This window comes from Streptomyces sp. NPDC059080 (genome assembly GCF_042739975.1).
Taxonomy (GTDB): Bacteria; Actinomycetota; Actinomycetes; order Streptomycetales; family Streptomycetaceae; genus Streptomyces; species Streptomyces benahoarensis.
On record NZ_JBHYGX010000003.1, the window covers coordinates 150704 to 195904 of the forward strand.

The following is a 45201-nucleotide window of genomic DNA, read 5'->3' on the forward strand; positions in this document are numbered from 1 at the left end:
GCGTACCAGCAACAGCAGGAACGGGTCCTCGTCGAGCAGCCGGGCCAGTTGGTAGCAGAGTGCGGCGGAGTGCGCGCAGTGGTCCCACTCCTCACAACTGCACTCCGATTCCAGATCGCCGATGCCCGGCAGCAGTTCGATGCCCACGGCCGACGCGTCCTCGGCGAGCACCGGCGGCATGTCCCTGTCCAGAAGGGCGGCGATGTGCCCGGCGCGGTCCGCCATCACATCCAGCAGCCGGTCCCACTCCCGCGGGCCGAGCTGCTGCAGCAGGACATCGGCGCGGTGCCGGGTGTGATCGCGGTCCTGCACCATGGCCGTGATCCGGCCCGGGCGCACCGACACGGCTCCGACGGCACCGGCCCGGGCATGCCGCCGCCCCTGCTTGACCTGCTGCCCGTCGAGCGCGGTGTCCTCCAGCGCCTTCAGCCAGGCCCGGCCCCACCAGGTGTGCGCGAACGCCCCGCCGCGCACCGCGGGCAGCGCCGCGAAGGTCCGCTCCGGCACCGCCTCGCGCCCGCCGGACCCCCGCCCGGCCTCAGGATCCTCGTACTCCGCCCGCATCTCTTCCACGGCCCCCGTCACCCCGTCCCACTCCCTTTCCCGTACGCCATGTCCGTCGTTCCCCTGATACCGCGGCCGTCCCGTCATCCGTGCTCTCCCCGCAGGGTGACCAGCTCCGCCAGCTCGGCGTCGGTCAGCTCGGTCAGCGCCGCGTCGCCCGAGCCGAGCACCGCGTCGGCCAGCCGCTGCTTACGGGCGAGCATGTCGGCGATGCGGTCCTCGACCGTGCCCTCCGTGATCATGCGGTGCACCTGGACCGGCTGGGTCTGCCCGATGCGGTACGCACGGTCGGTGGCCTGGGCCTCGACCGCCGGATTCCACCAACGGTCGAAGTGCACGACATGGGAGGCACGGGTGAGGTTCAGCCCGGTGCCGGCCGCCTTCAACGACAGCAGGAACACCGGCACCGCGCCCTCCTGGAAGCGCCGCACCATCTCCTCCCGCCGCGCCACCGGCGTCTGACCGTGCAGCAGCTGCACGGGAATGCCGCGCCCCGTCAGATGCCGCTCCAGCAGGCGCGCCATCTGTACGTATTGCGTGAACACCAGCACACTCGCCTCCTCGGCCAGCAAGGTCTCCAGCAGTTCGTCGAGCAGTTCCACTTTTCCCGAACGCCCGGCGATACGCGGCGAGTTCCCCAAACCCTCCGAAACCGGCGCACCCGTAGGAGCCCCGGTTTCCCGCGCGGGAACCGGTACTTCCGGCCGCCCGGAGGAGGCCCCTCCGCCGCCGTCCAGCTCCTTGAGGTACTGCGCCGGGTGGTTGCAGATCTGCTTGAGCGAGGTGAGCAGCTTGACCACCAGCCCGCGTCGCGCGAAGCCGTCCGTCCCGGCGATCTCCGTGAGCCCTTCCCGCACCACCGCCTCGTACAGTCCGGCCTGTTCGGCGGTGAGGGTCACCGCGCGGTCGGTCTCCGTCTTCGGCGGCAGCTCGGGAGCGATACCGGGGTCCGACTTACGGCGGCGCAGCAGGAACGGCCGCACCAGCCGCGCCAGCCGCTCGGCCGCGGCCACCGCCCCGGGGGAGGCGGAGCCGCCCTCGATGACCTGGGCGTAGCGCGTACGGAACCGGCCGAGCGGTCCGAGGAGCCCCGGTGTCGTCCAGTCGAGGACGGCCCACAGCTCGGAGAGGTCGTTCTCCACGGGTGTACCGGTCAGCGCCACCCGCGCCTCGGAGGGCACCGACCGCAGCGCCCGCGCGGTCGCCGACGCGGGGTTCTTCACATGCTGCGCCTCGTCCGCGACGACCAGCCCCCACCCCGCTTCCGCCAGCCGCGCGGCGTCCATCCGCAGGGTTCCGTACGTGGTGAGGACGAACTCGTCCGGCGCGATCTCCACCAGGCTGCGCCGCGCACCGTGGTAGCGGCGGACCGCGGTCCCCGGGGCGAACTTCTCGATCTCCCGCTGCCAGTTGCCCAACAGGGAGGTGGGGCACACGACGAGCGTGGGACCCGCGGTCTCCCGGTTGGCCGCGCGGTGCAGATGCAGCGCGATGAGCGTGATCGTCTTGCCCAGGCCCATGTCGTCGGCGAGGCAGCAGCCCAGGCCGAGCGAGGTCATCTGGTGCAGCCACCCCAGTCCGCGCAGCTGGTAGTCGCGGAGGGTGGCGGCGAGCGCCGCGGGCTGCTCCACGGGCGCACGGCCTGGGTGTTCGGGATCGGCGAGCCGGTCCCGCAGCGCGGCCAGCGGGCCCGCCACCTCGACCGCGACCCGGTCGCCGTCGTCGGTCTCGGCGCTGCCGGTCAGCGCGGCGCCCAACGCGTCCAGGGGCGTGAGCGTACGGTCCGCGCGCCCCCGGGCGGCCCGTAGCGCCTCCGTGTCGACCAGCACCCACCGGTCCCGCAACCGCACCAGCGGCCGGCCCGCCTCGGCGAGCCGGTCCAGCTCCGCCCGGTCGAGGGCCTGGCCGCCCACCGAGAACCGCCAGCTGAACGAGAGCAGCGCACCAGCCGACAACAACGCCGCCGGGCCACCGGGCCGCCCGCCCCACGCCGCACCGCCGTCCCCCTGGGAACGGAGCTCCTCCCCAGGGGCGGCACCATCTTCGGCATGCGCCGGTCCTGAGCCGCCCCCGGGTGCGGCGTACTTCACCACCGCGTGGCTGGTCAGGCCGGTGGCCAGCTCCTTCGGCCAGTGCACCTGCACCCCGGCAGCGGCCAGCGACCGCCCCGCCGGGCCCAGCAGGGCCACGACCTCCTCGTCGTCGAGTTCCAGCGTGTCCGGTACGGCCGCCGAGAGCAGCGGGGCGAGCGGAGCCCACACGGCGGCCGCCCGGCGCAGCGTGACCAGTGTGTCCATCCGGGCCCGCGCGCCGAACGCCTCCCCGGCGGCCGAGCCCCCCGCCCATACCTCTGCCGCATCCGTCACCACGCCCGGATCCGTCACGCTGTGCACCTGGAGGACGGCCGCGAAGGTGAGGCTCCCCGGGGCGGCGAGAGGAGCGGGGCCGCCCTCCCCGGAGGCCGCGGGCAGGCCGCCCGGCCCACGGACCTCCATCCGCAGTGAGAGCAGTACGCCCGCGTCGTGCCCGGCGGCGATGTCCGCCGCCCAGGCGTGCTGCTCCGGGATGTGCTGCGGGGCGGTTGCAGCGAAGGCCGGGGCGTTGGTGACGAGGCCGGCGGCGGGGGAACGGGGCAGCCCGTCGGCCACCGCGTCGAGGAAGGCCCGCAGATGCCGCTCCGGTTCGGGCAGCAGGACGGGGCCGTCCGGGGCCTGGCCGCCCAGGGCGGGAAGGGGCGCGGCGCGCGCGTACGGCGGCATGGCGGCGGCCAGGGCACGCACCCGCTCCCCGTCCGCCGCGTCGAACGGGCCCAGCCGCCAGGCGTCGTATCCCTGGGGACTCAGGCCGGGCAACAGCCGCCCCCGGGCGACGAGTTGCAGCGCGACCACCGCGGCCGTGCCCCAGAGGGCGACGGAGGGGTCTGCATCGCCGCCGCTCCGGGCGCGCGTCAGCAGCGGCAGCGCCTCTGCGACGGGAAGGAGGACGGCCGGTACCTCGCGCAGCACGATGCCGTCGTCCCAGGGGCGCGCGTCACCGGTTTCCGCGCCCCCGGACGGACGGTCGTGTTCCTGGGTGAGCGCGACCGTCACGCTGCCGGTGGGCGCCGGGAGCTGTCCGTCCCGGCCCGGTGCGGGGGCGAGGTGGGCATCGGCGGGCCCACCGGGGCGATCGGCATCGGGTGGCGTGGTGGTCAGGGCGCTCAAGGCGTCCACGGCGGGACCCAGGGGCGCGCCGTCCGGGCGCCAGAAGGCGACCCGCCCGCCACGCGGCGGATCCGAGGGCAGGAAGGTGGCCGCGCAGCCGGTGAGGGCGGCCGACAGGCTCGGCTGAGGGGCGGAGGGTGACAGCGGGAGGTGGGTCACGGCGGAACGGACTCCTCAAGTTTGACTACTGCCCGATGTGGCGCCCGAGGGTACAGGACGCGCAAGCTGTTCATGGAACCTGCGGAGCCCGCACGGCGTTCAAGGAGTGACAGAGCGCGGTACGTGCCGCGGAAGGGGAGTGAATCCATGTCCACACGGGCGAAGGTCGCAGTGGGTGGCGTCGCGGTGGGAGTGGTCCTGCTGTGGCTGCTGCCGCTCTGGGCGGCCCTCCTGGTGATGGTTGGTGTACCGGCCGTCGCCTATCTGACGCTGGACCCCTCCCAGCGCCGCCGCCTGCGGCACGTGAGCCGCAAGCAGCTGGGCCGCTGAGGCGGTCGGGGGCCGGGCTGCCTTCCGCCGCCAGGGAGCGAATGCTGTCCGGCGACGGGGGCGGCTTGGGCGTACCCGCAGTTGCTCGCGATGCCGGAGCTGCTTGCGATGCCTGGGGCCGCTCGTGATGCCGGAAGCTGCTTGCGATGCCTGGAGGCGTTGCGATGCCTGAGGCTGTTCGTGATGCCGGAAGTTCGGCCGTCGGATCACCGGTGTCCGTCCGGCGCAGGAGTCCCTCACCTCCGTGGAGCTCACTCGCAGGCTCGCGCCTCTACGGGCCCGGTACCGGCCGACCCGCCACCTTACGCACGCACTGATCGCCGCGAACCCGCCCTCCGCCCGGGCACCCGACGCAACCCAGGCCCGCCATGGTCAGAACTGCCACCCCTGCTCTTGGCGCTCCATGCGGGCCCCCGCTCCCGGCAGGCCGCCCGGCCCGGGTAAGCGCCCCGGGTCGGACGGCGCTCGACCTCCTCTCCTGTCCGTGTCACGCCGGTCGGCACGTCGTGCCGTTCAGCTCGCGCTCACCCTCGTCGTACGGCCTCCGTGCCGGTGTCAGGGCCCCGGTACACGGGGCGCGGCGCCACCGGCCGGTGGTTGTCCGAAGGGCGCCTGCGGGCCCCGGTGGTGTGGCCGCCCCGAAACACCCCGCCGCAGGACGCCCCCGAGCCGCAGCCGTGCCCCTTCCCCCGGGCTGTCGCCGCCCCCTCGAATGCCGCCCCTGCGAACGCTCCGGCGGCCGCCGTGCCGTCCGTCCGCTCCGTCGTGTCAACGGTCCGTGCGTGGCCCTGTCCCGCCACCGTCATCTGGATGCGCGCACCACTCATCACCTGCATCAATGCCTCCCCGTGAGCTTCGTCGACCGATGCAGGACAAGTCCATCACGAGGGTCTGACAATCGACGTCGACGCACGCGGCGACGCCCGGCCCGCCCTCACGGCCAGCACCAGTGGCCAGCCGGGCAGCGCGGTGACGACGCCGTCCTCCCCGGGGGAGAGGCCGTACTCCATGCCGCAGTCCCACGCGGCGACGGCGCACGCCACCAGCGACACGTCCTCGGTGGCCACGGTCCACCGGGCGCCCCGGCCGTCCTGCCCGAGGACCAGCCCGTACCCCTCGGCGTACGGTTCGAGGCCGAGTCCCGCGCACACCTCCGGGTAGTCGTCGCCCAGCACGCTCGGGAACTGCGCGGGCGTCAACAACACCGCCGTCAGCGAACAACTGGTCGTCGCCAGCGCCTGGCTCGTCGACACGCGCGCCACCCCATCCGGACCGTCCGTCATCGTCGGCGCACCTTAAATGGCTCGGTACGGCCTTGCCGCCAGCCGCGGGCGCCCTCCGCCGCCCGTCGTCCGAGGGCCGGAACGCGCCACGATGTCTTCCGGCCATGCTTCCCGGCGCACCTACAGGACGCGCCCCCGGCACCTAAGGTCGAAGCCCTTCCCACCGAACAGACGGCTGATTGCCGCCTTCCGGTACAGGCCGCCCGTCCGGCCGCCCGTACGGTGGTGCGCACCGCCCTGCGGCTGCGCGCCCGCGCGGTGCGGCTGATGCCGCCGCGCCGGACCCCGCACTACGCCCGGCAGAACCCCGAGATCAAGGGCTATCCCAACGGCTTCCGCGTCGCCGACCTGGGCACCTTCCCGGGGCGCCGCGCCCGGAGGGCCCGGATCCGTCGACGACCCCAGGGGGAGCCGGTCCCACGACCGGTACCGGGGAGCCCGCCTGAGCGCTCAGACCCGGCGCACGGCGAGTGCCAGGTAGCGGTCGTCCTCGTCGGCGTACCGCACCAACTCCCAGCCCGCACCGGCCAGCAGGGGCCGCAGATTCGGCTCCGCCCGCAGGTCGTGCGGGGTGAGCGGCCGTCCCTTACGGGCGGCGAGCGCGGCCCGGCCCACCGGGTGGAACAGCGCCAGCCGTCCCCCGGGGCGGACCGCCCTGGCCCATTCGGCGAGGCTGTCCCCGGGGTCCGGAACGTGAGAGAGCAGCCCCGCGGAGAAGACGGCGTCGAGCGCCGCGTCGCCGACGGGGAGGCGGGACGCGTCCGCCAGTAGCAGGAACGCCGACGCGTCCCTCCCGGCCCGTACGGCGGCGTCCAGCATCTCCGGGGTGAGGTCGGCGCCCAGGACGAGTCCGCGCGCCCCCACCGCTGCCCGGAGCGCGGGCAGCGCCCGGCCCGTGCCGCAGCCCGCGTCCAGGGCCCGTTCCCCGGGCCGTAGGTCCAGTGCGGCAACCCCGGCGGCGTAGGCCGGGTCGTCGCCCGGGAAGCGGACGTCCCAGTGGGCCGCGCGCGGGCCGAAGAACGCCCTTACGTCCTGCGGGTGTTGGGTGTCTCCGTCGGCCATCGGGCTCCTCCGGGGGCGAGACGGTGTCCAGCCCGGGAGGGCGGCTCCGGGGCGGGGCGTGGCGGACGGGCGGGCCGCCACCGTGCCGGTACTCGTGGCCCCAGTGTGCCGCGAGCGGCGCTCCCCGGGGCGGCGCGGTCCGCCACGGGACGCCGCGCCGCCCCGGGGTCACGCCGCGAGATCGGCCATGGCGACCACCTTGTCGACGTGGACCCGGACCACCAGTTCGCCGGGGACTCCATTGCGCGCGCCGAACTCCTCGGCCCGCTCCTCGCCCATGTAGCGCGCCGCGATACGGGTGGCCCAGTGCCGCACGTCCGCCACGTCCTCACCGATCTCGGCGGTGCCCTGGACGACCACGAACGCGAACGGCGGCCGCTCGTCGTCCACGCACAGCGCCACCTTGCCGTCCCGCAGCAGATTGCGGCCCTTGACGGTCTCCTTGCCCGTGTTGAACACCAGCTCATCGCCGTCCACGACGAACCAGACCGGAGCCACATGGGGGAGGCCGTAGTCCCGGACGGTCGACAATTTGCCGGTGCGGATTCCCTCGGAGAGGAACTTCAGCCACTCTTCTTTCGCCATTTTTCGTGCCATGTGCACATACTCCCCATCCGCAGCGATCATGCCGCGCAGGGCACGCCGCAGGGCCGCTTGCCGAGACGCCGGAGGTGGGCCACGCTGGCACAGCAGTCTTGTACCGGCTGCCGTCCGCACCAGGGGTGGGGACGGGGACACGGGGAGGAAGCGGCATGGCACTGACCAGCGGGCTCGACTGGCTGCTGGACGATCTGACGCAACGTGTGGAGAAGGTGCGGCACGCGCTGGTTCTCTCCAACGACGGCCTGGTCACCGGCGTGAGCCAGGGTCTCGCACGACAGGACGCGGAACACTTGGCCGCGGTCGCCTCGGGCCTGCACAGCCTCGCGAAGGGCTCCGGGCACCACTTTCGCGCCGGTCGGGTGCGGCAGACGATGGTCGAATTCGACGATGTGGTCCTCTTCGTGACCGCCGCGGGTGACGGCAGCTGCCTGTGCGTACTGGCGGGCCACAACGCCGACATGGGGCAGATCGCCTACGAGATGACGCTGCTCGTCAACCGCGTCGGTGAGCATCTCGGCGTCGCGGCACGCAAACCGCAGAGTTATCCACAGGCCCGAGAGCAGGGTTGACCGACTGTCACACACCCCCGCTATGGTCATAACTGTCAGTGACCGACCGGACTGCGGGGGAATTGCCATGACAGTCATGCACGACGGACAGCAGACACTCACGATGGGCCAGGCGGCCCGCGAACTGGAGCTGCGAACGGGGGAGTTGGAGCTGGCCGTCCAGCTCGGCGCGGTGCACACGGTCCCGGCGGGGAACGCACCGCGGCCCGGCGCGGCGCACCACCGGCGCCGCGTCCCTGCCGGAGAAATCGCCCGGCTGCGGTCCGAGCCGGACTACCCGGACGCCTTCCGGGAGCGGATCCGCACCGTCGGAACCACGGAAGCCGCCACCCTGATGGGCATCGGCCCCGGCCGCTTCCTGCGCCTGACCAAATCGGGTTGCTTCAGCCCTGTCAGGTTCTACGTCAACCGCTACGGCGCCCTCGTCTGGCTCTACCTCGCCTCGGAGGTCGCTGCCTTCGCCGACCGCGCGCCCGACCTGCTGCACGCCAACACCCCGGCGGCCATGCGGACGATGCTGGACGAGGGACAGGACTGGCGCGCCCGCCAGTGGCGTGGCCGACGCGTCGCCCAGCTCATGGGCCAAGCGGCCGACGCCTGGGAAGCGGCCGCCGTCATCGCCGCGGTGCTACCCCCGGAGGAGTTCGCCTCCGTCGTCCAGGACCCGGCGGAGCGGGCTGTGCTCCGCGGCCTCAAGCCCCACTTCGCCTCCGTGATCACGGCCACCGCGGCCGCCCGCGAATCCTATGAGAGCGTCCTGATCGCCGAGGCGTTCGACGAGGTGCTGTGGTACCGCGTCAACCTCAACCGCGCCGTCGAACAGGCCCGCGACGAAGCACCGGACCGCACGCGGAGCGTCACCCACGGGCTGTCCAGGATGCCCCGCCGACGACGGTCCGCGGCGCCGACCGGGCCCGGCCGACGCGGACCGTCCGACCCTCACACCGGGCGGAACAGGCCCTCCTGGACGACGGAGACCAGCAGCCTGCCCTCCCGGTCGTAGATCGAGCCGCGGGCCAGGCCCCGGCCGCCCGTCGAGATGGGGGACTCCTGGTCGTACAAGAACCACTCGTCGGCGCGGAACGGCCGGTGGAACCACATGGCGTGGTCGAGGGAGGCCATGTCGAAACCGCGTGGCCCCCACAGCGGCTCGACGGGGAGGCGGACCGCGTCCAGCAGCGTCATGTCGCTGGCGTAGGTCAGGGCGCAGGTGTGCACCAGCGGATCATCGCCGAGCGGCCCGACCGCGCGCATCCACACCGCGCTGCGTGGCTCGGCCCCCTCGACCTCTTCCGGCGTCCACCGCAACCGGTCGACGTACCGGATGTCGAACGGCTGCCGCCGGGACATGCGCTCCAGGGCCTCGGGCACCGCGCCCAGATGCGCGCGGGCCTCCTCCGCGATCGTCGGCAGGTCCTCCGGTCCGGGCACCTGACGGAGCGGCAACTGATGGGTGAAGCCGGGTTCCGGCTTGTGAAAGGAGGCGGTCAGATTGAAGATCGTGCGCCCCTGCTGGATGGCGACGACCCGGCGCGTGGTGAAGGAACGTCCGTCACGCACCCGCTCGACCTGGTACACGATCGGCACCCCGGGGCGGCCCGGGCGCAGAAAGTACGCATGGAGGGAGTGGACCGGCCGGTCGCCCTCCGTGGTCCGCCCGGCCGCCACCAACGCCTGCCCCGCGACCTGCCCGCCGAAGACCCGCTGGAGGGACTCCTGCGGGCTGCGGCCCCGGAAGATGTTCACCTCGATCTGCTCCAGGTCGAGCAGATCCACCAGCTTCTCCGCCGGATTCGTCATGGCCGGTGGCCCTCAGCCGCGGCCCGCCGCGTCCCGCTCACAGTTGTCCCACCTCCGTGACACGCACCACCGCGCGCCCCTCCTCGTCGGAGGCGGCCAGATCGACCTCGGCGGAGATGCCCCAGTCGTGATCACCGTTCGGGTCGGCGAAGGTCTGCCGCACCCGCCACAGACCGTGCTCCGCGTCCTCCTCGATCCGCAGCAGCTTCGGGCCGCGCGCGTCCGGGCCGGTGCCCAGCTCCTCGTACTCGTCCCAGTAGGCGTCCATCGCGTCGCCCCAGGCATCGACGTCCCAGCCGGAGTCCGCGTCCAGATCGCCCAGCTCCTCGACCTTGTCCAGCGCCGCGAGCTCCACCCGACGGAACATCGCGTTGCGGACCAGCACCCGGAACGCCCGCGCGTTCGACGTGACCGGCCGGACCTGATCGGCGCGCTCCGCGGCCTCCTCCGCCGTCTCCGTCTCCGGATTGGCCAGCTGCTCCCACTCGTCCAGCAGACTGGAGTCGACCTGACGCACCATCTCGCCCAGCCAGGCGATGAGGTCCTCGAAGTCCTCGGACTTGAGGTCGTCGGGGACGGTGTGGTCCAGCGCCTTGTACGCGCTCGCCAGGTACCGCAGCACGATGCCCTCGGTACGCGCCAGCTCGTAGAACGAGGTGAACTCCGTGAAGGTCATGGCGCGTTCGTACATGTCGCGGATGACCGACTTCGGCGCGAGCGGATGGTCGCCGACCCAAGGATGGCTGTGGCGGTACAACCCGTACGCGTGGAAGAGGAGGTCCGCCAGCGGCTTGGGGTACTCGACGTCCATGAGCCGCTCCATGCGGTCCTCGTACTCGACGCCGTCGGCCTTCATCTGGGCGACCGCCTCGCCGCGCGCCTTGTTCTGCTGGGCCGCGAGGATCTGCCGCGGATCATCCAGCGTGGACTCCACGACCGACACCATGTCCAGCGCGTACGACGGCGACTCCGGGTCCAGCAGGTCGAACGCCGCGAGTGCGAACGTCGACAGCGGCTGGTTCAGCGCGAAGTCCTGCTGGAGGTCGACGGTCAGCCGGACGATGCGGCCCTCCGCGTCCGGCTTGTCCAGCTGCTCGACGATGCCGCCGTCCAGCAGCGATCGGTAGATCGCGATGGCCCGCCGGATGTGCCGCAGCTGATTGCGGCGCGGCTCGTGGTTGTCCTCCAGCAGGCGGCGCATCGCCTCGAACGCGTTGCCCGGCCGGGCGATCACGGACAGCAGCATCGTGTGCGTCACGCGGAACCGCGAGGTCAGCGGCTCGGGGTCGGAGGCGATCAGCTTCTCGAAGGTGTTCTCACCCCAGTTGACGAACCCCTCGGGGGCCTTCTTCCGCACGACCTTGCGGCGCTTCTTCGGATCGTCGCCCGCCTTCGCCAGCGCCTTCTCGTTCTCGACGACGTGATCGGGAGCCTGTGCCACGACGAAGCCCGCGGTGTCGAATCCGGCCCGGCCGGCCCGCCCCGCGATCTGGTGGAACTCCCGGGCCCGCAGCGTCCGTACCCGGGTGCCGTCGTACTTGGTCAGCGCCGTGAACAGCACCGTACGGATGGGGACGTTGACGCCCACGCCGAGGGTGTCGGTCCCGCAGATCACCTTCAGCAGACCGGCCTGTGCCAGCTTCTCGACGAGCCGCCGGTACTTGGGCAGCATCCCTGCGTGGTGCACGCCGATGCCGTGCCGGACGTAACGCGACAGGTTCCGCCCGAACTTCGTGGTGAACCGGAAGTTCCCGATGAGCTTCGCGATCTCGTCCTTCTCGGCGCGCGTGCACATGTTGATGCTCATCAGCGCCTGCGCCCGTTCCACGGCGGCCGCCTGGGTGAAGTGGACGATGTAGACCGGCGACTGGTGGGTCTCCAGCAACTCGGTCAGCGTCTCCGTCATCGGAGTCGCCCGGTACTCGTACGACAGCGGAACGGGCCGGGTCGCCGACCGGACCACCGACGTCGGCTTGCCGGTGCGCCGCGTCAGGTCCTCCTCGAACCGCGACATGTCGCCGAGCGTCGCGGACATCAGGATGAACTGCGCCTGCGGCAGCTCCAGCAGCGGAATCTGCCAGGCCCAGCCGCGGTCCGGCTCCGCGTAGAAGTGGAACTCATCCATCACGACCTGGCCGATGTCGGCGTTCTTGCCGTCCCGCAGGGCGATGGAGGCGAGCACCTCGGCGGTGCAGCAGATCACCGGGGCGTCCGCGTTCACGGACGCGTCGCCCGTGAGCATGCCGACGTTCTCGGTGCCGAACAGCTTGCACAGATCGAAGAACTTCTCCGACACCAGCGCTTTGATCGGCGCGGTGTAGAAGGTGACCTGGTCGTGGGCGAGTGCGGTGAAGTGGGCGCCGGCCGCCACCAGGCTCTTACCGGAGCCGGTCGGGGTCGACAGGATGAGGTTCGCACCCGAGACCACTTCGATCAGCGCCTCCTCCTGGGCAGGGTAGAGCGCGATGCCCTGCTGCTCGGCCCAGCTCGAAAAGGCTTCGAAGAGGGCATCGGGGTCGGCGACTTTCGGCAAATGATCGATGAGGGTCACGTCCCCATACTGCCTGGCCCCGACCCGTATCCGGGAACCGGCCGCTCATATGGAGATCATCTGACGCTACCCTGTGTCACCGACCAGGCGTCACAGAGACCGGACACCGGAATTCAAGGGGTGGGGAACGACCATGATGGGACCGGCGCATTCGCTGTCCGGGGCCGCGGCCTGGCTGGGGGTGGGGGCGGCGGCCGGAGCCGCCGGGTATCAGATGCCCTGGCCCGTGCTCGTCTGCGGTGCCCTGATCTGCGCCGGGGCGGCGCTCGCCCCCGACCTGGACCACAAGTCCGCCACCATCTCGCGCGCCTTCGGGCCGCTGTCGCGGATGGTCTGCGACGTGGTCGACACGCTCTCGCACGCCGTGTACAAGGCGACGAAGATGCGCGGCGACTCGAACCGTTCCGGCGGGCACCGCACGCTCACCCACACCTGGCTCTGGGCGGTCCTCGTCGGCGGTGGCATGTCGCTCCTGGCCGTCCGGGGCGGCCGGTGGGCGGTGCTGGGCATCCTCTTCGTCCACATGGTGCTGGCCATCGAGGGGCTGCTGTGGCGCGCAGCCCGGGTCTCCAGCGACATCCTGGTGTGGCTCCTGGGCGCCACCATGGCGTGGATCCTGGCGGACATCCTCGACCAGCCGGGCAACGGCGCCGGGTGGCTGTTCACCGAACCCGGCCAGGAGTACCTCTGGCTGGGCCTGCCGATCGTCCTGGGCGCGCTGGTACACGACATCGGCGACGCCCTGACGGTGTCGGGCTGCCCGGTCCTGTGGCCCATCCCGATAGGCCGCAAGCGCTGGTTCCCGGTCGGCCCGCCGCAGGCCATGCGGTTCCGCGCCGGAAGCTGGGTGGAGCTGAAGATCCTCATGCCCGCGTTCCTGCTCCTTGGTGGCATCGGCGCCTTGGGAGCACTCGGTTACGTCTGACCGGCCGCCGTCCCGTACAGGCGGCGCGGTTCCTCGGCCGCGACGACGGTCTCCCGGGCCGTGAGGCCGCGCTCGACCGGCCGGCCCAGGGCCTGATCGACGAGGAGTTCCGGTGCCGAGGCGCCGGAGGTGACCCCGGCGGTTTCCGCGCACCGGATCGCCCGGTTCGACACCGCCGCGCAGCCGCCGTGCCCGACAGGCGGACCGGCGGCGACTCTGACAGGCGGACCGGCAGGGTGGCCGCCGGTCCGCCCCGCACCTCAGCCGTGCCAGGAACGCCACAGTGCCGCGTACGCGCCGTCGGCGGCCACCAGTTCCTGGTGGCTGCCCAGTTCGCTGATCCGGCCGCCCTCGACCACCGCGATGAGATCCGCGTCGTGGGCGGTGTGCAGTCGGTGGGCGATGGCCACGACCGTGCGGCCGTCCAGCACCTGGCCCAGCGACCGCTCCAGGCTGCGGGCCGCGCGCGGATCGAGCAGCGACGTCGCCTCGTCGAGGACGAGCGTGTGCGGATCGGCCAGCACCAGCCGGGCCAGCGCGATCTGCTGCGCCTGCGCCGGGGTCAGCGCGTGGCCGCCGGAGCCGACCTCGGTGTCCAGCGCTTCCGGCAGCGCCCGCGCCCAGCCGTCGGCGTCGACCGCGGTCAGCGACGCCCACAGTTCGTCCTCGGCGGCCCCGGCGCGGGCCAGCCGCAGATTGTCGCGGAGCGAGCCCACGAAGACATGGTGCTCCTGGTTGACCAGCGCCACATGGGAGCGGACCCGCTCGGCGGGCATGGCGGACAGCTCCGCGCCGCCCAGCGTCACCGAGCCGGTCCGGGGCCCGTAGATCCCCGCCAGCAGTCGGCCGAGCGTCGACTTCCCGGCCCCGGACGGACCCACCAGCGCGAGCCTGCTGCCGGGCCGCACCCGCAGCGACACCTCGTGCAGCACGTCCACGCCCGGCCGGTAGCCGAAGCGCACCCCGTCGGCGTGGACGTCCCGCCCGTCGGGGGCGAGCGCCGCGTCGGCGGCGTCCGGCTCGATCTCCCGTACGCCGACGAGCCGGGCGATGGACACCTGGGCCACCTGCAGTTCGTCGTACCAGCGCAGCACCATGCCGACCGGCTCGGTCATCATCTGCGCCAGCAGCGCACCGGTCGTCAGCTGCCCGGGCGTGATCCGGCCCTGCAGGACGAAGACGCCGCCGAGGATCAGCACCGTGCCGTGGAGCAGCACATACGTCACATTGATGACGGGGAAGAACACCGAACGCAGATAAAGCGTGTACCGCTCCCAGCGGGCCCACTCGCGCACCCGCTGTTCGGAGAAGGCCACCCGCCGTCGGCCCAGGCGGTGTGCCTCGACGGTGCGGCCCGCGTCGACGGTCTCGGTGAGGGCCGCGGCCACCGCGGCGTACCCGGCGGCCTCGGAACGGTAGGCGCGTGGCGCACGGGCGTAGTACCAGCGGCAGCCGACGATCAGCAGCGGGAGCGCGATGACGACGGATACGGCGAGCGGCGGCGCGGTGACCACCAGCCCGCCCAGCAGCAGGGCGATCCAGACCACCCCGATGGCGAGCTGCGGCACGGCTTCCCGCATGGCCTCGGAGAGCCGGTCGATGTCCGTGGTGATCCGGGACAGCAGATCGCCGGTGCCCGCCTTCTCCAGGACGCCCGGCGGCAGCGCCACCGACCGTACGAGGAAGTCCTCCCGCAGATCCGCCAGCATCTCCTCGCCGAGCACGGCCCCGCGCAGCCGCACGATGCGGACGAAGACCGTCTGCACCAGCAGCGCGGCGAGGAAGAGCGCGACGGTGGCGCCCAGCGGGAGGGAGGTGGTGCCGCGGGAGAGGTCCTCGGCGAGCCCGCCGAGGAGGTAGGGGCCGGTCATCGACGCGCAGACCGCCGCGACGTTCACGCCGATGAGCAGCGCGAACGCGCGGCGGTGCCGCCGCAGCAGCCCGGCCACGTAGGACCGCACCGTCGCCGGGGAGCCGACCGGCAGGGTGGTGGCGGTCTGCGGGGTGTCCGGATCGTGCTTCGGCGGGGCCAGGCCGATCATGCGGTCTCCTCGATCGGGGCGGTACGGGCGGCGGTGTCCGCGGGCCGCAGACGGTCGTCGCCGGGGAGGGCGGACGGTGCGGCGTCGCGGGTGACGACGGAGCGGTACGCCGGGCAGGTGCGGAGCAGCTCGCGGTGCGGGGCGGCGGCGGCGAGTACGCCGTCGCGTAGGAAGACCACCTGGTCCGCCCGGTCGAGCAGCAGCGGGCTGGAGGTGAGGACGACGGTGGTGCGGCCGGTGCGCAGCGCCCGCAGCCCGTCGGCGATCCGCGCCTCGGTATGTGCGTCGACGGCGCTGGTCGGCTCGTCGAGGACGAGGACCTCGGGGTCGGCCACCAGGGACCGGGCGAGGGCCAGGCGCTGGCGCTGGCCACCGGAGAGGGACCGGCCGCGTTCGGTGATACGGGCCGTGCCCGGGTCGCCGGACGCGTCATCCGACGCCTGTGCCAGCGCGGCCAGCACATCGCCGCACTGGGCCGCGGCGAGCGCGTCGGCGGCGTCGACACGGCCCGAGGCGGGGATGTCGAGGAGTTCGCCGAGGGTGCCGGAGAGGAGCGTCGGGTCCTTGTCCTGGACGAGGACGGCGGCGCGCGCCGTATCGCGGGGGACGTCGTCGAGCGGGATGCCGCCGAGGAGGACCGACGGCGAGTCCGGGGGAGTGGCGCCGGGCTCGTCGGCCGGTGGTTCGGCGTCCGGTGCGTGGCCGCCGAGGCGGTCGGCGAGCCGTCCGGCGGCGTCCGGGTCGCCGCAGACCACGGCGGTCAACCGGCCCGTGGCGGCGGTCAGTCCGGTCACCGGGTCGTGCAGATCGCCGGTGAGCGGGCCGTCCGGGGTGATGCGTCCGCCGGTGGGGCGGGTCAGGGCCAGCACCCGGGCGGCGCGGTCGGCCGAGGGGCGGGCGAAGGAGTACGCCATGGCCGTCTCCTCGAAGTGGCGCAGCGGGAAGAGGAGGAAGGTGACCGCGCTGTAGACGGTGACCAGCTCGCCGACCGCGATCCGGCCCTGGAGGGCGAGGTGGACGCCGTACCAGACCACCGCGACGAGCAGCAGCCCCGGCAGGGCGACCTGGACGGCGGAGATCAGCGACCACATACGGGCGCTGCGGATCGCGGCGCGGCGCTGTTCCTGGGAGGCGGTGCGGTAGCGGTCGAGGAAGAGGTCCTCGCCGCCGATGCCGCGCAGCACACGCAGCCCGGCGACGGTGTCGGAGGCGAGTTCGGTGGCGCGTCCGGCCTTCTCGCGCTGTGCGTCGGCGCGTCGGGTCGCGTGCGGCAGGAGCGGCAGCACGGCCAGCGCCAGGACGGGGGCGCCTGCGGCGACGACGAGGCCGAGGGCCGGTTGGTAGAGCATCAGGGCGACGCAGACGCCGACCGAGGTGACGGCCGCGGCACCGAACCGGGAGACGCCCTCGACGAGCCAGCCGATTTTCTCCAGGTCGCCGGTGCCGACGGCGGTGATCTCACCGGAGGCGACGCGGCGGGTGAGCGCGGAGCCCATATCGGTGGCCTTGCGGGCGAGGAGTTGCTGCATCCGGGCGACCGCGGTGATCCAGTTGGTCACGGACGCGCGGTGCAGCATCGTGTCGCCGAGCGCGACGAGCGCGCCCAGGACGGCCAGCAGCCCGCCGGCGAGGGCCAGTCGGGAGCCGGACCGGTCGACGACCGCCTGGACGGCGAGGCCGACGGGCACCGGGAACGTGGCCTGCGCACCGGTGTGCACCAGCCCCCAGAAGAGGGCCTTGATCTGGCCGCCCAGTTGGGTGCGGTGGAGCCAGAGGAGGAGTGAGCCGCCGCTGCGGACGTCGGGTTCGCCGGGGTCGGTATGGGGAAGGTCGCGAATCTGCATGGTGTCCAGAGGCGTTGGGGTCGGGCGCCGGGTGCGACGCACGGGGCGGCGGGCCGGATGTGGCCCTGGTGGGGTGGTGCGGCGGGCGCGGTCTGCGGGCCCGTGGCGGTCGGCGTCGGGGGCGGAAAAGGTCCGGGGGTACGCGGGTGCGGTGCGCCCGTGGTGCCCGGCGCTCGCCCTCGCCGCCGGGGCCCGGCGCCGGGCCGTCACCGTGCGAGTGCGCGCACCGGATGCCGCGGCCCCGCCGGGCAGGGCGGATGACGCGGCGTCGCGGACACGTTCAGGCAGGCTGGCGCGGTGACCGGTTGATTTCAAACGGTTTTCCGCGGCGCGGGCCATCCCGGACAGCTCCGGGCCGGGCGACGGTCCGTGACCGGCACGCGGCCGGACGGCGGCTGAGGCATTGTCGGTGGGGGGTGGGAGCATGGGGCCATGCGACATGCGGGTGGTGCGATTCGGGCCGTGGCGTCGGCCGCGGCGGGGCTGGTGCTGCTGGTGGGCTGCGGCTCCACCGGGCAGAGCGGCGGGCAGGGCGACGACCACGCCGGTGGCCGGGCCCACGGCGGACACGGCGCGGGCGGGAGCGAGGACAGCGCCCGCGCCACCCCGCTCACCCACGTCCCCGGCATCGGACCGGCGCTGCGCGCCCGGATACCCGCCGCCTCACGTCAGGTCGTCGCCGTCTACGGCCGTGGCGCCGACTCCCCGGACGCCACGCTCGTCCTCTACGACAAGGGCCCCAAGGGGTGGGAGAAGAAGGGGAGTTGGGCGGCGCACAACGGGCGGCACGGCTGGACGACGGACCATCGTGAGGGCGACAAGCGCAGCCCCGTCGGGGTGTTCACGCTGACCGACGCGGGCGGGGTGCTCGCCGACCCCGGGGCCCGGCTGCCGTACACGCACACGGCGGCGTTCACCCCGCCCGCGTACTGGTCGAAGAACACCCGGCACGACTTCGACTACGTCGTCGCCGTGAACTACAACCGCGTCCAGGGCCGGTCGCCGCTGGACCCGGAGCGGCCCGAGGGGCAGTCGAAGGGTGGCGGGATCTGGCTGCATCTCGACCACGGCAGCGGTACCTCGGGCTGCGTCAGCATCGCCAAGGAGGGCATGGCCGGTCTGCTGCGCGCCCTCGATCCGGCCCGCCGTCCGGTCGTGGTGATGGGGGACCGGGCCCACCTCACGGGGTGACCCGGGCCCGGGCGCCGCGGCCCGGGCCCGCCGTCGGCTGCTACTCCGCGGGCCTCTCCGAGTCCATGCCCGCACGGGCCTTCTTCCAGTGGCCGCGGGTGAAGTCCGGGATTTCCTGGGGTGCGCCGCCGGCCTTGATGGAGGCGTCGCTCAGCGGGACGGGCGCGGTCCAGGTCGCCGCGTCGTACACGTCGAAGTCCGGTACGAGGCCGAGCCGCATGCACTGCATCAGGCGGAAAACCAGCATGTAGTCCATGCCGCCGTGGCCGCCCGGCGGGTTGGCGTGCTCCTTCCACAGCCAGTGGTCCCACTCCGCGTACGTCCCGAAGTCGCCCCACTCGTCGTTGCTCTGGTCGGGCTCAAGGTAGATGCGCTCCGGGTAGTCCTCGAAGACGCCCTTGGTGCCGCCGAGGCTGTTGATCCGGCTGTAGGGGTGTGGTGTGGAGACGTCGTGTTCGAGGCGGATGACGCGGCCCTTGGCGGTCTGGACGAGGCTGATCGTCCGGTCGCTCTCGATGTACGACTCCTTCCAGCTCGGGTCGCCGGGCGGCATGTGCTCCTTGCGGTAGGCGGCCAGGCCCAGCGCGGGCGTGCCGAAGCTGGCGATGCGCACCGCGCGGTCGCCGCGGTTGACGTCCATGTAGTTGGCTACGGGCCCGAAGCCGTGGTTGGGGTAGAGGTCGCCGCGGAGCCGGGTGTGCCACAGGCGGCGCCAGGGTCCCTCGTAGTACTCCGGGTCGAACATCAGGCCGCGCAGATCGTGGTTGTAGGCACCGGCGCCGTGCAGCAGATCGCCGAAGAGCCCGGCGTGTGCCATGCGCAGCACCCGCATCTCATTCCTGCCGTAACAGCAGTTCTCCATCTGGAAGCAGTGTCTGCGGGTGCGTTCGGAGAGGTCGACCAGCTCCCACAGCTGGTCGAGGCGGAGGGCGAGCGGGCACTCCACGCCGACGTGCTTGCCGTGGCGCAGCGCGGTCGCGGCCATGTCGAAGTGCCGGTCCCACGGGGTCGCCGCGTAGACGAAGTCGATGTCGCCGCGGGCGCAGAGATGGACGAAGTCCTCCTCGCCGTTGGCGTAGACGGCGGGCGCCGGCTGTCCGGCGTCGGTGACCTTCTTCGCCGCGACGGCCGTCTTCTCCTTCACCGGGTCGCACAGCGCGACGACGCGGACGCCGGGGGCCGCCAGAAAGAGGTCGATCATGCTGCCGCCGCGGTTGCCCAGACCGATGATGCCGACGCGTACGGTGCCGCGTGGCTTGAACGGCACCCCGATCATGGTCTTTCCCTGGGCCGCCGGAGCCGCCGCGCCGGGAGCGGAGGCCGGGCCGCGCGTGGGGGAGGCGGCCGCGGCGTGGCCCGCCGTGAGCCCGCCGAGGCCGAGACCGGCGCCCGCGGCGCCTGCGGTCCACAGGACCGAACGGCGGCTGGGGCCGGGCTCGTCGGACGGGGATGCCTGGTTCGGCGAATGGGCCTCGTTCATCGGTCCTCCAGGAGAGCGGATGGCGGGTGCCTGCGTGAACCTCGCCCAGGACCATGGCGGTTGGGCGGCCCACGGCACAAGAGGGCCGGTTGGACGGAGCGTTCGGGCACTTGGACTTCTCGTCGGCCGCCCCGGGAGGGCTTCACGGAGTCCGCTCCGGGGAGGAGCGAGCGCGCCCGGCTGCGCACCTCACGCACCCCACCCGCCCCGCAATTTCTTGCGTAAATGCCTGAAAAAACTTACGACGAGCCTTGACGTGTTCACGGAAGGACGGCAGGCTCCGACGCGGAATCCCCCCACGGCGGCCTGGCGCGTGGCTGCTTGTTCCCGGGCGCGGTACGTCCGCGCCCGTTCGTCGAAGGAGCCACAAAATGCAGCAACGTTCCCGAGTGCTGGGCGGGACGCTGGCCGGAGTGCTGGCCGCCGCCGGTCTCGCCGCGTTCGTGCCCTGGCCGTCCCAGGCCACCCCGGGCGGAGAGCGCGCGACCGCCGCCCCGGCCGGGGAGAAGACGGTCACCGCCACCCTCTTCGAGCGCCCGTTCGCCGAGGTCGCCAAGGCGTGCACCCACCAACTCGGCCCGGCGGGCTACGGCTACGTCGAGGTGTCACCCACCTCCGAACACCTCCAGGGCGACCAGTGGTGGACCTCCTATCAGCCCGTCAGCTACAAGATCGCCGGGCGGCTCGGTGACCGTGACGCCTTCGCGGCGATGGCCAAGGCGTGCCACGCGGCCGGGGTCAAGGTCGTCGCGGACGCCGTCATCAACCACATGTCCGCGGGCTCCGGCTCCGGCACCGGCGGCTCGCAGTACACCAAGTACGACTACCCGGGCGTCTACCAGGACCAGGACTTCCACGGCTGCCGCAAGGACATCTCCGACTACGGCAACCGCGACGACGTACAGAACTGTGAACTGGTGGGCCTCGCCGACCTCGACACCGGCAGCGACGCGGTCCGCGGCACGATCGCCGGTTACCTCGACGACCTGCGCCAACTCGGCGCCGACGGCTTCCGGATCGACGCCGCCACACACATGGCCGCCGACGACATCGCCGCCATCAAGGGCAAGATGAGCCAGGACCCCGGCTACTGGGTCAGCGAGGTCATCGCCGGTGACGGCGAAGCCGTCACACCCGAGGAGTACACCGGCATCGGGGACGTCGACGAGTTCCGCTACGGCACTCACCTCAAGAGCGCCTTCCAGGCCGGCGCCATCGCGCAGCTGAAGTCCGTCGGTGACGGCAAGCTCCCCGGCGACAAGGTCCGCACCTTCGTCGACAACTGGGACACCGAGCGCAACGGCTCCACGCTCACCTACAAGGACGGCGACCGCTACACCCTCGCCAACGTCTTCCTGCTCGCCTCGCCCTACGGGGCGCCCAACGTCTACTCCGGCTACACCTGGGACGACAAGGACGCGGGCCCGCCCTCCGGCGCCGACGGCTGGACGAACGAGCACGCCGCCACCGCCGTCACCGGGATGGTCGGCTTCCGCAACACCGTCGGCTCGGCCGAACTCGCCAACTGGTGGGACAACGGCGGCGACGCGATCTCCTTCAGCCGCGGCGATTCCGGCTTCGTGGCCCTCAACGACGGCGACGGCGACGTCTCCCGCACCTTCACCACCGCCCTGCCCGCGGGCACGTACTGCAACGTGGTCAAGGCGGCGCCCGGTGACTGCGCGGGTAACACCGTCACCGTCGGCGACGACGGCACGGCGCAGCTGACGGTGCCGGCGCGGAGCGCGGTGGCGCTGCACATCGGCGCCGAGGAGTGACCCGCGCCGGGTGCGCGCCCGCCGGGGGGCGCGCACCCCGCCTCAGCCGTCGTCCGGCCGCGTCGCCCGCTCCAGCTCCGCCTCGTCGCCGAGGTGTTGCAGGGAGCAGGTGGGGTGGAGCACTGCGGAGCCGGCACGTCGGTGGACCTCCAGGCGCGGCAGTAGCTCGCGGGCGGCCCACACCACCGAGTCGACGACGGTCAGCTCCGCGTGCAGCGCGCGGTGGGCGGGCGTCAGATACGGCACCACCTCGCGGGTGATACGGAGCGTGCAGGACGACGCGTCGACGACCAGCGGCAGCCGCCCGCCCGCCGTCCAGCCCCAGGCCGCCTCGACGATGCGGTGGGCCATCACCACAGTGCCCCGGTCGTAGCCCTTGGAATGCCAGATCGTGGCGCAGCACGTACCGGTGACGTCCGGCGGGATCCACACCGGCGTACCGGCCCGCCGTGCCAGCGTCACCACCGCCTCCGGCAGCGACGGGATCTGAACAGAATTCCTGACTCAGAAGGCTAGGGGTGCGGGCCCTCCCGGTCGACCAGGGTGGCCAGCAGCCCGCCGAGCGTGTCGCGCTGCTGCGCGCTCAGCGGGGCCAGGATGTCCTCCGCGGCGCTGCGGCGCGCGCTGCGCAGCGCGTCGAGCGTGGCGCGCCCCGTGTCGGTCAGCTCGACCCGGACCACCCGGCGGTTGGCGGGATCGGGGACCCGGCGCACCGCGCCCTGCGCCTCCAGGGCGTCGACCAGTGTGGTCACCGCGCGGGGCACCACCTCCAGGCGCGCGGCGAGGTCGGCCATCCGGGGCGGGGCGTCGCCGTAATGGGCCACCACCCGCAGCAGCCGCGACTGGGCGGGGGTGAAGGCGAGATCGAGCTGCGCCATGCGGCGCTTCTGGGCGCGCTGCATCCGGCGGGTCAGCCGGACCAACTGCTCGGCGACGTTCGCGCCACCGGGCGCGGGCTCGGTCGCCGGGGCCGTTTCCGGCTCGGGCGTCGGGTCGGGAGAGGGCATGCTCAGAGGCTATCAGGACGGTGTCCATTGTGAGCTTAGGTAACAATGAGCTAGGCTCCGTGAAAATCCACCGAACCCGACCTTCCGAAGGAGCCCATGCGCCGCGACGAACCCGAGTGGACCCCGCCGCCCAAGGACCCGGACGCCCCGGACCAGCCGGTCCCCCTCCGGCGGATCCTCGCCCTCTTCCGCCCCTACCGCGCCCGGCTGGCCACCGTCGGCCTGCTGGTCGCCGCCTCCTCGCTGGTCTCCGTGGCCGGACCGTTCCTGCTGCGCGAGATCCTCGACGTGGCGATACCGGAACGCCGCACCGGCCTGCTCACCCTGCTCGCCCTCGGCCTGATCCTCACCGCCGTGACCACCAGCGTCTTCGGCGTCCTGCAGACCCTGCTGTCCACCACCGTCGGCCAGCGCGTCATGCACGATCTGCGCACCGCCGTCTACGCCAAGCTCCAGCGGATGCCGCTGGCGTTCTTCACCCGCACCCGCACCGGCGAGGTGCAGTCACGGATCGCCAACGACATCGGCGGCATGCAGGCCACGGTCACCTCCACCGCCACCTCGCTGGTCTCCAACCTCACCTCGGTCACCGCCACCGTCGTCGCGATGCTCGCCCTCGACTGGCGGCTGACCTGCGTCTCGCTGCTGCTGCTCCCGCTCTTCGTCTGGATCAGCCGCCGGGTCGGCAACGAACGCAAGCGGATCACCTCGCAGCGCCAGAAGCAGATGGCCGCGATGTCCGCCATGGTCACCGAATCCCTCTCGGTCAGCGGCATCCTCCTGGGCCGCACCATGGGCCGCGCCGACTCCCTGACCCGCGGCTTCGCCGACGAGTCCGAGCGCCTGGTCGGCCTGGAGGTCCGCGCCAGCATGGCCGGACGCTGGCGGATGGCCACCATCGGCATCGTCATGGCCGCCATGCCCGCGCTCGTCTACTGGGCGGCCGGACTCGTCCTGCAGTTCGGCGGACCCGCCTTCTCGCTCGGCACCCTCGTCGCCTTCGTCACCCTCCAGCAGGGCCTGCTGCGCCCCACGGTCTCGCTGCTCTCCACCGGCGTGCAGATGCAGACCTCCCTCGCGCTCTTCCAGCGGATCTTCGAATACCTCGACCTGCCGGTCCCGCTGGCCGAACCGGAGCGCCCCGTCCACCTCGCCGAGCCCCGCGGCGACCTCCGCTTCGACAACGTCTCCTTCGCCTACGACACCGCCGCCGCACCCACCCTGAGCGGCATCGACCTGACCGTCCCGGCGGGCAGCAGCCTCGCCGTCGTCGGCGCCACCGGCAGCGGCAAGAGCACCCTGAGCTACCTCGTCCCACGGCTGTACGACGTGAGCGCGGGCCGGGTCACCCTCGACGGCACCGACGTCCGCGACCTCGGCTTCGACACCCTCGCCCGCGCGGTCGGCGTCGTCTCCCAGGAGACGTACCTCTTCCACGCCTCGGTCGCCGAGAACCTGCGGTTCGCCAAGCCCGACGCGAGCGACGAGGAGATCGAACGCGCCGCGCGCGCCGCCCAGATCCACGACCACATCGCCGCCCTGCCCGAGGGCTACGACACCCTCGTCGGCGAGCGCGGCTACCGCTTCTCCGGCGGCGAGAAGCAGCGCCTGGCGCTGGCCCGCACCATCCTGCGTGATCCGCCGGTCCTCGTCCTCGACGAGGCGACCAGCGCGCTCGACACCCGTACCGAGCACGCCGTGCAGCAGGCCATCGACGCGCTCAGCGCGGGCCGCACCACGGTCACCATCGCCCACCGGCTCTCCACCGTCCGCGACGCCGACCAGATCGTCGTCCTCGACCGCGGCCGGATCGCCGAAAGCGGCACCCACGCCGAACTCCTCGCCGCCGACGGCCGCTACGCCGCGCTGCTGCGCCGCGACGCCCACCGCGCACCCGCCGACGGCCCGGGTGATCCATGCCTCACCACCGGTGGTGAGCTCCCGGTGCCACAGGAAGTGACTCGCGGGTAGGGCCGGGCGCGCGGCGGCCGGTTCAAGGGCCGGGGCGGCCGCCGCACCCGTCCCTGCCAGGGCGCCCGGCCGCGTCTCACACCGGCCCGAGCCGGTACCCGTACCGGTACGTCCGGTCCGCGTGCAGCAGGTACTTCTCCAGCGGCGCCGCGCCCCACGAGTCGTTGCCGCCCACGCCCATCTGCCGGTGGTTGACCGCCAGACACGTCGCCGCGCGCCGCGTCAGCTCGTATGGATGGCGCGGCCCGTCCAGGTCGCCGGGCGTATGGTGCAGCGCGCTCAGCTCCAGCGCCGCGTCGTCGCCCGGCTCGGCGCTCACCCGCAGCCCGGAGCCGTCCCGGCCGGTGAGCGAGGCGGTGCGCACCCCGGTGACGTTCCCGGTCTGCTGCGGGCGGACGTACGGGCCGAACTGCGCGTCGACGGTGGTGCGGTGGCGGCCGACGAACGCCGCGGTGCAGCGGTCCTGATAGTTCTCCTGCGGCCCGCGCCCGTACCAGCTGAAGGTCTCCAGGCCCGCCGGGACGGTCAGCAGCGCGCCGACCACCGGGATGTCGGGCAGCCCGGCGCCCGGCCGCAGGGTGTGCGCCACCCGCACCTCGCCGTCGCCGCGCACCGTGAACACGGTCTCCCAGCGGGACGGCAGGGGAGCGGTCGGCAACACCGCGGTGACCTCGATCGTCACCTCCGACGACGAAGGCTGCGTGGTCCGCATGGCCGTCACGGTGCGCCGGGCGCCCGCGTCACGCCAGGTCCGCAGGGAGTTCTGCGCCCCGCGGCCGAGGTCGTTGTCGGTGGGCGCGCGCCAGAAGTTCGGCACCGGCCCCCCGGTGAGTAGCGTCCGCCCCCGGTGGCGGAGGCCCGTCAGGGTGCCGGTGGCCTTGTCGAGGACCACCTCGGTGTCCCGGCCCGTGACCGTCACCCGCGCCGCGTCCTCGTCCACCGTCAGCGGCGGCAGCGTTGACGGATCGGGGTCGGCGGGCGCCGGAGTCACCCAGGGCAGCGTGAACTGTTCGGCGGCCACGGTGTGTCCGGCCGCCGCCCACGCGCACTCCGCGCGCAGCACGAACACCAGGTTCAGCCGGTACCGGGCGCCCGGATCAGGAGGGAGCGGCCGCTTGACCGGCATGTCGACGGCCCCGTCGGCACCGGGCGCCACCCGCGGTGCGGGCAGCGTGCCGTGCTGGATCCGCTCGCCGTCGCGGGTGACCTCCCAGCGCAGCTCGTAGGCGTCGAGGCCGGTGAACAGCTGCCGGTTGCTGACCTTGATCCGGAACCGCGCCGGGTCGACCGGCGCCATCCGCACCGGCTGATAGACCTTCTTGACCTCCAGCAGCGCCGGATGCGGGGTGCGGTCCGCGGAGACGAGGCCGTTGCAGCAGAAGTTCCCGTCGGTCGGATAGCCCGGCTTCCAGTCGCCGCCGTACGAGAGGTAGGTGCGCCGCGGGTCGTCCGGGACCGGCAGCCGGATCGCCTGGTCGACGAAGTCCCAGACGAAGCCGCCGTGGAGGTTGGGGTACCGCTCGATGACGTCCCAGTACTCCTGGAAGTTGCCGGTGCTGTTGCCCATGGAGTGGGCGTATTCGCACAGCAGATACGGCGTCGGATTGCCCGAGCGGCCGTATGCCTCGACGCCGTCCGGTGGCGTGTACATCTCGCTGTGCAGGTCGGCGACGTCGTTCATGCCCTCGTAGTGGATCGGGCGGGACGGGTCGCGGCGGTGCGTCCAGTCGGCCATGGCACGGAAGTTGGCGCCCCGTCCGGCCTCGTTGCCCAGCGACCAGACGATCACGCTGGGGTGGTTCTTGTCCCGTTCGACGAGGGAACGCATCCGGTCCAGGCAGGCATCCGTCCACTCGGGCAGCCCGGTCGGCAGCAGCTCACGGGCGCCGTGCGACTCCAGGTTGGCCTCGGCGACGACGTACAGCCCGTACCGGTCGCAGAGGTCCAGCCAGGCGGGGTGGTTGGGGTAGTGCGAGGTGCGGACCGCGTTGATGTTGTGCTGTTTCATCAGGCGGATGTCCTGTTCCATCCGCGCCACGGTGACGGCCTGACCGCGGTCCGGGTCGGTCTCGTGGCGGTTGACGCCCCGGAGCACGAGGGGCGCGCCGTTGACGGTGAAGTGCCCGGGGCCGCACGAGACGCTGCGGAAGCCGACGGCGGTGCGCTGTACGTCGACGGCACGCCCGTCGGGACCGGTGAGGGCGGTCACCAGGGTGTACAGGTACGGCGCCTCGGCCGACCAGAGCTCGGGCGCCTCCACGGTGGCGTGCGGCGCGACCGTGGTGTCGCTGTCTCCGCCGAAGCGGACGTCGGCGGTGAGCGGCCGGGGCAGTACCTCGGCGCCGTCCGCGTCGTACAGCGTCGCGGTCAGCCGGTGGTCACCGGGGCGGTGCGCGCCGCGGTGGCGGACGGTCGTGGTCACCGTCAGCTCCGCGCTGTGCAGCGCCTCGTCGAGGTCGGTGCGGACGGTCAGGTCCTGGACGTGCACGGGGGCGACGGAGTAGAGGTACACGTCCCGGAAGATGCCGGAGAGGTCGATCATGTCCTGGTCCTCCAGCCAGCTGCCGTCGGACCAGCGGAAGACCTCGACGGCCAGCACATTGGCGCCGGGCCGCAGAGGACCGGTGACGTCGAACTCCGCCGGGGTGTAGCTGTCCTCGCTGTACCCGACCCGTTCCCCGTTGACCCAGACGAAGAACGCCGACTTCACCCCCTGGAACGACAGCAGCACCCGCCGCCCCGCCCACTCCCCGGGCACCGTGAACGTCCGCCGGTAGGAACCGACCGGGTTGAACCCCTCGGGCACGTGCGGCGGCACCGGCTGCTCGTAACCGGTCCACGGATACGCCACGTTGAGGTAGACCGGCTCCGGGTAGCCCTCGATCTCCCAGTGGGACGGGACGGGGATCCGGTCCCAGGCGCGGTCGTCGAAGTCCGGGGCGTGGAAGCCCGCCGGGCGCTCGTCGGGGTTCTTCGCCCAGTGGAAGCGCCAGCGGCCGTTGAGTGAACGGAAGTAGGGCGATGCCGTGTCGGGCTCCCCGGCGCGGGCGGCGGCGGTGTCGCGGTGCGGGACGAGCCGGGCGCGCGCCGCCTCCCGGTGGATCTGGAAGATGCGCGGCCCCGCGTTCCACGGGCCCTCCGCCGCGGTGGCGTCCGCGCCGGCCGGCGCCGCGGCGAAGGCCCGCTTCCGGTCGGCGAGGGCGGCCAGACCCGCCAGCGCGGTGCCGGTGGCGAGGAACGAGCGGCGGGACAGATGGCGTCCATGCATGCGACAACTCCGACCGCAAGGCAACAGGAAGCATCAGGATCGAACGCTCCCGCCGCCCGCACAAGGGCGCGCACCCCGCCGCAACTCCCCGGACCCGTCCGGTGTTTCCTTCCATGAACGACAGGCGACGAGCGTGGAGACCGGCCCGCCGCCCCCAGGCGTTCATTGCCGTTTCCTGTCGGCCTCCGCAGACCCTGGCGGAGGCCCGTCCGGCCGGTACGTGATCGCGGGGGCGGACCGGCCCGCACCGGAAGCGGCGGGACGGCAACGCCACGGGACGGACGCAGGACCGAGCGGAGGATCATGTCGAGTGCGGAACACACCGGACCCCTGACGAAGTTCATTCATGTGCGGGTGCTGCCGGGTTTCGCCGCCTCTGGCCGGGTCGATGCTGACTGATTGCTGACTTATCTGACGAGATGTCAGAGATGGGTGCGGGCGCCTGGGCTGGGGTCGTGCGAGGTGCGACTTCTGGAGAGGCCGGCGCGGCGTCATTGCCGTGCTTGAAGACGGGGAGATGCGTGATCATGACAGCTTTCAGGGAACGGCCCGCGCATGAGGGTGGGCCGGATTCCCCTACGGAGGGGCCTCGCGACGGCGCCGTGACCCCTCCGGCGCGTCCTGTGCGGCAGCTGCTCGCCGCCTCGGTCGGCAATGCGGTCGAATGGTTTGATTGGTACACGTATACCTTCCTTGCCACGTACATCGCCGCGCAGATCTTCCCCGAGGACGCGGCGAATTCGTTGGTGCCGCTGCTCGCGACGTTCGCGGTTTTCGCGGTGGGGTTCTTCATGCGGCCCGTCGGCGGGCTGCTGATGGGCGCGGTCGCCGACCGGCGCGGGCGCCGTGCGGCGCTGACGGTGACCATTCTGCTGATGGGTGGCAGCAGCCTCCTGGTGGGGCTGACGCCGACGTACGCCGCCGCCGGGGTCCTCGCGCCGGTCGTCCTCGTCCTGGCCCGGCTGCTGCAGGGGCTGTCGGTGGGCGGTGAGTTCGCCGCGTCGACCACGTTCCTCGTGGAGTCGGCCGGGCCCGGGCGGCGGGGACTCTTCTCCAGCTTCCAGTACGTGTCGACGACCATCGGGCAGCTCGTCGCGTCCGGCGTCGCGGCGCTGCTCGTCGCGAAGCTCGCGCCCGCCACCATGGACAGCTGGGGCTGGCGGGTCCCGTTCGTGCTGGGCGCACTCCTGAGCCTCGTGGGTTTCTGGGTGCGGCGCGGCGCGCACGAGACGCGCAGCGAGGAACAGACCGAGACGCCCCGGCCAGGTCTCTTCGAGGCGTTGCGCCGCCATCCGCGCGAGTCGCTGCTGATCTGCGGGATCACGGCGGGCGGCACGCTCGCGTACTACACGTGGACGTCGTACCTGCCGACGTACGCCGAGCTCAACGCCGGGGTGGAGAAATCCGACGCGCTGCTGGCGGGCACCCTCTCGCTGACGTTCTTCGCCGTGCTCCAGCCCGTCGCGGGCATGGTGTCCGACCGCTTCGGGCGCAAGCCGCTGCTGCTCATGTTCGGGATCGGCTTCGCCGTGCTGTGTGTGCCGCTGCTGCGCGCGCTCGACGACTCCTTCCTCACGCTGCTGCTCGTGCAGTGCGCGGGCATGATCCTGCTGAGCGGCTTCACGGCCGTCTCAGCGGCCGTGAACGCGGAGACGTTCCCGGCGCGGGTGCGCGCCGCGGGCATCGGGTTCCCCTACTCCCTCACCGTCGCCCTCTTCGGCGGCACGGCGCCCTATATCGGCACGCTGTTCAAGGACCTGGGGCAGGCCGGCCTCTTCCCCGTGTACGTGGCCGCGCTGTGCCTGGTCTCCTCCGCCGTCTACCTCCGACTGCCCGAGACCGCTCACCGCCCGTTGGAGAGGTGAGAGTGCTGGGGAATGGCCCACGGGTCAGGAAGGTCTGCCCTGGGGCGCAGGGTCCGGCGCGGTGGTGCGGACCCAGGCGACGAGGCGGGCGACGTCCCCCTCGGAAATCTCAGGTTCGCTCTGACGCAAGGCGCAGGGCAGGCACTGAGAGGTGTCGGGATGGATGTCGGCGCTGGTCCCGCAGCTGTGGCACGGCAGGCCCGCCACAGTCGGATCCCCCAGTCGTAGCGGGGGCCGGGGGGCTTGAGATCGCGGGCGTCCGCGTATGTCTGGTGGACGTTGCCGTGGGCGTGGGGGCCACGTTGGTACCGGCCCATCAGGACGGTCACCCGTACGTATGGCAGGTCCAGGCGCATGGCCCACCACAGTGGCCACCGCCCGCGTCCGCCGGCGCGGCGACGGACTGGCTGACGCTGGAGGCGTCCCTGGAAGCGATCCTCCGAAGCTGCGCCGCACACGTGCCGCAGATCCCGCCGTCCGGCGCACACCTGGGCTTCAACATCACGACCGATGCGAGGCGCGGCCGGACCGTGGCCATCGCCTCCAGTGCGCGCGAGGGGCTGGCCGTGCAAGGGGCCGCACGAGGGTCACGACGGCTCGCAGTCCGCTGGTGATCGTGCGGTTGCGACCGGGTCCGGCCCGTGGCGGCCGTCGAAATCGCCGTAGGTGCGCTCGATCTCCTGGTGTATGCGTGCCACGAACGGTGCCCACTCGCGACGGGTGACGACCACGAACTGCCCTTGCTGGACGGCCTCGACCACCTGCTCGCCGACGCGGCCGGGATCAGCGCCCTGGAAGAGCAGCGCACTGAATTTCGAGGAGGCGTAGGTGGCGACATCCGCCATCGGCACTGGTGCGGGGCAACTTTCGCAATTTCAGCCGGGAGTGGATCGCGGCGCGGCAGAATGCGGGGCAAATGGCGGCAGGAATTGCCCCGTCCAGCGGTCGGGGCTCGGGGCGCAGCGTCCTCGTGTGCCCGCGTTCCGTTGGTGGTCACCCAGTGATTTCCCGGATTTCCGTAATTTTCACCACCTATCTATGATGCGGGTCACGTCCCGGTTCTCCAGGGGAGGGCGAGTCGAGGGCGCGGAGCGGCGCGGTCAGGTATGGGCCGGGGCCGTGCGTGGGGAGGGGTGTGCATGCCCGAGGGACAGACGGTTTCCGCGGCGGCGCGGAAGGTCGCAGAGCTGGTCCGCGCTTTCTCGTCCGGAACCTCTGAGCGGGACCTGGTCGCCGAGGCCAAGAGGCAGTTCCGCGCATTGCCGGAGCAGCGGTTGGTCAAGCTGGTCGCCGAGGCGGTCCGCGGGGGATTGCTGATCGCTTCGGGGGACCACCTCCTGTCTGCTGCGCCACAGGAACCGATGGTCCCGGCGCAGGCGACGCCGGAACGGCGGAAGCCGGGCGCCGAGCCGGCTGCTGATGCCCGGTTGGATGAGACGTCCGTGCTGCGGATCGTCGCGCTCGACGTCGAGAGCGTCGTACGGACGACGGCGACCGCTCCTTACGTGGAGCGGCACGTCTACGAGGTGGCAGCCGTCAGGTTCGGCGCCGATCGGGAATGGGTCGCGGCGGCGCCCCGCTGGCGGCGTTACCTCAGGTTCTTGGGGGACAGCGAGGAGTTACGTGACGGCAGCGTACGGGACGCCGTGCTGGGCCAGGGGATACCCCGGCAACAGGCGTGGACGGAGCTGAACGACTTCCTGTCGGATGCCGATGTTGTGGTCGCCCATAACGGAACGGCGCTGGACTTCCCCGTCATCGGTGAAGCGGCGAAAGAGGCCGGTGCAGGTGATCCGCTCTCCGCCGTGCGACCCGTCGACGCCCTGTACCTCGCGCACGCCGTCTGGCCGACAGCCCCGTCCCACCGGCTCCAGGATCTGGCGCTCCAGCTCGACGTGGCCCGTTCGGACCTGCGTGCCCACACCGCAGATGGTGACGCGGTCCTGCTTGTCCGTCTCCTGGAGCGGGCCGCCGCCGATTTCGCCGCCAAGACCCCCGATGTGCGCGATCTCGTCGCCGACGTCTGCCCCGACTCCGACGCGTGGCGGCTGCTGCGGGAACTGGCCGAGGGCAAGGCCGCCACCGAACGGGAGCCGCTCGTGTGGGAGCAGGCGCACGTGGCTCGCCTGCTGAACGCCGAGTTCGCGCAGCACGCGCCGCGCCGCGCCCTTGATGGAAGAGCACCGGGACGTGGTGCCGTGGATGTGCCGGACGCCTTGCGGGGCGCCGACGGACGGGTCGAGCCGACCGCTCTCGCCCGGGTCGTGCACGGCTCCCGCGTGGAACCCCGGCCTGTCCAGCAGACGATGACGACGACACTGCACGACTGGACCGACCGCGGCGTCAGCGGCCTGCTGGAAGCACCCACCGGCACTGGAAAGAGCTATGCGGTGCTCGCCGCCGCGCTGGACTGGCTCGCCGGAGACGAGAGCCGTACCGCTGTCATCGCCACGTACACCAAGCAGCTGCAGAGCCAGCTGGCGAAGGACATCCAGGACCTGGAGCGTGCCCTGCCCGGCATCCTCGGGGCCGCTGACCTGGTCAAGGGAAAGTCCAACCGGCTTTCCCTGGCCGCCCTGACGAAGAGCCTCGCCGAAGCCACCCGCCGACGCTCCTTCGCGAGTGCGGCCCGCGCCCGTTTCTCCCGGCATCGTCGTTTCCGCGAACTCGCCGTTTTCCTCGCGCTCCGCCTGTTAGCGGCCAAGGAGCCCCCGCAGACATGGACGGCGAGATCGGTCGACCCGGTGGACCTGCCCGCCTTCTTCGCCGACTACATGGGCCGCGGTGTGACGCAGTGGCTGGAGTCGCTGTCGCAGCGCGACGGCGACTACGGAGCCGGCGCGAGCAATCCGCTCACCGTGCACACCGACACCGTTCGGGAGGCCATCGGCGGCCACCGTCTCATCCTCGCCAACCATGCGCTCGTCCTGTCCCACCTGGACGACCTGCGTGCCGTCGGGCCCGATGTGCTCCTCGTGATCGACGAGGCGCACGAGCTGGAGAACGCCGCGACGTCCGCGTTGACCGGGGCCGTTGACTACCAGGACCTGGAAGCATTGCTGCCCGAGTACCACGCCTGGGTCGCGGACGCGCACCCGGGCACCGCACGTGACCAGGCAGCCGCGGCAGTCACCGACCTCGAACGGCTGCTCGACGACGAACGGCTTCCCCGGCTCGCGGCTCAGGCGTTCGACGCACAGGCCAAGGGCGTGGGCGTGCGGATCGGCAGCCGGGCGACCACGCTCGTCAGTCCCTACACCGGCACCTCCGGTACCCGGAACACGCGACGGCTCGTGCTGGTACTTGAGAGCATCGCCAAGGCAGTCGCGATCTGCCGTATCACGCTGGAGCGCTACGTCGCCCAGCACACAGCCGGAATCGACCCGCTGGTACGGGAGCGCCTGACCGCACTCGCGGAACACACCGACTCCCTCACCACGGCCCTCGACCGCATCACGGCCGGCATCCGAGCCTTCCTCGACCCCGCCGTCACGCTGGACGAGGTGCTCCCGTCACGCGTGATCCACCTGGAGGAACTGGCCGAGCCCAAGGCGGAGTTGCGTTCCTACCACTTCCGCGTCGCCACCAGCCCCGTAGACCTGACTGCTGATCCGGAATGGCGGCGCTACCTGGAGTCCTTCGACCGTGTCCACTACGTCTCCGCGACTCTGCGCGTCGCCGGACGGTGGGACTTCATACGGAGCCGGCTGGGGCTGCCCGAGGGTCTGCCGACGCTCGCCCTGCCTTCCCCGTTCGACCTGCGCAGCCAGGCCGAAGTCGTATGCTTCTCCGATTTCCCGTCCTGGGCCGAGCAGGAGGAAGGCGCCCTGCGGACAGTCGCCCACCAGGTCGCCGGATGCGCCGCCGAGATGACACGTGTACGCGCCGACGGCAGCGGGTTCGACGGCGGTGGCATGATCCTCACGACTGCCCGCTCGACCGCCGCGGGCATCGGCTTCCACCTCGTGGAAGAGCTGCGCCGTCGCGCCCTGGACACCCCGGTTGTCGAGGCGCTCACCCTCGGCAACGGCCGGGCCTACCAGGCATTCACCGACCGGAGGGACGGCGGCGGGTTCCTCGTCGGTACCAAGGGGCTCTGGCAGGGGATCGATGTTTCCGACGCCGAGCGAATGCGTCTGGTCTGGATCAACAAACTGCCGTTTGCGCCGTTCGCCGCTCCGATCGTGGAAGCCCGACGCGCGGCGGTCGCCGAACGTGCCGAGCACGCCGGCCACCCCGATCCGGACGGCGCCGCCACCGAGCACTACTACCTGCCGCTCGCCGCGCTCCAGCTCCGCCAAGCGGTCGGCCGACTCATCCGCTCCGACCAGCACCGCGGCGTCGTCGTCATCAGCGACCGCAAACTCGCCGGAGCAAGCAGCCTGCGCCGCTCCTATCGGCGCGCCTTCCTCGGCAGCCTCGACGACGGACTGGAACGCCCCGACCCGGACACCGGCGACATCGGTGGAGGCAACATCGCCGACATGGCCGAAGGCTGGCGTCGTATCTGGGAGTTCATGGCGGCCCACCGCCTCCTGGACCCCGCCCGGGCCACCGAGCTGTGCACCGAGGAAGCCCTCGAACAGCACACCCTCCTGCCGCACACCCGGCGCATCCGCGAACTCGCCCTGACCACCGAGGAGATACAGAAGTTACGAAAAAATGGCCTGCTCGCCGACGAGGTCAGGGACCGTTGCGCCCGCATCGGCGGCCTGCTGCGGCTCGCCGACGAACCCGTGGCCCTCAAACCGGCCCAGCAGGCCGCCATCACCGCCGTCGCCGAGGGCCGCAACGTACTCGGGCTGCTGCCCACCGGCTTCGGTAAGAGCTTCACCTTCCAGCTTCCCGCGCTGGTCCTGCCCGGTGTCACCGTGGTCGTCAGCCCGCTCGTCGCCCTCATGCACGACCAGGCTCTCGAGCTCAACCGGTCCATCGGCGGCGCGGTCCGCGCCCTGATCTCCCCGCTGCGTGAGTCCAGCAGCAGGGCCGGCAAGACGGAAGTGACGGAGCAGCTCCTCGGCCGCGCCGATCACGGCATCCGCCTGGTCTACGTCAGCCCGGAACGCCTGTGCCAGCGGCGCTTCCGAGAGACCGTGCGCGCGGCCGCGGCGGCGGGCCGGGTGACCCGGATCGCCGTCGACGAGGCACACACTCTGGCGCAGTGGGAGGACTTTCGGCCCAGCATGCGCCGGGTCAGCAGGTTCCTGGACGAGTTGCGTCAGGACCACGCGGTGGGGGGGGGGGGCGCGGCCCCCCCCCCCCCCCCCGGTCCTCGCCGGGCCGGTGACCCAGCCCGCGGACGACATCGCGTTGCGCGGCGGTGTGCGGATCACCGATGTGATCCGCACGGTCGGCGAGGCGCACGCCGCCACCGGCGCGCCGGTGCTCTGCATGACGTACTGGAACCCGGTCTACCGCTACGGCGTCGAGCGGTTCGCCGCCGAGCTGGCCGCCGCTGGCGGCGCCGGGTGCATCCTGCCGGATCTGCCGGTCCAGGAGTCCGCGGAGTGGCGCGCGGCCGCCGGGAAGCACGGCCTGGCGACCGTCTTCGTCGTCGCGCCCAGCAGCCGGGACGCCCGCCTCGCCGAGATCACCGCGGCGGGCAGCGGCTTCGTCTACGCGGCGTCGCTGATGGGCGTCACCGGCACCCGCGAGTCGGTCGGCCACGAGGCGCAGGAACTGGTCCGCCGCACCCGCGCCACCACCGATCTGCCGGTCTGCGTCGGCCTCGGGGTCTCCAACCCCGAACAGGCCGCGGAGGTCGCGCAGTTCGCCGACGGTGTCATCGTCGGCTCGGCGTTCGTGCAGCGGATACTGGCCGACGAGGGTGACCTGGAGGCCGGGCTCGCCGGGGTCCGGACGCTGGCCGGGGAGCTGGCCGCCGGGGTGCGCAAGCGCTCCTGACGTAGCCGTCGGCCGGGGCCGGGCGGGCCGTGGGGCACGTGTGTGCGGCGCGGCGGGTTCCGTCCCCCGATAGGGCGAACATCGGTGCGGAGGGGTGCGGCAGCGCCCCTCCGCTTCGTTTTCCTGGGGTGAGCCAGAAGAACGATGACGGTAAGAGCAACGCCCGTGAGCGGCTGAAGGCACAGCGTGAGAAGGAGAAGGCCCGGGCCCGGCGCAACCGCCAGGCGATCGTCGCCGGAGCGGTGGTCCTGGTCCTGGCGGTGGCCGGCGCCATCGCCGTCTGGGCCTCCTACTCCGGTGGGGACGAGGAGAGCGCCAAGCCGCTGGCCGTCCCGAAGGGCGCGCGCGGCGGCGACAAGCCCGCGGTGCCGGTCGGCGCGCCCGGCGCCCCCTCCACCCTGACGGTCTGGGAGGACTTCCGCTGCCCCGCCTGCCAGCAGTTCGAGACCGGCTTCCGCCCGGTCATCCATGAGCTGGAGGACGCCGGGCATCTCAAGAGCGAGTACCACCTCGTCACGATCATCGACGGCAACGGAGGCGGCACCGGCTCCCTCAACGCCGCCAACGCCGCGCTCTGCGCCCAGCACGCCGGTCATTTCCGCGCGTACCACGACGTGCTCTACAGCAACCAGCCGCCCGAGCAGCAGGACGCGTTCGCCGACAAGAAGAAGCTGATCCAGCTCGCGGGCAAGGTCCCGGGGCTGGTCACCGACGCGTTCACGCAGTGCGTCCGGTCCGGTACGTACAACGACTTCGTCCGGCGGTCCAACGACGCGTTCACCAAGTCCGGGTTCCGCGGCACCCCGACCGTGCTGCTCAACGGCAAGGATCTGGCAAAGGAGAAGAACGGGCAGTTCACGCCCGCGGACTTCAAGAAGATGGTGCTCGACGCCAACAAGGGCAAGCAGCCGGCCAAGCCCGCCACGCCCCCGCACTGACCGCGCGGCACGCGACCGCCCGGAACGGTCCCGGCGCTGTGACGGCCTCGTTACGCAGCCGTTGCCGGGCGGGTTGCCGCCGACCCCCTCCGGCGGGGTAGCGTCGTGACTGCCATGGACCTCGCATTCATTCCCAGCCCGTCGGTCGGCGTCGTGCATCTCGGCCCGATCCCGCTCCGGGGCTACGCGTTCTGCATCATCATCGGTGTCTTCCTGGGCGTCTGGCTCGGCAACAAGCGCTGGGTGCAGCGCGGTGGCCGATCCGGCACGGTGGCGGACATCGCCGTCTGGGCGGTGCCCTTCGGCCTCGTCGGCGGACGGCTCTACCACGTCATCACGACGTACGAGCCGTACTTCGGCAAGGACGGCCATCCGCTCGACGCCTTCAAGGTGTGGGAGGGCGGTCTCGGTATCTGGGGCGCGGTGGCGCTCGGCGCGGTCGGCGCGTGGATCGGCTGCCGCCGCCGCGGCATCCCGCTGCCCGCCTACTGCGACGCGCTCGCCCCCGGCCTCGCCATCGGTCAGGCCGTCGGCCGCTGGGGCAACTGGTTCAACCAGGAGCTGTACGGCCGTCCGACCGATGTGCCGTGGGCGCTGAAGATCAGCGACGACCCGGCGATCGGCCGCATCGGCGGCACGTACCACCCGACGTTCCTCTACGAGAGCCTGTGGTGTCTGGGCGTCGCCGCGCTGGTGATCTGGGCCGACAAGCGCTTCCGCCTCGGCCACGGCCGCGCCTTCGCGCTGTATGTCGCGGCGTACTGCGCGGGCCGCGCCTGGATCGAGGAGTTGCGGGTCGACGAGGCGCACCACATCCTCGGCCTGCGGCTGAACGTCTGGACCGCGCTGATCGGCCTGGTCCTCGCCGTCGCCTACATCATCATCTCCGCCCGGCGGGTACCGGGCCGCGAGGAGGTCGTCGAACCGGGCGCGCAGGAGGCCCTGGCCGGTGCGGACGCGGACGGTGACCCGGAGGGCACGAAGGTGTCGGCGGACGAGGCCGCGGAGGCGGAGCCCGATGCCGAGGCCGAGAAGGACGCGGAGTCCGACGGCGGGGACGCGAAAAAGAAGCGTGCCGACGGCGACGCGAAGACCGCCGGGAGCGGCGGCAAGAAGACCTGAGACCGCGCCGTCGCCCCGGGCGGCGGCCGTATTCCTCCACCGCGCCGGGCGGAACCGTTACGGGTTCCGCCCGGCGCGGTGTCGTAGGCGCCCACGCCCGGCGGCCCTGCGCCGGCGTCCGGCCCGCGCTCACCCGAACGGCTCCGCGCGGCCCGTCGGACCGGCTCGCCGCGGCTCCCTGTGAGCGGGATCTCATGGCGGGCGGCCGGAAGAAACCGCAGGTCAGAGAGGTAAGTTCGGCCTTCCTTGCTAGCGGTGGAGGGGACGTCACGCCTAGTTTCGAGGTGTTGGAGGGGGAAGTGCCGAACAGCGGCCCACACCTCGTTGAAGGGAGTAGGTTCCTATGTCCGTCACCGATGTCATGGATGCCTCGGCGCCCACCCATGTCGCCCACCGCGACAACCACACCCACCGCGACGTCAACGGCGGCTGGCTGCGCCCCGCCGTCTTCGGCGCCATGGACGGGCTGGTCTCGAACCTCGCGCTGATGACCGGCGTCGCCGGTGGCGCGGTCTCCCAGCAGACGATCATCATCACCGGGCTGGCCGGACTGGCCGCCGGTGCCTTCTCGATGGCCGCCGGTGAGTACACCTCGGTCGCCTCCCAGCGCGAACTGGTCCTCGCCGAGCTGGACATCGAACGGGCCGAGCTGCGCAAGCATCCGACGGACGAACGGGACGAACTGGCGGCCCTCTACGTCTCGCGCGGGGTGGAGCCGGAGCTGGCCCGGAAGGTCGCCGAACAGCTCTCCCGCGACCCCGAGCAGGCGCTGGAGATCCATGCCCGTGAGGAGCTGGGCGTAGATCCGTCCGACCTTCCGTCGCCCACTGTGGCAGCGGTTTCCTCCTTCGGATCCTTTGCGCTGGGCGCGCTGCTGCCGGTACTTCCGTACCTGTTGGGCGCTTCCGCGCTGTGGCCCGCGGTGGTGCTGGCGCTGCTCGGACTCTTCGCGTGCGGCGCGGTCGTGGCGCGGGTGACGGCCCGCTCGTGGTGGTTCGGCGGGGCGCGGCAGCTGCTCCTCGGTGGCGCGGCCGCGGGGGTGACGTACATCCTGGGGACGTTGTTCGGAACCGTCGTAGGGTGACGCTCCTCTGTAGGTGCTCGCCTCACTGTGGAGTTACCCGGCGGTTTCATGCAGCTGACCGCCGGGCATAAGGCCGGGGCGCCACACGGGCGATGTCGCTCGGTGGGCGCCCCGTTTCCGGACCGGGTTGTCCGTCCGCGATCTCAGACGCCGCCGTCATGGTGTCCGCATGTTGGAAGGCTCTATCCGCTTCCTGGGAAGCGAGCCATCCTGTAATCTGCACGAAATTTCGCGGAGGGCCAACGTCGTCCCTCGGCAGTTCCTATGCCACGACGACGTTGGGAGAGCCGATGCATTCCGCGTCCACGCACTCCGCGACCACCGCCGGTGCCACCCGCACCGCCTGGTCGCCCATGGACGGGCGCCCCGCCCCGCAGGGGATGTACGACCCGCGCAACGAGCACGACGCCTGCGGTGTCGGCTTCGTGGCCACCCTCACCGGCGAGGCCGGTCACGCGCTGGTCGAGCAGGCGCTCACGGTGCTGACCAACCTGGAGCACCGCGGTGCCACCGGCTCCGAGCCCGATTCGGGCGACGGCGCGGGCATCCTCCTTCAGGTGCCGGACGCGTTCCTGCGCGAGGAGGTCACCTTCGGCCTCCCCGAGGCCGGCGCTTACGCCGTCGGTATCGCCTTCCTGCCCTCCGATGCCCGGCAGGCGGCCGCCGCCGTCTCGCAGATCGAGACGATCGCCGATGAGGAGGACCTGACGGTCCTCGGCTGGCGCGTCGTCCCCGTCGCCCCCGAACTCCTCGGCAACGGCGCCCGCGCCACCATGCCGGCCTTCTCCCAGCTGTTCGTGACGAGCAAGCACGGCGTTTCCAGCAAGCACAGCGTTTCCAGCAAGCACAGCATTTCGAGCAAGCACAGCGTGGCGGACGGTGAGAGCACCGGGCTGGCGCTGGACCGCAAGGCGTTCGCGCTGCGCAAGCGCGCCGAGCGGGAGGCCGGGGTCTACTTCCCGTCGCTCTCCGCCCGCACCCTCGTCTACAAGGGGATGCTCACCACCGGGCAGCTGGAGCCGTTTTTCCCGGACCTCTCCGACCGCCGCTTCGCGTCGGCCATCGCCCTGGTCCACTCGCGGTTCTCCACCAACACGTTCCCGAGCTGGCCGCTGGCCCACCCGTACCGCTTCGTCGCGCACAACGGCGAGATCAACACGGTCAAGGGCAACCGCAACTGGATGCGGGCGCGCGAATCGCAGCTCGCCTCGCGGCTCTTCGGCGACCTGGACACAGGCCGGCTCTTCCCGGTCTGCACACCGGACGCCTCCGACTCGGCCTCCTTCGACGAGGTCCTGGAGCTGCTGCACCTCGGCGGCCGGTCGCTGCCGCACGCGGTGCTGATGATGGTCCCGGAGGCGTGGGAGAACTCCCCGTCGATGGACCCGGCCCGCCGCGCGTTCTACCGGTACCACTCCACGATGATGGAGCCCTGGGACGGCCCGGCCTGCGTCACCTTCACCGACGGCACGCAGGTCGGCGCGGTCCTCGACCGCAACGGGCTGCGCCCCGGCCGCTACTGGGTCACCGACGACGGTCTGGTCGTGCTCTCCTCCGAGGTCGGCGTCCTCGACATCGACCCCGCCAAGGTCGTCCGCAAGGGCCGCCTCCAGCCGGGCCGGATGTTCCTCGTCGACACCGCCGAGCACCGCATCATCGAGGACGACGAGATCAAGGCGGAGCTGGCAGGGGCCCACCCGTACCAGCAGTGGCTGGACGAGGGGCTGATCGACCTCGCCGACCTGCCCGAGCGCGAGCACATCGTGCACACCCACGCCTCGGTCACCCGCCGCCAGCAGACCTTCGGCTACACCGAGGAGGAGCTGCGGGTCCTGCTCGCGCCGATGGCGAACTCCGGTGCCGAGCCGATCGGTTCGATGGGCACCGACGCGCCGATCGCCGCGCTCTCGGCCCGTCCGCGGCTGCTCTTCGACTACTTCACCCAGCTGTTCGCGCAGGTCACCAACCCGCCGCTGGACGCCATCCGCGAGGAGCTGGTCACCTCGCTGATCTCCTCGCTCGGCCCGCAGGGCAACGTCCTGGAGCCGACCGCGGAGTCCTGCCGCAGCGTCACCCTGCCGTTCCCGGTGATCGACAACGACGAGCTGGCCAAGCTCATCCACATCAACGCCGACGGCGACATGCCCGGCATGAAGGCCGTGACGCTCTCCGGTCTCTACCGCGTCGGCGGCGGTGGCGAGGCCCTCGCCGCGCGCCTGGCGGAGATCTGCACGGAGGCCGCCGTCGCCATCGAGGCCGGCGCCCGGCTGATCGTCCTCTCCGACCGGCACTCCGACGCCGAGCACGCCCCGATCCCGTCGCTGCTGCTCACCTCCGCCGTCCACCACCACCTCATCCGCACCAAGCAGCGCACCCAGGTGGGCCTGCTGGTCGAGGCCGGTGACGTCCGCGAGGTGCACCATGTCGCGCTGCTGATCGGCTACGGTGCCGCCGCGGTCAACCCGTATCTCGCGATGGAGTCCGTCGAGGACCTGGTCCGCGCCGGGACCTTCCTGCCCGCGGGCACCGACCCCGAGGCCGCCATCCGCAACCTCATCAAGGCGCTCGGCAAGGGCGTCCTGAAGGTCATGTCCAAGATGGGCATCTCGACCGTCGCCTCCTACCGCGGCGCGCAGGTCTTCGAGGCCGTCGGCCTGGACGACGCGTTCGTCGACACCTACTTCCACGGCACCGCCACCAAGATCGGCGGCGCGGGCCTGGACATCGTCGCCGAGGAGGTCGCCGCCCGGCACACCAAGGCGTACCCGGCGTCCGGCATCGCCGCCAGCCACCGTGCGCTGGAGATCGGCGGCGAGTACCAGTGGCGCCGCGAGGGCGAACCGCACCTCTTCGACCCGGACACCGTCTTCCGGCTCCAGCACTCCACCCGCGCCCGCCGGTACGACATCTTCAAGCAGTACACGGACCGGGTGAACGAGCAGTCCGAGCGGCTGATGACGCTGCGCGGTCTCTTCGGCATCAAGGCGGACCGCCCGGCGGTGCCGATCGATGCGGTCGAACCGGCGTCCTCCCTGGTCAAGCGGTTCTCCACGGGCGCCATGTCGTACGGCTCCATCTCGCAGGAGGCGCACGAGACGCTGGCCATCGCCATGAACCAGCTGGGCGGTAAGTCCAACACCGGTGAGGGCGGCGAGGACCCGGAGCGGCTGTACGACCCGGCGCGCCGCTCGGCCATCAAGCAGGTCGCCTCCGGCCGCTTCGGTGTGACCAGCGAATACCTCGTCAACGCCGACGACATCCAGATCAAGATGGCCCAGGGCGCCAAGCCCGGTGAGGGCGGTCAGCTGCCCGGCCACAAGGTCTACCCGTGGGTGGCGAAGACCCGGCACTCGACACCCGGCGTCGGCCTGATCTCGCCGCCGCCACACCACGACATCTACTCCATCGAGGATCTGGCGCAGCTGATCCACGACCTCAAGAACGCCAACCCGGCCGCGCGCATCCACGTGAAGCTGGTCTCCGAGGTCGGCGTCGGCACCGTCGCCGCGGGTGTCTCCAAGGCGCATGCGGACGTCGTCCTCATCTCCGGTCACGACGGCGGTACGGGCGCCTCGCCGCTCACCTCCCTCAAGCACGCCGGTGGCCCCTGGGAGCTGGGGCTCGCCGAGGCCCAGCAGACGCTGCTGCTCAACGGGTTGCGCGACCGGATCGTGGTGCAGACCGACGGGCAGCTGAAGACCGGCCGCGACGTGATCATCGCGGCGCTGCTGGGCGCTGAGGAGTTCGGCTTCGCGACGGCGCCCCTGGTTGTCTCCGGCTGCGTCATGATGCGCGTCTGCCACCTCGACACCTGCCCGGTCGGCATCGCCACCCAGAACCCGGTGCTGCGCGAGCGGTTCAGCGGCAAGGCCGAGTACGTGGTCAACTTCTTCGAGTTCATCGCCGAGGAGGTTCGCGAACTCCTCGCCGAACTGGGTTTCCGCACCCTCGACGAGGCCATCGGCCACGCCGAACTCCTCGACGCCACGCGGGCGGTGGACCACTGGAAGGCCCAGGGCCTCGACCTGGCCCCGCTGCTGCACGTCCCCGAGCTGCCCGAGGGCGCCGTCCGCCACCAGGCCACCGTCCAGGATCACGGTCTGGCGAAGGCGCTGGACAACGAGCTGATCGAGCTGGCCGCCGACGCGCTGTCCGCGGACACCGCCGAGGATGCGCAGCCGGTGCGCGCCCAGGTCGCGATCCGCAACATCAACCGCACCGTCGGCACCATGCTCGGCCACGAGGTCACCAAGAAGTTCGGCGGCGCCGGGCTGCCCGACGACACCATCGACCTCACCTTCACCGGCTCCGCCGGGCAGTCCTTCGGCGCGTTCCTGCCGCGCGGCATCACGCTGCGGCTGGAGGGCGACGCCAACGACTACGTCGGCAAGGGCCTCTCCGGCGGCCGCATCGTGGTCCGCCCGGACCGCGGCGCCGACCATCTCGCCGAGTACTCCACCATCGCGGGCAACACCCTCGCCTACGGCGCCACCGGCGGCGAGCTGTACCTCCGCGGCCGGGTCGGCGAGCGGTTCTGTGTCCGTAACTCCGGCGCCACGGTGGTCTCCGAGGGCGTCGGCGACCACGGCTGCGAGTACATGACCGGCGGCAACGCGGTCGTCCTCGGTGCGACCGGCCGCAACTTCGCCGCCGGGATGTCGGGCGGGTTCGCGTACGTCATCGACCTCGACCCCGCCCACGTCAACAAGGAGCTGGCCGGCGCGGTGCGTCCGCTGGACGGCGCCGACGCGCGGTGGCTGCACGAGGTGGTGCGCCGCCATCAGGAGGAGACCGGCTCGACCGTCGCCGCGAAGCTCCTCGCCGACTGGGATGCCGCCGCTGCCCGCTTCAGCAAGGTCGTCCCGGCCACCTACCAGGCAGTGCTCGCCGCCAAGGACGCCGCCGAGCAGGCCGGACTCTCCGAGTCCGAGACCCACGAGAAGATGATGGAGGCGGCGACCCATGGCTGACCCGAAGGGCTTCCTCAACCACGACCGCGAGGTCGCCACGGCCCGTCCCGCAGGCCAGCGCGTCCAGGACTGGAACGAGGTCTACCGGCCCGGCGCCCTGCTGCCGCTCATCAGCAAGCAGGCGTCGCGCTGCATGGACTGCGGCATTCCGTTCTGTCACAACGGCTGCCCGCTGGGGAACCTCATCCCCGAGTGGAACGACTATGCCTGGCGCGACGACTGGAGCGCCGCGTCCGAGCGGCTGCACGCCACCAACAACTTCCCGGAGTTCACCGGCCGCCTCTGCCCGGCGCCCTGTGAGGCGGCGTGCGTGCTCGGCATCAACCAGCAGCCCGTGACCATCAAGAACGTCGAGGTCACGATCATCGACAAGGCGTGGGACAGCGGCGACGTCACCCCGCGCCCGCCCGAGCGGCTCTCCGGCAAGACCGTCGCCGTCATCGGCTCGGGTCCGGCGGGCCTTGCCGCCGCCCAGCAGCTGACCCGCGCGGGCCACACCGTCGCCGTCTACGAGCGCGCCGACCGCATCGGCGGGCTGCTGCGGTACGGCATCCCCGAGTTCAAGATGGAGAAGCGGCACATCAACCGCCGTATCGAGCAGATGCGGGCGGAGGGCACCAAGTTCCGTACGGAGACGGAGATCGGCCGCGACATCGACGCGAAGAAGCTGCGCAAGCGGTACGACGTCGTCGTCATCGCCGCGGGCGCCACCACCTCCCGGGACCTGCCGGTGCCCGGCCGGGAGCTGAACGGCATCCACGTCGCGATGGAGTACCTGCCGCTCGCCAACAAGGTGCAGGAGGGCGATCTGACCGTCGCCCCGATCACCGCCGAGGGTAAGCATGTCGTCGTCATCGGCGGCGGCGACACCGGTGCGGACTGCGTCGGCACCGCCCACCGTCAGGGCGCGGCGTCCGTCACTCAGCTGGAGATCATGCCGAAGCCGGGCGAGGAGCGCAGCGCGGGCCAGCCCTGGCCGACCTTCCCGATGCTGTACAAGGTGACCTCCGCACACGAGGAGGGCGGCGAGCGGATCTACGCGGTGTCGACCACCCGCTTCGAGGGCGACGAGGACGGCAACGTCCAGTGGCTGCACCTGACCGAGGTGGAGTTCAAGGACGGCAAGTTGGAGCAGAAGCCGGGCACGGAGCGGCGGATCCCGGCGCAGCTGGTCACCCTCGCGATGGGCTTCACCGGCACCGACCGGGAGAACGGGCTGGTCGAGCAGTTCGGTCTGGAGATGGACGCCCGCGGCAACATCGCCCGTGACGCGGAGTTCGCCACCAACGTCCCCGGGGTGTACGTCGCCGGTGACGCGGGGCGCGGCCAGTCGCTCATCGTGTGGGCCATCGCCGAGGGCCGCTCCGCCGCCCGGGGCGTGGACCGCTTCCTCACCGGGGCCAGCGCCCTGCCGGCACCCATCAAGCCGACGGACCGCGCACTCACCGTGTGACGGTACGTCCCTTCCTGTCCCGTACAACGGCGTACGGCGGCATGGGTCCCGGGAGCGATACCAGGGCCCATACCGCGACGCCTGCCTGATTCCCCGACCGGCGGGCGGGCGTCGCGCGTCTCTTGGCGGGGCGCCCCCCCCCCGCGCGGGGGGGGGGGGGCCCCCCCCACGACCAGGGCGGGGAATACCGGGGGGGGGCCGGCCCCCGCCCCCCACCGGGGCGGGCGGCCGCCCG

The 45201-nt window shown here is 72.1% G+C and carries 26 protein-coding genes and 5 pseudogenes (1 of these 31 running past the window's edge); 16 read left to right on the plus strand and 15 right to left on the minus strand.

Translation table 11 applies throughout. The features are described 5' to 3' along the window. Positions 1–564, minus strand: the 5' portion of a protein-coding gene (locus tag ACFWWQ_RS03125; RefSeq protein ID WP_384589519.1) for an SWF or SNF family helicase. Its footprint begins 792 nt before the window's first position; 564 of the gene's 1356 nt are visible here — the first part of the coding sequence; it begins with the start codon at positions 562–564; its stop codon lies beyond the left edge, outside the window. Between the two features lie 83 nt (positions 565–647). Next, positions 648–3926 (minus strand): SNF2-related protein, encoded by a 3279-nt coding sequence (locus tag ACFWWQ_RS03130; protein ID WP_384589163.1) that lies wholly within the window; start codon positions 3924–3926, stop codon positions 648–650. A 147-nt stretch (positions 3927–4073) separates the two neighbouring features. Here ACFWWQ_RS03130 and ACFWWQ_RS03135 point away from each other — a divergent pair, with 147 nt between their 5' ends. Further along, the gene (locus ACFWWQ_RS03135; protein WP_143940830.1) at positions 4074–4256 is read left to right on the plus strand and encodes a hypothetical protein; all 183 of its coding nucleotides are present in this window, start codon (positions 4074–4076) and stop codon (positions 4254–4256) included. Positions 4257–5185: 929 nt separating this feature from the next. On the opposite strand, the pseudogene ACFWWQ_RS03140 reads toward ACFWWQ_RS03135, so the two are convergent. After that, positions 5186–5477: pseudogene (locus ACFWWQ_RS03140) on the minus strand (hypothetical protein); the annotation flags it as partial. A 237-nt stretch (positions 5478–5714) separates the two neighbouring features. Between ACFWWQ_RS03140 and ACFWWQ_RS03145 the strand changes: the two are divergent. Then, a pseudogene (locus ACFWWQ_RS03145) lies at positions 5715–5953 on the plus strand (DUF2236 domain-containing protein); the annotation flags it as partial. Between the two features lie 36 nt (positions 5954–5989). Here ACFWWQ_RS03145 and ACFWWQ_RS03150 read toward each other — a convergent pair. After that, positions 5990–6601: a class I SAM-dependent methyltransferase gene (locus ACFWWQ_RS03150; RefSeq protein ID WP_384589167.1), complete on the minus strand. Its 612-nt coding sequence runs from the start codon at positions 6599–6601 to the stop codon at positions 5990–5992. Positions 6602–6769: 168 nt separating this feature from the next. Then, on the minus strand, positions 6770–7198 hold the full coding sequence (locus ACFWWQ_RS03155) for a PPOX class F420-dependent oxidoreductase (RefSeq protein ID WP_384589522.1): 429 nt from the start codon (positions 7196–7198) through the stop codon (positions 6770–6772). A 155-nt stretch (positions 7199–7353) separates the two neighbouring features. Here ACFWWQ_RS03155 and ACFWWQ_RS03160 point away from each other — a divergent pair, with 155 nt between their 5' ends. Continuing rightward, positions 7354–7773, plus strand: a complete 420-nt coding sequence (locus ACFWWQ_RS03160; protein WP_345087803.1) for a roadblock/LC7 domain-containing protein — start codon at positions 7354–7356, stop codon at positions 7771–7773. 67 nt (positions 7774–7840) lie between these two features. Then, a complete protein-coding gene (locus ACFWWQ_RS03165) occupies positions 7841–8776 on the plus strand; it encodes a DUF6397 family protein (RefSeq protein WP_384589171.1) in 936 nt (311 codons plus the stop codon). Here the strand turns inward: ACFWWQ_RS03165 and ACFWWQ_RS03170 are convergent. Continuing rightward, on the minus strand, positions 8713–9573 hold the full coding sequence (locus ACFWWQ_RS03170) for an acyl-CoA thioesterase (protein WP_384589174.1): 861 nt from the start codon (positions 9571–9573) through the stop codon (positions 8713–8715). The genes ACFWWQ_RS03165 and ACFWWQ_RS03170 overlap by 64 nt on opposite strands. 37 nt (positions 9574–9610) lie before the next feature. After that, entirely contained in the window at positions 9611–12124 is a 2514-nt protein-coding gene (locus ACFWWQ_RS03175; RefSeq protein ID WP_384589177.1) for a DEAD/DEAH box helicase, read from the minus strand. 133 nt (positions 12125–12257) lie between these two features. Between ACFWWQ_RS03175 and ACFWWQ_RS03180 the strand changes: the two genes are divergently transcribed. After that, positions 12258–13049 (plus strand): metal-dependent hydrolase, encoded by a 792-nt coding sequence (locus tag ACFWWQ_RS03180; protein WP_384589180.1) that lies wholly within the window; start codon positions 12258–12260, stop codon positions 13047–13049. On the opposite strand, the gene ACFWWQ_RS03185 is transcribed toward ACFWWQ_RS03180, so the two are convergent. The 3 genes from ACFWWQ_RS03185 to ACFWWQ_RS03195 all read right to left on the minus strand — a co-directional run bounded on the left by ACFWWQ_RS03185 (position 13040) and on the right by ACFWWQ_RS03195 (position 16935). Then, positions 13040–13222 carry a hypothetical protein gene (locus ACFWWQ_RS03185; protein WP_384589184.1) on the minus strand — a complete coding sequence of 61 codons (183 nt, stop codon included), beginning with the start codon at positions 13220–13222 and terminating at the stop codon, positions 13040–13042. The genes ACFWWQ_RS03180 and ACFWWQ_RS03185 overlap by 10 nt on opposite strands. Before the next feature lie 87 nt (positions 13223–13309). Further along, positions 13310–15091, minus strand: a complete 1782-nt coding sequence (locus tag ACFWWQ_RS03190) for an ABC transporter ATP-binding protein (RefSeq protein WP_384589188.1) — start codon at positions 15089–15091, stop codon at positions 13310–13312. Continuing rightward, a complete protein-coding gene (locus ACFWWQ_RS03195) occupies positions 15088–16935 on the minus strand; it encodes an ABC transporter transmembrane domain-containing protein (protein WP_384589192.1) in 1848 nt (615 codons plus the stop codon). Before ACFWWQ_RS03195 ends, ACFWWQ_RS03190 begins: the two co-directional genes overlap by 4 nt. A 432-nt stretch (positions 16936–17367) precedes the next feature. Here ACFWWQ_RS03195 and ACFWWQ_RS03200 point away from each other — a divergent pair, with 432 nt between their 5' ends. Beyond that, positions 17368–18126, plus strand: a complete 759-nt coding sequence (locus tag ACFWWQ_RS03200; protein WP_384589194.1) for a L,D-transpeptidase family protein — start codon at positions 17368–17370, stop codon at positions 18124–18126. A 40-nt stretch (positions 18127–18166) separates the two neighbouring features. On the opposite strand, the gene ACFWWQ_RS03205 is transcribed toward ACFWWQ_RS03200, so the two are convergent. Next, the gene (locus tag ACFWWQ_RS03205) at positions 18167–19606 is read right to left on the minus strand and encodes a Gfo/Idh/MocA family protein (protein WP_384589198.1); all 1440 of its coding nucleotides are present in this window, start codon (positions 19604–19606) and stop codon (positions 18167–18169) included. Between the two features lie 371 nt (positions 19607–19977). On the opposite strand from ACFWWQ_RS03205, the gene ACFWWQ_RS03210 reads away from it, so the two are divergent. Next, on the plus strand, positions 19978–21384 hold the full coding sequence (locus ACFWWQ_RS03210; protein WP_384589201.1) for an alpha-amylase family protein: 1407 nt from the start codon (positions 19978–19980) through the stop codon (positions 21382–21384). A gap of 72 nt (positions 21385–21456) precedes the next feature. Here the strand turns inward: ACFWWQ_RS03210 and ACFWWQ_RS03215 are convergent. Both ACFWWQ_RS03215 and ACFWWQ_RS03220 read right to left on the minus strand, forming a co-directional pair. Continuing rightward, positions 21457–21867 (minus strand): annotated as a pseudogene (locus tag ACFWWQ_RS03215) (FAD-binding oxidoreductase); the annotation flags it as partial. A 29-nt stretch (positions 21868–21896) separates the two neighbouring features. Then, positions 21897–22391, minus strand: coding sequence for a MarR family winged helix-turn-helix transcriptional regulator (locus ACFWWQ_RS03220; protein WP_384589204.1), 495 nt, complete (start codon positions 22389–22391; stop codon positions 21897–21899). 96 nt (positions 22392–22487) lie between these two features. Between ACFWWQ_RS03220 and ACFWWQ_RS03225 the strand changes: the two genes are divergently transcribed. Then, the gene (locus ACFWWQ_RS03225) at positions 22488–24362 is read left to right on the plus strand and encodes an ABC transporter ATP-binding protein (protein WP_384589207.1); all 1875 of its coding nucleotides are present in this window, start codon (positions 22488–22490) and stop codon (positions 24360–24362) included. Between the two features lie 76 nt (positions 24363–24438). Here the strand turns inward: ACFWWQ_RS03225 and ACFWWQ_RS03230 are convergent, their stop codons facing one another. Beyond that, positions 24439–27630 (minus strand): glycoside hydrolase family 2 TIM barrel-domain containing protein, encoded by a 3192-nt coding sequence (locus ACFWWQ_RS03230; protein ID WP_384589210.1) that lies wholly within the window; start codon positions 27628–27630, stop codon positions 24439–24441. A 527-nt stretch (positions 27631–28157) separates the two neighbouring features. Here ACFWWQ_RS03230 and ACFWWQ_RS03235 point away from each other — a divergent pair. Then, positions 28158–29495 (plus strand): MFS transporter, encoded by a 1338-nt coding sequence (locus ACFWWQ_RS03235; RefSeq protein ID WP_384589213.1) that lies wholly within the window; start codon positions 28158–28160, stop codon positions 29493–29495. 587 nt (positions 29496–30082) lie between these two features. Here ACFWWQ_RS03235 and ACFWWQ_RS03240 read toward each other — a convergent pair. Next, complete coding sequence (locus ACFWWQ_RS03240; RefSeq protein ID WP_384589217.1) at positions 30083–30346, minus strand: hypothetical protein; 264 nt, start codon at positions 30344–30346, stop codon at positions 30083–30085. Between the two features lie 3063 nt (positions 30347–33409). On the opposite strand from ACFWWQ_RS03240, the pseudogene ACFWWQ_RS03245 reads away from it, so the two are divergent. The 7 genes and pseudogenes from ACFWWQ_RS03245 to ACFWWQ_RS03275 form a co-directional block, all read left to right on the plus strand. Beyond that, a pseudogene (locus ACFWWQ_RS03245) lies at positions 33410–34702 on the plus strand (helicase C-terminal domain-containing protein); the annotation flags it as partial. A 46-nt stretch (positions 34703–34748) separates the two neighbouring features. Beyond that, positions 34749–35399 (plus strand): annotated as a pseudogene (trpA, locus tag ACFWWQ_RS03250) (tryptophan synthase subunit alpha); the annotation flags it as partial. A gap of 128 nt (positions 35400–35527) precedes the next feature. Continuing rightward, the gene (locus ACFWWQ_RS03255) at positions 35528–36337 is read left to right on the plus strand and encodes a DsbA family protein (protein WP_384589220.1); all 810 of its coding nucleotides are present in this window, start codon (positions 35528–35530) and stop codon (positions 36335–36337) included. Between the two features lie 114 nt (positions 36338–36451). Continuing rightward, positions 36452–37459 carry a prolipoprotein diacylglyceryl transferase gene (gene lgt / locus ACFWWQ_RS03260; RefSeq protein ID WP_384589223.1) on the plus strand — a complete coding sequence of 336 codons (1008 nt, stop codon included), beginning with the start codon at positions 36452–36454 and terminating at the stop codon, positions 37457–37459. 343 nt (positions 37460–37802) lie between these two features. Then, positions 37803–38543 (plus strand): VIT1/CCC1 transporter family protein, encoded by a 741-nt coding sequence (locus ACFWWQ_RS03265; RefSeq protein WP_384589226.1) that lies wholly within the window; start codon positions 37803–37805, stop codon positions 38541–38543. 290 nt (positions 38544–38833) lie between these two features. Further along, the gene (gene gltB, locus ACFWWQ_RS03270; protein WP_384589229.1) at positions 38834–43513 is read left to right on the plus strand and encodes a glutamate synthase large subunit; all 4680 of its coding nucleotides are present in this window, start codon (positions 38834–38836) and stop codon (positions 43511–43513) included. Continuing rightward, positions 43506–44966, plus strand: coding sequence for a glutamate synthase subunit beta (locus ACFWWQ_RS03275; protein WP_384589232.1), 1461 nt, complete (start codon positions 43506–43508; stop codon positions 44964–44966). The genes gltB and ACFWWQ_RS03275 overlap by 8 nt, the downstream gene beginning before the upstream one ends. Positions 44967–45201: the final 235 nt, after the last annotated feature.

Bases quoted from the DNA above. Each gene is read 5' to 3' on its own strand.
- ACFWWQ_RS03135 (WP_143940830.1), top strand. From the start codon at position 4,074: ATGTCCACACGGGCGAAGGTCGCAGTGGGTGGCGTCGCGGTGGGAGTG.
- ACFWWQ_RS03150 (WP_384589167.1), bottom strand. From the start codon at position 6,601: ATGGCCGACGGAGACACCCAACACCCGCAGGACGTAAGGGCGTTCTTC.
- ACFWWQ_RS03155 (WP_384589522.1), bottom strand. From the start codon at position 7,198: ATGGCACGAAAAATGGCGAAAGAAGAGTGGCTGAAGTTCCTCTCCGAG.
- ACFWWQ_RS03160 (WP_345087803.1), top strand. From the start codon at position 7,354: ATGGCACTGACCAGCGGGCTCGACTGGCTGCTGGACGATCTGACGCAA.
- ACFWWQ_RS03165 (WP_384589171.1), top strand. From the start codon at position 7,841: ATGACAGTCATGCACGACGGACAGCAGACACTCACGATGGGCCAGGCG.
- ACFWWQ_RS03170 (WP_384589174.1), bottom strand. From the start codon at position 9,573: ATGACGAATCCGGCGGAGAAGCTGGTGGATCTGCTCGACCTGGAGCAG.
- ACFWWQ_RS03180 (WP_384589180.1), top strand. From the start codon at position 12,258: ATGATGGGACCGGCGCATTCGCTGTCCGGGGCCGCGGCCTGGCTGGGG.
- ACFWWQ_RS03190 (WP_384589188.1), bottom strand. From the start codon at position 15,091: ATGATCGGCCTGGCCCCGCCGAAGCACGATCCGGACACCCCGCAGACC.
- ACFWWQ_RS03195 (WP_384589192.1), bottom strand. From the start codon at position 16,935: ATGCAGATTCGCGACCTTCCCCATACCGACCCCGGCGAACCCGACGTC.
- ACFWWQ_RS03200 (WP_384589194.1), top strand. From the start codon at position 17,368: ATGCGACATGCGGGTGGTGCGATTCGGGCCGTGGCGTCGGCCGCGGCG.
- ACFWWQ_RS03205 (WP_384589198.1), bottom strand. From the start codon at position 19,606: ATGAACGAGGCCCATTCGCCGAACCAGGCATCCCCGTCCGACGAGCCC.
- ACFWWQ_RS03210 (WP_384589201.1), top strand. From the start codon at position 19,978: ATGCAGCAACGTTCCCGAGTGCTGGGCGGGACGCTGGCCGGAGTGCTG.
- ACFWWQ_RS03220 (WP_384589204.1), bottom strand. From the start codon at position 22,391: ATGCCCTCTCCCGACCCGACGCCCGAGCCGGAAACGGCCCCGGCGACC.
- ACFWWQ_RS03225 (WP_384589207.1), top strand. From the start codon at position 22,488: ATGCGCCGCGACGAACCCGAGTGGACCCCGCCGCCCAAGGACCCGGAC.
- ACFWWQ_RS03230 (WP_384589210.1), bottom strand. From the start codon at position 27,630: ATGCATGGACGCCATCTGTCCCGCCGCTCGTTCCTCGCCACCGGCACC.
- ACFWWQ_RS03235 (WP_384589213.1), top strand. From the start codon at position 28,158: ATGACAGCTTTCAGGGAACGGCCCGCGCATGAGGGTGGGCCGGATTCC.
- lgt (WP_384589223.1), top strand. From the start codon at position 36,452: ATGGACCTCGCATTCATTCCCAGCCCGTCGGTCGGCGTCGTGCATCTC.
- ACFWWQ_RS03265 (WP_384589226.1), top strand. From the start codon at position 37,803: ATGTCCGTCACCGATGTCATGGATGCCTCGGCGCCCACCCATGTCGCC.
- gltB (WP_384589229.1), top strand. From the start codon at position 38,834: ATGCATTCCGCGTCCACGCACTCCGCGACCACCGCCGGTGCCACCCGC.
- ACFWWQ_RS03275 (WP_384589232.1), top strand. From the start codon at position 43,506: ATGGCTGACCCGAAGGGCTTCCTCAACCACGACCGCGAGGTCGCCACG.